This window comes from Bradyrhizobium sp. Tv2a-2, from assembly GCF_000472425.1.
Taxonomy (GTDB): Bacteria; Pseudomonadota; Alphaproteobacteria; order Rhizobiales; family Xanthobacteraceae; genus Bradyrhizobium.
Genome location: NZ_AXAI01000009.1, coordinates 1 through 56,536 on the forward strand (window position 1 = coordinate 1; position 56,536 = coordinate 56,536).

Below are 56,536 nucleotides of genomic sequence, written 5' to 3' on the forward strand. Positions count from 1 at the left end.
ATGAACCTGATCGTCAACGCCGTCGAAGCATTAAGCTCGGTCAGCGAGGGGGCGCGAGAGCTGGTGATCACCACCGGTAAGGGCGAGCCGGACGGCATGCTCGTCGCAGTGCTGGATTCGGGTCCAGGTCTGAGTTCATCGGATCTCGAGCGCATCTTTGAGGCCTTCTACACGACAAAGNCTGGCGGCTTGGGGATGGGTCTATCGATCTGCCGCTCCATCATTGAAGCGCATGGGGGGCGCCTATGGGCCACCGCCGCCCAACCTCGGGGCGCGACTTTTCAATTCACGCTGCCTACACAATCAAATCAGGCAGCGTGATTTGAACATTCTGCGGCGGGCCATGTGTCGCGGCCTCCCGCTGGCGGCGCTCTTCGGCCCGGGGATCGCGGCCTTCAGCTATCGAGTTGCGCCATTGGTAAGCCGTGACCCTTGCCCTCTTCAGGGAGTCGGCCGCTACTCCCTCGTCGTTCGGGTCGTAAACAAACGGCGCGATCGCAACCCGGGCCGAGCTTTTGAAGCCGGGAAACCTGCCTACGTACACAAAACTGCGCGAGGGTTCGTCGGCAGTGCCGAGCACGCGAACGCCGAGGTTGTCGGTGTGGTCATCCATGACCACGTCCCCATGGCGCACTCCATCTTTGCCCGGCTTGAGGGCTCTGATAGTTCTTGGAGAGAGCCGCTTGCGCATCAGGCGCCTCCTGCAACAGGTAAATTACAAAGGTCAGAAATCAGGACTTAAGCGGCAACGTCATGGCAACATTTTTCGCGAAATCATAAGAAATCCATGGTAACAGAAAGATACGCTTCGCAACGTGAAACGCAGGTAAATCAGGACGATGGTGCAATTGATTGCATCTGTTCTAAATCGAAGAAAACCGTTCTAGATCTGGAATAGAACAAGAGGACAGAAATGGTCAGCGCCTTCGTAGCCGGCAATTACCGGTTCATTCCTGCGGTGTTTCAATATTCGAGCGGTGCTGCCGCGGATCAGGGCTTTGAGATCGAGCGCGTGCGCTTCGATCGCCTCGTGCCGCTGGCTGAGGGCTTTGCGCAAATTGCAAACTATATCCGGGCCGCGGGCCGGCAGCTGACATCGTTCTGCGCCTGCGAGCTGCGCTCGCCGGCTGCCTTCACCGACGAGGGCTTCCGCGCCTTCAACCTGCATTATGTGAAGACGCTGGCCGAGTGGGGCATCTATGACGGCACCACCAATCCGGTTGCGCGCAGCAATGTCTGTCCGGAGATCGATCCACCGGCCGAGCCGTCGTTCTACGCGTTTTCCTTCACCCGGCCGAGCCAGACCCCGTCGCCGAGCTTCGTGATCGCCGGCAGCGCCGAGGCGCGCGAGGGCGCCGGTCCCTATGCGGAGCGCATCGTGCGCTACCGCGATCTTTCGCCCGACGGTGTGCGGGACAAGGTCCGGTTCACCACGGGTGCGATGGAGCAGCGTCTCGCTGCCTTCGGTTTCGGCTGGAAGGACACGACCGGTGTGCAGGCCTATTCCATCCGCGATTTCCATCCAGTGCTCGCCGACGAACTCGTCCGCCGTGGCGCGACGCGTTCGGGCCTGACCTGGCACTTCGCGCGTCCGCCGGTGATCGACCTCGAATACGAGATGGATTGCCGCCGCGTGTTGCGGGAGGTGGTGATTTGATTGCGCCTTGGCGGCTGGGAAACACCTCTCACCGGCGGGAGAGGTGTAATCCGCGGAGAGGCTTCGCTGCCTGAAGCTCACCGCTCCCTTGGATCAAGCGCGTCACGCAGGCCGTCGCCGACCAGGTTGAGCGACAGAACCACGAGGAAAATCGCAAGCCCCGGCCAGACCGCCATCCAGGGTGCGTTGGTGAGAAAGCGCTGTGCGGCATTGAGCATGCTCCCCCAGGACGGCGCAGGCGGCTGCTGGCCCAGCCCCAGGAACGACAGCGCGGCCTCGGCAATGATCGCGGCGGCAATCGACAGCGTGGCTTGCACGAGCAGCGCGGGAAGGATATTCGGCAGAATGTGCATCACGGCGATCCGCCACGGCGGATTGCCGATTGAGCGTGCGGCCTCGACATAGTCTTCGACCTTGACGCCCATCACCTGGGCGCGGGTCAGGCGAATGAAGACCGGCGTCGCGGAGACGCCGATCGCGATCATGGCATTGCCGAGGCTTGGCCCTAAGAACGCGGCAAGCGCGATTGCCAGGATCAGGAACGGACAGGCCAGCATGGCATCGGTGATGCGGCTGATCAGCGCATCGATAAACCCGCCGCGGTAGCCGGCGAGCAGGCCGAGTGGCACGCCGATCGACATCGCAATGGTCACCGAGATCAGGCCCGCGAGCAGCGAGGCGCGGGCGCCGTAGATGACGCGGGCCAGTATGTCGCGGCCGAGTTCGTCGGTGCCGAACCAGTGAGGCGGCGACGGCGGCTTGCGCACCAATGTCCAGCTGGTTGCCACCGGATCGTAGGGCGAGACCAGCGGCGCCAATAGCGCAAGCAGGATGAAGGCCGCGACCACGACGAGGCCTGCGACCGCTCCCTTGCGTTTGAGCAGCCGCCGCAGCGCGCGGCGCGCCGGGCTCTCCAGCGTCTCGTCGGCACCAGCCGCAATGGCGGGGAGGGCGGCGTCGCTCATCTGGCTAGCCCCTCAGTCGCGGGTTGACGAGGATATAGGCGATGTCGGCGACCAGGTTCAGCGTGATGTAGATGGTCGCCGTCACCAGCACCACGCCCTGCACCACGGCATAGTCGCGGTTGAAGACGGCGTCCACGATCAGCTTGCCGAAACCCGGGATTGTGAAGATCTGCTCGGTCAGCACCGCGCCTGACAACAGCGTGCCTAGTTCGAGCGCACCAAGCGTGATCACTGGCGTTAGCGCGTTGCGCATCGCGTGCTTGAGGATCACCGAGCGTTCGGACAGTCCCTTGGCGCGCGCCGTGCGCACATAGTCGCTTTCCAGCACCTGCAGCATGGCGCTGCGGGTGTGCCGCATCAGGATCGCCGCGATCGCATTGCCGAGCACGAAGGCCGGCATGATGGTAGAGGCGAGGCTCGCGCGCCAGTTCTCCGACAGCGGCACATAGCCGGAAGCCGGCAGCCAGCCGAGCTTGATGGAGAAGAAGAAGATCAGCAGGATGCCGAGCCAGAAGTTCGGGGTGGAAATGCCCCATAGCGCAAACAGGTTGGCGCCATAGTCCCAGGCGGTGCCTTTCCTCACCGCGGAGATGATTCCGGCGGGAATGCCGATCAGGAAGGCGATGACGATTGCCATCGCGGCGAGCTGCAGCGTGACCGGCAACTTTTGCGCGATCAATTCACGCACCGGGACCTTGATGCGCAGGGACTCGCCGAAGTCACCGGACAGCACGCCCTTGACCCAATAGACATATTGCACCGGGACCGGTTGATCGAGCCGGTAGGCCTTGCGGATCTGCGCGATCACGGCCGGGTCGTGCTCCTCGCCCGCCATCACCAGCGCGGGATCGCCGGGCAAGAGGTGCTGCAGCGAGAAGATCAGCAGCGACACAAAGAACAGCGTCGGGATCAGCTGTGCGATACGGCGGGCGAGAAAGTTCAGCATGGCGCGCGCTGGCCTCCATGCGGCGAGAGGGGAGCGCTCACTTCAGCTTCAGCCCGATCACACGGACCAGCCCGTCCGGCATCTGCTTGTAGCCTTCGAGCTTGGTCGTGTGCGCGATCAGGATCCCGCGATGATAAATATAGAGGATCGGTTCGTCCTCCAGCACGAGCTTGGTCAGCTTCTCATACAGCGCCTTGCGCTGCGCCATATCCGTGGTGAGCCGCGCATCGTCCAACGCCTTGTCGGCCTCGGCATTGCTCCAGACGCTGTAATTCTGCGGAGCGCTGGAGTGAAGGAAAATGTAGCTGTTGCCATCAGGGTCGATGCGTCCGCTCCAGTTGAGCAGATAGGCCTGGTATTCGCCGGCCTCTGCCTGTTTCAGCGAGGTCGCAAATTCCGTGACCCTGATCTTCATGTCGAACCCGGCTTCCGCTGCCATCGACTGGATCACCTGCGCAGCCGCTTCGGTCTCCGGCCCCTTCGGCACCATGAAATCGATGCTGACCGGCGGCGTGACGCCGGCCTCCTTCAGAAGCGTCTTGGCCTTCTCGACGTCGCGCGCGCGAATTGGAAAAGCCTTCTGGTAATAGGGATGATCGGGGCTGATCCATTGGTTGCCGGGCACGAACTCGCCGTTGAACACCACCTGGTTCAGCGCCTCGCGATCGATCGACAGATCCAGCGCCTGGCGCACCTTGGCCGACTGGCTGAGCGGGCCCTTGGCCTTGTCATGGCCGATATTCAGCGTGATGCCCTGGTAGCCGAGTTCATTCGCCTTTGACAGTTTCAGGTTGGGATCGGCGCGCACATCCTTGATGTCGGTGGCGAGCACGCGCTCGATCAGATCGAGCCCGCCGGATTTCAGGTTTGCCAGTCGCACCGTGGAATCGACGATGGGAAGATAGACGATGCGGTCGATGAAGACGTTGTCCTTGTTCCAGTAGTCCTTGAACTTCTCGAACACGATGCGATCCTGCTGCACGCGTTCGACGAATTTGTAGGGCCCGGCGCAGACCGGATGCAGGCCGAACTTGTCGCCCTCGGCTTTGGCGGCCTTTGGCGACACCATCATGCCGGCACGGTCGGTGAGCTGGGCGATCAGCGGCGAGAACGGCGCTTTCAGCACCAGCTTGACGGTGAGGGGATCGACGATATCGACATGGTCGAGCGAGGCAAGCTCGGGCTTGCGGAACGAGCCCTGCATCGTCAGATGCCGCTCCAGCGAGAATTTGGCGGCCTCTGCGTCGAACGGCTCGCCGTCCTGGAACTTGACGCCGGGCCGCAGCTTGATGGTGACCTCCTTGCCGTCGGCCGAGGTCTCCTGCGACAGTGCAAGCTGCGGCACGATGTTGAGCTTGTCGTCGATGTCGAACAGCTTGTCGCAGAAAGCGGCAAACACGATGCGGCCGACATAGGTGCGCGCCAGGGTCGGATCGAGGATGTCGGGATCCTCGGCAAGGCCGATGCGCAGCGTCGTCTCCGCTTGCGCGGATGCCGTGAATGATAATAACAGAACCGCCAGTGCCAGCACCATCCGCCACAACTTCATCGAACCGGTCCCTCTCTCAAGCGCCCGCCCGCGGGCTTGCACTGACTATATCAACCCCACCGCGCGCGGGTCCTTCCGTCGAAAGGCTGAAAGCCGCGACCAGTTTCTCCAGCGCCGGCGAGAAGCCGCCGTCGTGCGGCACGACCGCGTCGGCCGGCGGCAGTTCCGCAACGCGGTGGCACGCGGTCGCGTGTCCAGTGCTATCGGCGATCAATGCGGGGCCTTCAACGCGACAGCGCTCGACGACGTAGGCGCAACGGGAGTGAAAACGGCAGCCCGTTGGCGGATTGAGCGCGCTCGGCAGCTCGCCCTGCAGCACGATGCGGCTGCGCTTTGCCTGCGGCTTGGGTACGGGGATCGCCGACAGCAGCGCCCTTGTATAGGGATGGCGGGGTGCTGCGAACAACGCATCCGTCGCGGCCGTCTCGACGATCTGGCCGAGGTTCATAACCGCGACGCGGTCGGCGATGTGCTTGACCACGGCGAGGTCATGCGACACGAAAATATAGGCGAGCCCGAGCCGCTGCTGCAGATCACGAAGCAGGTTCAGGATCTGCGAGCGGATCGAGACGTCGAGCGCGGACACCGGCTCGTCGCAGATGATCAGCTTCGGCTCGACTGCAAGTGCTCGCGCAATGGCGATACGCTGGCGTTGGCCGCCGGAAAATTCGTGCGGATAGCGGCGCGCGACCCGCGGCTCGAGCCCGACCATGCGCAGGATCTGCTCGACGCGCTCGCGCCGCGCAGATGCAGGGACGAGATTGTGCAGTGCCAGCGGCTCGGCCAGGACCTGCCCGACCGTCATACGGGGATTGAGCGAGGCATAGGGGTCCTGGAAGATCAGCTGGGCCTTGCGACGGAAGGCGCGCAACTCGGTCGCGGTGAGCGCGAGCAGGTCGCGTCCCTCGAAGCGGATCGCGCCAGCGTCCGGCTCGATCAGGCGCAGCGCCAGCCGGCTCACGGTCGACTTGCCGCAACCGGATTCACCGACCAGTGCCAGCGTCTCGCCTGCCTTGACGGAAAAGCTCACGCTTTCCACTGCACGCACGAAAGCGGTCGGCCGGCCGAACAGCGAACGCGTGGCCGGAAAGCGTTTGACCAGGCCGTCGGCTTCGAGCAGCGCGGTCATGACACCAGCCTTTCCAGCGGTGCCTTGACGCAGCGCGAGTCGTGGCCAGGATTGACCTCGACCAGCGGCGGCGGCGCCTCGGTGCAGACGTCGCTGACGAACGGGCAGCGCGCCGCGAAGCGGCAGCCGGTCGGCGGCCTGGTCATGTTCGGCACCATACCCTCGATGGTGGCGAGATGATCGGTACGGCGGTCGAGCCGCGGGATCGAGCCGAGCAGGCCGACGGTGTAGGGATGCTGGGGCGCTGCGAACAGCTCATCGACGGAAGCGCGTTCGACGATCTCGCCGGCATACATCACAGCGACCTCGTCGCAGACTTCGGCGACGACACCGAGGTCGTGCGTGATCAGGATGATCGCAGCGCCGCTTGCCGCTTTCAACTCCCGCATCAGCTCAAGGATCTGAGCCTGCAAGGTGACGTCGAGCGCCGTCGTCGGCTCGTCCGCGATCAAGAGGCGTGGATCGCAGGCGAGCGCCATCGCGATCATCACGCGCTGGCGCATGCCGCCCGAGAGCCTGTGCGGATAGTCGTCGATGCGCTTCTCGGGCGAGGGGATATGCACGCGGCGGAGCAATGCGATGGCGCGCTCGCGCGCGGATGGGCGTGATCCGCCGCGGTGGCGCAGGATCGTCTCGATGATCTGGTCGCCGATAGTGAAGCTCGGGTTGAGCGAGGTCATCGGCTCCTGGAAGATCATGGCGAGCCGGTTTCCGCGCAGGTCGCGCAGCGTCGTGTCCGCTGTTTGCAGCAGATCGAAGCCGTCGAAGCGGATCGCGCCCGACACATTGGCGGAGCGCTTGGGCAACAGGCCCATGATGGCGAGCGAGGTGACGCTCTTGCCGCAGCCGGATTCGCCGACAAGGCCGAGCGTCGCGCCGGGAGCCAGCTTGAGGTCGAGCGCATCGACGGCATGGGTGACGCGGCCGTCGTCGCCATGGAACAGGACGCGCAGGCCCTCGATCTCGATCAGCGGGCTGGCCGTCATTGCTTGCTCGCTCGCGCTGCTTCGACACCGGCGTCTATGATGGCGCGATCGGTGATCCCGGCGGGATGGGCACGGGAGGGAAGGAACTGGCGGAAATGCGCCCAGCGCTCGCGGCTGACCTGCTCCAGCCGTTCGAGCTCGGCAAGCGGGTCGGGATGGTCGTCGACGCGCAGGTCGAGCGCCGGCCAGTCCTCGGTGTCATGGATCAGCAGCGCCGCCGATTGCTTGCCGCGCTGGTCGCCGCCGGCCGCTTCGCCCGCGTGCATCGCCGCGAGCAGCCGTCGCGCAAAGGGCAGATGCGCGTTGGCGACAAATGCCTTCGCCGTATCGTCCAGCACGCCACGGCCCGCGAGCATGTTGCCGGCAATCGAAAAGCCGTCGCCCCGGACGTGACCGCACCAGTCGATGCATTCGCGCCCTGTATGTGCGGCGATCCGCCCCGCCGTGTCCAGAATGTGGAGCTGCCGGGTCGCAGCGCCGCTGTCGGCAGCGATCAGGGAATCGAGGATATCCTGCGGGCTCTTGCCCTCGTGCAGCAGCTTCAGGCCATCGATGCCGTAATAGGGATTGACCAGCGCCTGGGTTGCGATGCCGCCGATGCCAGGTGCGATGTGCGGCACCAACGCACCGACCGCGAAGAATTTGGTGGCGACCGCGATGCCGATCTGGGCGGTGGCACTATCCTTGGCGATGATCGACCAGGTCATCTTGCGTGTCCATCAGGTGGTCTATCAGCGTCCTGCGGCATAGCCCTGCATGCCGCGCGGATTGGCGGCGGCGCGACGGCGGCGGCCGACGCGGGAGGCTGCGGTGAGGCGGCCTTCGGACCAGTCCGGGCCGATCTCGACAACGTGGCCGCGCCGCTTCAGTTCATCGACGGTTGCCTTCGGCACGCGGTTCTCCAGGACGAGCACGCCGGGGCGTGCGGTACGCGGCCAGAACGAGATCGGGAAATGCTCGGAGTGCCAGGCCGGCGCGTCGATCGCTTCCTGCAGGTTCATCTTCGCATGCACATGGCGCAGGAAGAATTGCGTGATCCACTGGTCCTGCTGGTCGCCGCCGGGCGAGCCCCAGGCGAGATAGGGTTCACCGTCGCGCAGCGCCATCGAGGGCGACAACGTGGTGCGCGGACGCTTGCCCGGCGCGAGCGCGGCGGGGTGGTTCTCCTCGAGCCAGAACATCTGCGCGCGGCTGCCAAGGCAGAAGCCGAGTTCGGGGATCACGGGTGAGGATTGCAGCCAGCCGCCGGAGGGCGTTGCCGAGATCATGTTGCCGGCTGTGTCGATGATGTCGAAATGCACGGTGTCGCCGCGTACCTCGCCGAAGCGTCCCACTGTAGGTTCGCCGGCGCCCATCGCGCCCACCGCCTCGCGATGTCCCTCGGCGGGGCGCAGCTTGACGACCGCGCCAAAGCCTTCGACCGCGCCCGGGATGAATTCGAGCGAGGCCTTGTCCGAAATCAGCTTGCGGCGTTCGTCATTATAGGCGTCCGACAAAAGCGTCGCGATCGGAATGTCCGTGAACTTGGGATCGCCATAGAAAGTCTCGCGGTCGGCATAAGCGAGCTTGGCGCATTCGATCTGGAGGTGGATGAAATCCGGACCTGTCGGATCGAGCCCGTCGAGCTGGAAACCCTTGAGCAGCGCGAGTTGCTGCAGCATCACCGGGCCCTGGCTCCAGACGCCGGCCTTGCAGACCGTGTAGCGGCCGTAGTCGTAGGTCAGCGGCGCCTCGATAGTCGGCTGCCAGCGCGCCATGTCGTCGGCCGAGAGCACACCTTTGTGCGGTGAGCCCGAGACGTCCATCACCTCTTGCGTCCGGCAGAATTTGTCGATCGCCTCCGCCACGAAGCCTTTGGACCACGTGGCGCGCGCCCGTTCGATCTGGGCGACACGGTCGCTGCCTGCGCTCTCCGCCTCGTTGAGGATGCGAGTGTAGGTCTCGGCGAGCTGCTTGTTGGTGAAGATGGCGCCGGGCGTCGGCACCTGGTTGTTGGGCAGATAGACCGCGGCCGAGGTCGGCCAGTGCTTGCGGAACAATTTCTCGACGGTCTGGATGGTGGCGCAGGCGCGCTCGACCAGCGGGTAGCCGTCGCGGGCATAGACGATCGCCGGCTCCAGCACATCGCGCAGCCGCAAGGTGCCATAGTCGCGTAGGAGCAGCATCCATGACTCGAAAGTGCCGGGCACGCAGGCAGCCAGCAGTCCGGTGCCGGGCACCATCTCCAGGCCCTCGCTCTTGTAATGGGCGATGGTGGCGCGCGCCGGTGCCGGACCCTGACCGCAGATCACCTCGGCACGGCCGCGTTTGACGTCGTGGACTATGATTGGCACGTCGCCGCCGGGACCGTTGAGATGCGGCTCGACCACCTGCAGTGTGAAGGCAGTGGCGACACCGGCGTCGAAGGCGTTGCCGCCCTTTTCCAGCGTCGCCATCCCGACCGCGGTTGCGATCCAGTGGGTCGAGGTCACGACCCCGAACGTGCCCTCGATTTCGGGCCGGGTCGTGAACGGATCGGGATTGATGTTACTGGCCATGACGTATCCATTATTTGGCATGCAACGTGAGCGAGCGCACTTGATCACAGCCGCGGCTGGCTGCCAACTGGCGCTGCCGCATGCCGCCCTCGCAACCACGTAATCATGCCGGGGCGGGCGCGGTGTGGACGGCGTGGCAGGCGACGCCGTCAATCAGCTCCGGCGCCTCCCTGCGGCAGAGATCGAAGGCCAGCGGGCAGCGCGGGTTGAAGGCGCAGCCGTTCGGCGGATCGATCGGATTGGGGATCTCGCCCTTGACCGGAATGCGCTGGCGGCCGGACATCGCGAGGTCCGGCACCGCGCCGAGCAGCATCTTGGTGTAGGGCATGCGCGGGCGGCTGAACAACTCGCGCCCATCCGCGATCTCGACAATGCGGCCGAGATACATCACGCCGATGCGGCTTGCCATGTGGCGGACCACCGCGAGGTTGTGGCTGATGAAGAGGTAGGTCAGGCCAAACTTGTCCTGCAGGTCGCGCATCAAATTGAGGATCTGCGCCTGCACGGAGACGTCGAGCGCCGAGGTCGGCTCGTCGCAGACGATGAACTCGGCCTCGGACGACAGCGCACGCGCGATCGCAATGCGCTGGCGCTGGCCGCCGGAAAATTCATGCGGGAATTTCAGGCCGTCATCGGGGTGCAGGCCTACCAGGCTCAACAGCTCGCCGACCCGCTCCCTGATCTGGCGCTCGCCCTGGATCAGGCCGAAGGCGCGGATCGGCTCGGCGATGATGGCATCGACCCGGAAGCGCGGATTGAGGCTCGCATAGGGGTCCTGGAACACCATCTGGATGCGGCGACGCAAGACTTTTCGCTTCTGAGCCTGCCGCGGGTCGGTCATCGATACGCCGTCGATGACGACATCGCCGGAGCTCGGCGGCAGGAGGCCGACGACCATGCGCGCGACCGTGGTCTTGCCCGAGCCGGATTCGCCGACCAGCGCGAAGGTCTCGCCCTTTTTGATGTCGAAGGAGACGCCATCGACGGCCTTGAGATATTCGAGATGGCCACCCTCGATCACGCGGTTCAGCCACGGCTTGGAGACGTCGAAGACGCGGCGCAGCTTCCTGATCTCGACAAAGCTCATGCTGCGTTGTCCGTGACCTTGATATCGTAGAGGTGGCAGGCGACGGCCTGCGCGCCACGTGCAAGCGGTTCCGGACGCTCGACGCGGCAGCGGTCGAAAGCGGCGTCACAGCGCGGATTGAAGGGACAGCCGGGAGGAATCGCGGACAGCCGGGGCATGGCGCCGGGAATTTGCACCAGCCGGTGGTCTTCGCCTGTCAATGTCGGGATCGCGCCCATCAGCCCCTTGGCGTAGGGATGCAGCGGACTCTTGATGACGTCCTGCACCGGACCGATCTCGGCGATCCGTCCCGAATACATCACTGCAACACGGTCGCAGGTCTCCGCAATGACGCCCATGTCGTGGGTCACCAGCATCACCGCCGTGCCGTGATCGCGGCCGAGCCGCCTGATCAGGGCGATGATCTGGGCCTGCACGGAGACGTCGAGCGCCGTGGTCGGCTCGTCGGCGATGATCAGTTCCGGCTCGGCGCAGATTGCGAGCGCAATGACGACGCGCTGGCGCATGCCACCGGAAAATTCGTGCGGATAGCCATCGATGCGCTTCTCCGGCGCGGGAATGCCGACCTCGGCCAGCAGGTCGATGGCGCGTTTGCGCGCGGCCTGCTCGGACAGCGACAGGTGGGTCCGGATCGTCTCCACGATCTGGTCGCCAATCCGGTATAGCGGATTGAGGCTGGTCAGCGGATCCTGGAAGATCATGCCGATCCGCTTGCCCCGGATCTTGCGCATCTCCTCAGGCGGCAGGTTGTCGATGCGCAGGCCCGACAGGCGGATCTCGCCGCCCGCGATGCGCCCGGGCGGATCGATCAGTCCGATCACGGCCGAACCCGTGACTGATTTGCCGGCGCCGGATTCCCCGACCACGCCTAGCACCTCGCCCTTGGTGATGTCGAAGGACACGCCATCGATGGCGCGCAGCGCATGGCGGCGGGTCTTGAACTCGACCTGAAGATTGCGCACTGAAAGCACGGGTTCGGTCATGTGGTTGGCGTCACCTGAGCTTCGGATTGAGCGCGTCGCGCAGCCAGTCGCCGAGCAGATTGATCGAGAGGATCAGAGCCGCCAGCGCAATGCCGGGGAAAGCGACGATCCACCATTCGCCGGCGAACAGATAGTTGTTGCCGATCCGGATCAGGGTGCCGAGCGAGGGCATGGTGTCGGGCATGCCGGAGCCGAGAAAGGACAACGTGGCCTCGGTGATGATGGCGAGCGCCAGGTTGATGGTGGCGATGACCATGATCGGGCCCATGGTGTTGGGCAGCACATGGCGCAACATGATCACCGGTGCCGGCAGCCCGATCAATTGGGCCGCCGCGACATAATCCTTGTTCTTCTCCACTAGCACCGAGCCGCGCACGGTGCGGGCATATTGCACCCAGAAGCTCAGGCCGATGGCGAGCACCAATACGCCAAGCATGCTCACGGCATCAAGCCGGTTGCTGAACACCGATTTGGCGATCCCATTGACGAGCAGCGCGATCAGGATGGCGGGGAAGGTGAGCTGCACGTCGGCAATGCGCATGATGAGGCTGTCGACCGCGCCGCCGACATAGCCGGCGACCAGCCCGAGCAGGATGCCGAGCGCGCCGGAAAAGGCGACGCCGAGGAGACCCACGATCAGCGAAATGCGCAAGCCGTAGAGGATTGCGGAGAGCATGTCGCGGCCCTGCTCGTCGGTGCCGAGCAGGAACGGGCTCTGGCCATCGGCGGTCCAGAGCGGAGCGATTCGCGAGTTCATCAGCTGCAGCTGCGCCGGATCGAACGGGTTCTGCACCGCGATCAATGGCGCGAAGATCGCGGCCAGGAAAAACAAAAGCGTCACGGCGGCCGCGAGCATCGTGAGCCTGGAGCGGCGGAAGGAATAGAGCAGGTCGCTCTGGAGCAGGCGCTCGAGCCAACCGACGGCGGAGGCTGCCGCGGGGGCGGCGCTTTCGGCTTTCTGTGGGACGACGGCATCGCTCATGCGTCAGGCCGGGCGGCTGATGGTCGCGCGCAGGCGCGGATCGACGATGGTGTAGAGGATATCAACCACCAGGTTGATCGTGACGAAGATCAGAGAGACCATCAGCAGATACGCGGCCATGATCGGGACGTCGACATTTTGCACGGCTTGCACGAATAGAAGGCCCATCCCTGGCCATTGGAACACGGTTTCGGTGATGATCGCAAATGCAATTACCGAGCCAAACTGCAGGCCGGTGACGGTGATGACGGGAACCAGCGTGTTCTTCAGCGCGTGACCGAAATGAATGGCGCGCGTGGTGAGCCCGCGGGCGCGGGCAAAGCGGATATAGTCGGTGCGCATCACCTCCAGCATCTCGGCGCGCACCAGCCGCATGATCAGCGTCATCTGGAACAGCCCCAGCGTGATCGAAGGCATGATCAGGGCCTTCAGGCCGGATATTGTGAGCAGGCCGGTGCTCCACCACCCGAACTTGACGACCTCGCCGCGGCCGAAGGAGGGCAGCCAGCCCAGCGTCACCGAGAACAGATAGATCAGGAGGATGCCGATCAGGAAGGTCGGCAGCGAGATGCCGATCAGCGAGATCGCCTGGAACGCCTTGGCCAGAAAGGAGTCGCGGCGCAGCGCCGAATAGACGCCCATCAGGATTCCAAACACCATAGCGAGGATGGTGGCGCAGGTGGCAAGCTCAAGTGTCGCCGGCATCCGCTCCTTCAACAGGTCGGCGACGGGCAGGCGGAACTGGTAGGAAATGCCGAATTTGAACTGCAGCGCATTGACGAAATAGCGCACGAACTGCACCAGCACCGGATCGTTGAGCCCGAGTGATTCCCGGATCGCGGCGCGTTGCGCGGCCGAGGTGTCGATCGAGACCATCTGGTTCACGGGATCGCCGGCGAAGCGGAACATCGAGAAAGCGATGATCCCGACCGCAATCATGACGGCGACGGCCTGGATGGCCCGGCGAAGAGTGAAAGCGAGCATCTTTTTTCTTTCACTTCCCTTCAAGGCAGGTCGCGATTGCCTGCCAGAAACGACAAGTCCCGGAAGCCTGCGCTTCCGGGACTTCCAACGACACGATCACTTACTCTTCCTGTTTGCTTGCCCAGTAGAGCAGAACCTGGTTGTCCGCGCGCTGGGTCAGTTTGACCTTCTTCGAGACGCCCCAGGACAGCGACTGCTGGTGTAGCGGGATGTAGGCCCAGTCCTTGAGCGAAATTTCGAAGGCCTGCTTGATCATCTGGTCGCGTTTGGCCGTATCGCTCTCGACCAGGATCTTGTCGGTCAGCGCATCCAGCTCCTTGTTGCAGTAGCCGCCGAGATTGGCCTCGCCGCGGGTGGGGTCCTTGGCATCGTCGCGGCAGCCCAGGATATCGTGCAGCACGTTGTGCGAGTCGCCGGTGGCCGGCGTCCAGCCCAGCAGGAAGAGCGAGGTCTTGTAGCCGCCGGGCTTCAGCACCTTGGCGAAATACTGCGCCTTCGGCTGCGCCAGCAGGTCAACCTTTATTCCGATCCGCGCGAGCATGCCGACCACGGCCTGGCAGATCGCGGCATCGTTGACATAGCGGTCGTTGGGGCAATCCATGGTGATTTCGAAGCCGTCCGCATAGCCCGCCTCGGCCAGGAGCTTCTTGGCCGCGTCGACATCGGTTTTTGGCCGCGTGAAGTCCTTGGACAAGGCGTAGAACTGCGGCGCGATCATCAACGCCGATGGCGTCGACAGGCCCCGCATCACGCGCGTCTTGATCAGGTCGACATCGATCGCCTTGTAAAAGGCCTCGCGGACGCGAACGTCCTTGAACGGGTTCTTGCCCTTGACGCTGGAATAAAGCAGCTCGTCGCGGGACTGGTCCATGCCGATGAAAATCGTGCGCAGCTCCGGCGCGTTCATCACGGTGGCAATGCCGCTGGAGTTCACGCGCTGGATGTCCTGGATTGGAACCGGTTCGACCACGTCAACTTCGCCGGACAGGAGTGCCGCGACGCGCGTTGCGTCCGAGGCGATCGGGGTGAAGACGATTTCTTTCAGATTGTGCTCGGGCTTGCCCCACCAGCCCGGAAAAGCCTTGAACACCGTCTTCACGCCGGGCTGGTGGCTCTCGATGGTGAAGGGGCCGGTGCCGTTCTCGTGCAGCGCGGCATAGCTCGGCGTGGTCGCGGAAGCCGGCGTCGGCGCGACGGCATCGTGCTCCTGGCACCATTTCTTGTCCATGATGTACCAGCTATCCCATTGCGAAGTCAGAATGGGGTTCGGCGAGGCGAGCATCACATCGACCGTATAGTCGTCGACCTTTACGAACTTGGCATCGGCGGGAACGTTGGACAGGAAGTTGGAGCCGTTGGCGCGGACGCGATCGGCCGAGAACAGCACGTCGTCGGCGGTAAAGGGATCGCCATTGTGGAACTTGACACCTTTGCGGAGGTGGAAGCGCCAATGGAGCGGATCCAGCGTCTCCCAGCTTTCCGCCAGTGCCGGGACGATCTTCAGATCCTTGTCGCGACCGACCAGGCCCTCATAGACATGGGCGTGGTGCGCGATGGTCGTGGTTTCCTTCAGCGTGTAGGGATCGAGCGATTTGAGCTCGCCCTGGTTGGCGTAGCGTAGCACCTGGCTCGACGCCGGCGAGACCGCAAAGGCAACCATCGCGGCGCAAGCCGCTGCAAGCAGGTTTTGGCGTACCGACATTTTGTTACCGTTCTCCGCGGATGGTGCTGGCTCGAGGCGCTGCTAGCCCAGCGGCAGCGACCTTGCAAGGATCAAGCCATGTTGGATCGAGTTTTGGTGTCAGGCAAGCGTGGATTTCCCCGGCCAACCAGCGGGTTGGAAGAACCGCCTCGCGGTGGGGTTGCAGCCTCGCGCAAGCCGCGTTACCGCGACATTCGACTTTCGGCGCGTCGCCCGGTGATGCAAGGAAAGAGGTGCGACGCAGCATGCCTCACCTTGCGTCGGGTGGGCTATCGCGGCGATACTGCCAAAGGCCATCACAGCGGGGTCAAGAGATGAAAGTTAATATCGAGATAGACTGCACGCCTCTGGAGGCCCGGCAATTCTTCGGACTTCCGGATCTCTCCCCGATGCAGACGGCGGTGATGGACAAGCTGCAGCAGCAGATGATGTCTAATATCGAGAAGATGGCGCCGGAAGCCTTGATGCAGAACTGGCTCAGTTTCGATCCCAGGCTGACCGAACGCTTCCAGGACATGTTCGTGGCCATGGCCGGCCTCGGCAGCTCCCGCACGAGCGACAAGAAGAAATAGCCTCTGGTGGGCGCCGCCCTGAGGTTCTGATTCCCGGAATACCACGTGTTTCCGCGAGACCCCGCCCTGCGGCTTTCCGCACGCGGGGCCGTGCCGATTTGCCATTGCCTAATCAGGGCCGGACCATGCACAATTGCCTCTCTCACGAAAAGCGCCGCAAGAGCGCCAGTGATATCGACGGGAGGAGCGCACTATGGGTGACGGCAAGAAACTGTCCTCGCTGGACGCGTCGTTTTTGTATCTGGAGACGCCGGAGATGCCGATGCACGTCGGCAGCATGGCGATCTTCCGGCTGCCCGACGGCTACAAGGGCGACTTCTTCGAAGAATTCAAGGCGATGATCGCTTCTCGCCTGCACATCGCGCCCATCCTGAAAGCGCGGCTGGAGAAGGCGCCGCTCGACATCGACCATCCCTCCTGGGTCGAGGACGATCAGTTCGACATCGACCGCCATATCTTCCGCGCGAGCCTGCCGGCGCCGCGCGACCGCGCCACGCTCGAGCGTATCGTCGGCTGGATGCATGCCAAGTTGCTCAACCGCGCCCGCCCGCTCTGGGAGTTCTATGTCTTCGAGGGCATGAAGGACAACGAGATCGGCCTTTATTCCAAGATGCATCATGCCTGCATCGACGGTGGTGCGGGGGCCGCGCTGACCAACATGATCTATGACGTATCGCCGATTCCGCGAGAGGTCGATCCGCCCACGGCGAAGGCCAAAGTCGGGCAGGAGCCGCGCGATATCGCGGCCAACCTGCTCGATTCCTACCAGCAGCTCTGGACTCAGCCGCTGGATGCGGCCGCCGCCAAGAGCCTGGAACTGCCGCGCTCGGGCAAGAGCGACCTCGGCTCGATCCTGTTCGACAATGCGATGTACCAGATCGAAAGCGCGGTGCGCTTCGCCGGCAGCCTGCCGGCCATGCTCAAGAGCGTGTCGGATATCGTGGGTAAGGTCTCCGACCCGAAGTCGCGGCAGAGCCTGTCCAGCATGATGTCGCCACCGACCATTCTGAACAAGACGATTTCATCGGAGCGCAGTTTTGCCGGCACCTCGATCTCACTGTCGCGGGCGAAGGCGCTCGCCAAGCAGGCCGGCGGCAAGCTGAACGACGTGGTGCTCGCGCTCGCCTCCGGCGTGGTGCGGCGCTATCTCGTGCAGCAGGGTGCGCTGCCGGCGAAATCGCTGACGGCGGCGGTGCCGATCTCGCTGCGCGAGGAGGGCAATGCCGACGCCAACAACCAAGTGTTCGGTATGATCTGCTCCATCGCCACCAATGTCGAGGATCCCAAGACGCGGTTGGAGACGATCATTGTCCAATCCAGCAAGGCCAAGGAGATGTCGCATCCGCTGCGCGCGGTGATGCCGCAGGTGTCGAACATCTCAATGCTGGGTACGCCGATCCTGGTGCAGATTCTGGCGCTGCTCTACAGCCGCTCCAACCTGCCGGACGTGCTACCGCCGTCGGCAAACATCACGGTGTCCAACGTGCCTGGGCCGCGGCAGACGCTCTACGCCGCAGGCGCCGAACTGTTGCATATCTTCCCGGTGTCGATCTCGACCCACGGGATCGCGCTCAACATCACCGTGCAGAGCTATCGCGACCAACTCGATTTCGGCTTCATCGCGGGCGCCAACATCATTCCACATGTACAGGAATTGTGCGACATGTTGCCGGACGAGTTTGCCGCGCTGGAGGCGGCTTTCGCGCCGCCGCCGGCCGATGTCAGGGGCGCGGCTGAGTAGCAGCTTGGGAGCAGGGATAAGCGTTGATGATAGAAATGCCACCACTTCAATTCGCCCAGACGAACGGGATTCGCATGGGCTTCTATGAAGCGGGCCCGAACACCGACAACCCGCCACTCGTGCTGTGCCATGGCTGGCCGGAGATTGCGTTTTCCTGGCGCCATCAGATCAAGGCGCTGAGCGAGGCGGGATTGCGTGTGATCGCCCCGGACCAGCGCGGCTATGGTGCGACCGACCGCCCGGAGGCAGTCGAGGCCTATGACCTCGAGCATCTGACCGACGATCTCGTCGGCCTGCTCGATCACCTGAAGATCGATAAGGCGATCTTCGTCGGTCACGACTGGGGCGGCTTTGTCGTCTGGCAGATGGCGCTGCGGCATCGGGATCGCGTGGCCGGGGTCGTCGGCGTCAACACTCCGCACACCAACCGGCTCTGGGCCGATCCGATCGAGTTGATGCGCCAGAGATTCGGCGACTCCATGTACATCGTCCAATTCCAGGACCCGGCACGGGAGCCGGACCGGATTTTCGGCAGCCGCGTGGAGCAGACGTTCGACTTCTTCATGCGCAAGCCGATGCCGCGCAACGATGCAGCGCCAGCCGAGCCGCCGGTCGGCGGCATTGGCGCCGCGCCGAATGCCAATCTGGCCTTTCCGCAGATGGTCGCGGGCTACGATCCGAGCAAGGATCCGCGCGAGCCGATTTTATCGGCGGAAGAGAAGAAGGTGTTTGTCGATACCTTCACCCGCACCGGCTTCACCGGCGGCATCAACTGGTATCGGAATTTTTCGCGCAACTGGCAGCGCTCGGCCGATCTCGATCACACCGTGCGCGTGCCATCGCTGATGATCATGGCCGAAAACGACCGCGTGCTGCCGCCGTCGGCCGCCGATGGTATGGTCGTGCCGGATCTGGAGAAATATCTGGTGCGAGACAGCGGCCACTGGACGCAACAGGAAAAGCCGGATGAAGTCAGCGCCAAGCTGATCGAATGGCGCAGAAGGCGGTTTGGGTAAATACGGACAGGCTCTGTCCACGTTATTGTGAGCGAAGCGAAGCAATCCAGACATCCCACCGAGCAGGCCGCTCTGGATTACTTCGTCGCTTCGTTTCTCGCAATCACGGCCGAGAGGCAATGGGAGACGACAGCTACAATGGCGCCGAAGAACAGGCTTGATCCTATACCGCAGCCGCCGCCCAAGCCGATGGTCGGCAACATGCTGTCGCTGGATTCCTCCGCGCCGATCCAGGACCTGACCCGGCTCGCCAAGGAGCTGGGGCCGATCTTCTGGCTCGATATGCGGAACTCGCCGATCGTGTTCGTCTCCAGCCACGAACTGGTTGACGAACTCAGCGACGAGAAGCGGTTCGGCAAGGTGGTGCGCGGTGCGCTCCGGCGGGTGCGCACGGTCGGCGGCGATGGCCTGTTCACCGCCGACACCCACGAGCCGAACTGGAGCAAGGCGCACAACATCCTGCTGCCACCGTTCGGCAACCGCGCCATGCAGTCCTACCACGCCAGCATGGTCGATATCGCCGATCAGCTGGTCAAGAAATGGGAGCGGCTCAACGCCGACGACGAGATCGACGTCGTGCACGACATGACTGCGCTGACGCTCGACACTATCGGGCTCTGCGGTTTCGACTACCGCTTCAATTCGTTCTACCGGCGCGACTACCATCCCTTCGTCGCCTCGCTGGTGCGCTCGCTCGAAACCATCATGATGACCCGCGGGCTGCCGTTCGAGAACATGTGGATGGCCAGGCGCAATCGCGATCTCACCGCCGACGTCGCCTTCATGAACAAGATGGTCGACGAGATCGTCGCCGAACGGCGCAACGCCGCCGAAGCCGCCGACGACAAGAAGGACATGCTGGCGGCGATGATGACGGGCGTCGACCGCACGACCGGCGAGCAGCTCGACGACGTCAACATCCGCTACCAGTTCAACACTTTTTTGATCGCCGGCCACGAGACTACGAGCGGTCTGTTATCCTACACGATCTACGCGCTCCTGAAGCATCCCGAGGTGCTGAAGAAGGCTTATGAGGAAGTCGATCGCATCCTCGGGCCCGACGCGAACGCAAAGCCGACCTATCAGCAGGTCACCCAGCTCACCTACGTCATGCAGATCCTGAAGGAGGCGCTCCGGCTGTGGCCGCCGGCGCCGGCCTTCGGGATCGCGCCGCTCAAGGACGAGACCATCGGCAGTGGGAAGTACAAGCTGAAGAAGGGCACCTTCATCTCCATCCTGGTGACCGCGCTGCATCGCGACCCCGCAGTCTGGGGACCCAATCCCGACGTCTTCAACCCCGAGAATTTCAGCCGCGAGGCGGAAGCCAAGCGCCCGATCAATGCCTGGAAGCCGTTCGGCAATGGCCAGCGCGCCTGCATCGGGCGCGGCTTCGCCATGCATGAGGCGGCACTCGCGCTGGGTATGATCCTGCAACGCTTCAAGCTGATCGACGCGCATCGCTACCAGCTTCACCTGAAGGAGACGCTGACCGTCAAGCCCGAAGGCTTCAAGATCAGGGTGCGCCTGCGCGGCGACAAAGATCGCGGCGCTTATGCAGGGCCGGCTCCCGTAGCGGTGTCCACCGCCGCGGCGGCGCCGCGCGCCCGCACGCGTCCGGGCCATAACACGCCGCTGCTCGTGCTTTACGGCTCCAACCTCGGTAGCGCCGAGGAACTGGCGACGCGGGTTGCCGATCTCGCCGAGGTCAATGGCTTTGCCACCCGGCTCGCGCCGCTCGATGAGGTCGTCGGCGATTTGCCGAAACAGGGCGGCGTTCTGATCTTCTGCGCCTCCTACAACGGTGCCCCGCCCGACAACGCCACGCAATTCGTCAAATGGCTGGGCTCCGATCTGCCGAAGGATGCCTGCGCGGGCGTCAATTACGCCGTGTTCGGCTGCGGCAACAGCGACTGGACTGCGACCTATCAATCGGTCCCGCGCCTAATCGATGAGGCGCTGGCCTCCCATGGCGCACGCGCCGTCTATGGTCGCGGCGAAGGGGATGCGAAGAGCGATCTCGACGGCCAGTTCGAGCGCTGGTTTGCGCAACTGGCGCCGGCAGCGGTGAAGGCCTTCGGCCTGGATGCCTCCTTCAGCCGGAGCGCCGACGACGAGCCCCTGTACAAGGTCGAGCCGGTGGCGCCGAGCGCGGTGAATGCTGTGACCGCGCTTGGCGGCACCGCGCCGATGAAGGTGCAGGTCAACCGCGAACTGTTGAACAAATCGGGCGCCAATGCCTCGGAACGTTCGACGCGACATATCGAGGTGGAGCTGCCCTCGGGCATGAATTATCGCGTCGGTGATCATCTCAGCGTGGTGCCGCGCAACGATCCCGCGCTGGTCGATGCCGTGGCGCGCCGCTTCGGCTTCCTGCCGGCCGATCAGGTCAGGCTGCAGGTCGCCGAGGGGCGTCGCGCGCAGCTACCGGTCGGGGACGCGGTCTCGGTCGGCCAATTGTTCTCTGATTTCGTTGAACTGCAGCAGGTCGCGACCCGCAAGCAGATCCAGATCATGTCCGAGCACACAAGCTGCCCGGTGACCAAGCCGAAGCTGTTAGCGTTCGTCGGCGAGGACGACGCCTCGTCGGAGCGCTATCGGAGCGAAATACTCGCGAAGCGCAAGTCGGTGTTTGACCTCTTGCAGGACTATCCCGCGTGCGAGCTGCCTTTCCACATCTACCTCGAAACGTTATCGCTGCTTGCGCCGCGTTATTATTCCATCTCGTCCGCGCCGTCGGCCGATTCCGCGCGTTGCAGCATCACGGTCGGGGTGGTCGAGGGGCCGGCGGCCTCGGGGCAGGGTGTCTTCAAGGGCGTCTGCTCGACCTATCTCGCCGGCCGGCGCGCAGGCGAGAGCGTCCATGCGGTGGTGCGCGAAACCAAGGCCGGCTTCCGCCTGCCGGAGGACAATTCGGTGCCGATCATCATGATCGGCCCTGGCACCGGGCTCGCGCCATTCCGCGGCTTTATGCAAGAGCGCGCGGCGCGCAAGGCGAACGGTGCCGCGCTGGGACCTGCCATGCTGTTCTTCGGCTGCCGGCACCCCGACCAGGATTTTCTCTATGCCGACGAATTGAAGGCGTTTGCAGCTGCCGGCATTGCCGAGTTGTATACGGCTTTTTCGCGTGCTGATGCGGAGAAGACGTATGTGCAGCATGTGATCGCCGCCGAGAAGGAAAAAGTCTGGCGCCTGCTCGAGCAGGGCGCGATCGTCTATGTGTGCGGCGACGGCAGCCGCATGGAGCCGGATGTGAAGGCGACTTTGGTTTCGATCTATCGCGAGCGCGCCGGTGGCGACCTTGCGGCGGGCCAGCGCTGGATCGAGGAGCTTGGCACGAAAAACCGCTATGTGCTGGATGTGTGGGCGGGGGGATAGTTGTCGTCCGGTCGCGCTTCGCTAGGTCGGGACGACGAACTATTGTTGGGCGAGCCTACCCCGCCTTCCCCGTAGCCTCCTTTGCATGCGCGCTGATGGCGCCGACGATTTCCGGCCACATCTCGACCGGCGTCGCATGGCCCATGCCCTCGACCATCATGAGCTTCGCGCCGGGGATTGAGGCTGCGGTATCCGTGCCTGCGAAAGGGTGGACCAGTGGATCGACGGTGCCGTGAATGACGAGTGTCGGCGCGGTCACCGCACGCAGGCGCTGTTTGCGGCTGCCGGAGGCGAGGATCGCGCGCAACTGCCGCGCCGACCCGTCATAGTGCAGGCCGCGCTCATATATTCGCTCGGCGCGGATGAGGTCGCGCGCCTCGTCCAGCGGGAATTGCCCGACCCGCAGCAGCTTCCAGGTTTGCACAAAGCGGGTGAAAAACTCCTCCTTGGTGCGGGGCGTCGGCCGCATCAGCAACATCGCGGCTTCGCGGGTCGGCGGCGGAACTTTCGGATTACCCGCCGTCGACATGATCGAAGTCAGCGAGCGCACGCGCTCTGGAAACGAAATCGCCACTTCCTGGGCGATCATGCCGCCCATCGAGGCGCCGACCAGATGCGCCGATGGAATCGACAGCGCATCCATCAGCGCGACGGTATCCTTGGCCATATCGAGCAGCCGGTAGGGCGCTTCCACCGGAATATTGAAAAGTCGGAGCTTGAGCAGCTCGAGCGGACTCACGCGCTTGCCGCCCGAAAACTTCGAGGATCGGCCGATGTCGCGGTTGTCGAAGCGGACCACGCGGAACCCGCGCGACGCGAGCTCGGCGCAAAAGAGATCGTCCCACAGCACCATCTGCGCGCCGAGTCCCATGATCAGGACCATCGGCTCGGCATCGTCGTCGCCGAAAATCTCGTAGCAGATGTCGATACCGTTGGCGCGGACGAACCGCTCGCCCTGAGAGATGGCTGAGCTCGCGTCTAGCCGCTGCGTTTGCTGGTCCATTGCATATTGCCTTGGCAGGTCACCGTTAGCGGTCTCTATGACATGCTTTCCCGCAGCGCAGAAGGCTTTCGAGCGTGCCCCGTGTCGTGCAAGCGGCGCGCGATGTTGACCGCGTCCTCGCAACGGTGTGGTATGACCGAAAAAGAAGGGCCGTGAAACCCCCGGGGAACACTGAGGAGGATGCATGTCCGACAAGATCACCGATCCTGTCGTGTTGTGGCAGAAGATGCTCGGCGAGATGGAGAAGGGATTTAACTCTCTCGCCAACCAGGCGTTGGCGTCGCCGCAATTCTCCAAGGCGATGAACCAGGCCGGTGGTGTCACGGCGGGCGCGCACAAGCAGCTCGGCGACATCATGGAGAAATACTTCATCAGCATGAACATGCCGAGCCGATCCCAGATGGTCGGCGTCGCAGAGCGTCTGCAAACGATCGAAGGCCAGCTCAACGACATCAAGCTGCTGTTGCAGGAGATGCAGAAGCAGACCGGTACAATGCGCCCGGCTTCGGCTCCTGCCAGGCCGCCGCGCACCCGCCAGCCGCCCGCCGCATCGTTGCCTTCGGGGGATAAGACATGAGCGCGGCGCCGACCCTCGATCTCGCCTCGATCCCTGATCGGATCCAGTCCGAGGTGCAGCGCGCGATTTTGCGCAGCGTCAAGGGCGTCGAATATTTTGCCTCATCCGGGCCTGCGCTTGGCTCCACGCCGAAGGATATTCTTTCGATCCGCGGCACGATGCGACTCTATCACTACCGGCCGCTTGCGGACGAAATCTACCGCGTGCCGATCCTGATCGTGATGGCGACCACCAACCGGGGCTACATCATGGACATGGTGCCCGGCCAGAGCTTCATCGAGTTCCTGCTCAAGCGCGGCTACGACGTTTACATGCTGGACTGGACTGCGCCCAAGCCGGAAGAACAGTCCTTGCGCATGGAGGACTACGTCCTCGATTTCATTCCGCATTGCCTGAGGCTCGTGCAGGAGGATTCCGGCGAACAAGACGTTAACGTGATCGGCTACTGCTTTGGCGGTGTGCTGTCGCTGCTCTACGCTTCGATCCACCCCGATGGGCCGGTGAGGAGCCTGATCTGCTTCACCACGCCGATCGACTTCCGCGAGATGACGCTGTTCCAGAATTTCTCCGACCGCCGCTATTTCGACGTCGACCGCCTGGTCGATGCGGTCGGCAACGTGCCGCCGGAAATGATCCTGTCGTCCTTCGAGATGCTGCGCCCGGCCTCGCGCGCGATCACCCAGATCCAGCTTTGGGACAACATCTGGAACGACGAATACGTCAAGTCTTACCGGATGTTCGACCGCTGGGCGACCGACACGCTGCCGCTGGCCGGCGAATATTTCCGCGGTATCACCAAGGACCTGATGTGGGACAACAAGCTCTTCAACGGCACCATGTCGGTCGGCGGTCGCGGTGCTGATCTGGCGAAGATCAAGGTGCCGCTCCTGCATGCGGTCGCCGAGCACGATCACATCGTGCCTTACGAGGCGGCGAGGCATCTGATCCCGATGGTCGGATCAAGCGACAAGGAGGAGGTGATCCTCAAAGGCGGTCACGTCAGCCTGGTCGCAGGCGCCAATGCGGTGAAGCGGCTGTGGCCGAAACTGGATAGCTGGCTTTGTGGGCGATCGACATGAACGAAACACGTGACTATCCGCGCATGGTGGAGACGGACGCCGGCGAGATCGAGCTCCGCTTGATGACGCGCGCCGATGAAGACGCGGTGCTCGCCTTTGCCCGCAAACTGCCGGCGCATGATCTGCTCTTCCTGCCGCGCAATATCAGCGAGCCGAAGGTGCTCTCGGCCTGGATCCACGAGATCGAGCGCGGTGAGATCACCAGCCTGCTCGCGATCTGGGGAGAAAGCGTGGTCGGCTGCGGCACCGTAGTGCACGATCCACATTCCTGGTCGCCCCATGTCGGCGAAATCCGGATGGTGGTCCTATCGGAGGTCCGCGGCACCGGCGTCGGTCGGGTGCTCTCGCAGGAGACCTTTGCGCTGGCACTGGGTGCGGGGCTCGAAAAGCTCACCGCGCAGATGACGGTCGACCAGAAGGCTGCGATTGCGCTGTTCGAAAGCCTGGGCTTCAAGGCCGAGGCGCTGCTCCGCGACCATGTTCGGGATGCCGCCGGCAAAAAGCACGATCTCGTCGTGCTTGGGCACAATGTCGCGCAGTTCCTGGCCCAGATGGAGGCCTATGGAGTGCCAGGGGCGGTGCGGTCCTGAATACCGCCTGCTGAGCCGGCAGATCGCCCAACATCAAGACGTATCACTATTTGGTGATGCTGCTATGCAACATTATTGTTGCGTCGCACCATTAACTATGGCATAAGGATCGTGCCCCGGGCCAATCCGGACGGGGTGAGCCCATAGCTCGACAAGTTTAGAGGATGGAGAGACCCCAATGACTACCGAAAGCAATTCCCTGTTCGACACCGTGAAAGGCGCGTTTGCGCCGGTGACCGAGGCGTTCAAGAACTTCCAGAACATGGAAGTGCCTGAGGCCGCCCGCGAGTTCGTCAAGCGCCAGGCCTCCACCGCCAAGGAAAAGGCCGCTGAAGCCTTTGCCGGCTCGGAGAAGGTGACCGCTGCGATCGAGACCGCTGCCGCCGATTCCGTCATCGAGGCCGCGAAGATCAGCCGCAACATTCAGCAGGCGATCTATCAGGACACCGAGGCGTTCTTCGCCGGCATCGACAAGCTGGCTTCCGCCAAGACGCTGAACGAAGCGGTGCAGATTCAGTCGGATCTGGCGCGTGCGCGCGGCGAGGTTTTCGTCTCGCGGGCGAAGTCGACGGCCGAGTATCTCGGCAAGCTCGTCGCGGACGGCGCGAAGAACGCGCAGGACAACTTCTCCAAGGTCTACAACAAGACCGCCTGATCGCCGTCCAACAAATCGGCGAATCAATCACAAGGCCCGCTTCGCGCGGGCCTTCTTTTTGGCTGCGCCGGTTCCGGGGCGATGCGAACCTCGAGATTCTCAGATGTGCACAGCACATCAGGGTTCGCGCCAGCGTGCGCCCAGGAATGACGGAAGACTGATATCCTCCGGTCGATGCGATAATTTGACCCCGTCATGGCCACAACGAGCGCCTACTCCTTCGACATCCCCGGCGACGCCGCGCGCGCGGCCGATCTCAGGCGCGTCAAGGCGCTCGCGACGCTGGTGCTGGCCGCGACGCTGGCGCTGTTCGTGGCTGCAAAGCTGCTGCTCAACGTGCATCCCGTCTTCGGCTTCATCGCAGCCTTCGCGGAGGCTGCGACCATCGGCGGGCTCGCCGACTGGTATGCGGTGGTGGCGCTGTTCAAGCGGCCGCTGGGGCTGCCGATCCCGCACACCGCGATTATCCAGAGCAATCAGGCGCGCATCGCCGACAAGCTCGGCGAGTTCATTGAGGTGCATTTCCTGGAGGCCGGCCCGGTCGAGGCCAAGCTGCGCGAGGTCGATTTCGGCTCCTTCATCGCCGACTGGCTGCGCGACCGCAAGAAGAGCGACGATCTCGTGCGGTTCGTCTTGCGGCTGCTGCCCGAGGCGTTTTCCGCAACAGAGGCTTCGGGCCTCATGACCTTCATCACCCGCCGCATGATGACGCAGCTGTCGTCCATCGATCTCGCGCCGCTTGCGGCGGGCACGCTGCGCGGCTTTGTCGAAGAGGGACGGCACCAGGCATTGTTCGACGACTTCCTGCGCATCGTCCACGACACCATGACGCAGGCCGACACCATGGCGATGATCCGCGAAAAGATCCGCGCGGAATTGCCGACGCTTTTACGACTCTATCGCGCCGACAAGTTCATCCTGACCAAGGTCGTTTCTTCCGCGACCTCGTTCCTGGAAGAAGTGCAGAACGATCCCAAGCATCCGTTCCGCGGCGAATTCGACCGCATGGTGCTGTCCTTTGTCGACCGGATCGGCACCGACAAGGCCTATGTCGACCGCATCGATGCCCTCAAGCGCGATCTTCTGGCGCGTCCCGAACTGAGTGAACTTGCGCGCACCATCTGGTCGAACTCGCGATCCTTCATCGAACGCAGCGCCAGCGGTGAATCACAGGTGCTGCAGCACCATCTCGGCCGGATGTGCGTCGCCGCGGGAGAGGCGCTCGCCGGCGATGCCGAGCTGCGCGGCGAAATCAACCAGGGCCTCGTCGTCGTGCTGCGCAGCTTCATTGCCGATCAGAAGAGTGGCGTGTCGACCTTCATCTCGGATCAGGTGAAAAGCTGGGACATGGCGCAGCTGATCTCGCTGATCGAGATCAATATCGGACGGGACCTGCAATACATCCGCTTCAATGGTTCGTTGATAGGCGGCCTCGCCGGGCTTACCCTGTACTCCGCAGAATTCCTGCTTCGGCTGTTGTGACTTTTGCAACACGGCGCCTGTTTTCCTCCGCCGAACCTATTGTCGCGGGGGCGGCGAGGCGCTTGAATGCCAAGAAAAGTCGCTTAGCTTGATTCCTGTTGTTGCGCTGCGGAACGATTTCGTGGCGACCGCGTCCTGAGTACTGGCCTGCCTGCGACGACCTCAGAGAGGAAACCGGGATGTCCGCCACCGCGCAAGCACTGCGTCCGCCGTCGAAGACCCTCATGTTTCTGGAGGGGCGGGCGATCCATGAGTTCGGCGCCTTCCTCGGCGCGCTGCCGCTTCTGAGCCTCGCGCCGCGCGGCGATGGCCATCCCGTGCTGGTGCTGCCCGGCCTTGTTGCGTCTGACATGTCGACCCGGCCATTGCGCGCCTTTCTGAACAACCGCGGCTATGCAGCACATGGCTGGCGGCAGGGCCGCAATTTCGGCCTGCGCGACGGTGTGCGCGAGGCCATGGTCGATCTGGTGCGGGAGCTCAACGACGCGCACGGACGCAAGGTCAGCCTGGTCGGCTGGAGCCTCGGCGGCCTCTATGCGCGGCAGCTCGCCAAGATGATGCCCGAGCGTGTGCGCAGCGTTATCACGCTCGGCAGCCCGTTCGCCAGCCCGCCGAAGGCGACCAACGCCTGGCGCGTCTACGAGTTCGCCAGCGGCCGCCGCGCCGACGACGTCGATCCGCAATTCGGAGGCTCGCTGGCCGATCCGCCGCCGGTGCCGACCACCGCGATCTTCAGCCGTACCGACGGTATCTGCGCCTGGCAGGGCTGCAAGGAGAAGGCCTCCGCTCAAAGCGAGAGCATCGAGGTCGAGAGCAGCCATTGCGGTATGGGCCATCATCCCGCGGTGGTCTACGCCGTCGCCGACCGGCTGGCGCAGCCGGATGGCGAGTGGGAGCCGTTCGACCGCAGCGGCTGGCGCGCGCTGGTCTATCCCGATCCCAACCGCTAGGGCGCGTCGCGCTACATTGTCGCAGAGCCGAAAATCGCGGTATGCGTGAGCGCATGCCGCAGCCCGCAGCGCTCAGTCGCATCATCAATCAGCTCAAGCGCGAGCCCTCGCGCACCGGCTCCATCGTCATCACCGTGTTTGGCGATGCCATCGTGCCGCGCGGCGGCTCGGTATGGCTCGGCACGCTGCTCGCGTTCTTCGAAGCCCTCGACATCGACAGTGGCGTTGTGCGCACCGCGATGTCGCGGCTCGCCGCCGACGGCTGGCTGACGCGCGAAAAAGTCGGTCGCAACAGCTTTTACCGGTTGGCAGAGAAGGGGCGCGAGACCTTCGAGGCGGCGACAAAGCACATCTACGATCCGCCGCCCTCGGACTGGAGCGGGCGGTTCGAGCTGCTTTTGATCGGTAATGGCGAAGACCGCGATGCGTCGCGCGAGGCGTTGAAGAACGCCGGCTTCGGCAGCCCACTGCCGGGCGTGTGGGTCGCGCCGTCAGGCGTGCCCATTCCGCAGGAAGCGTCGCGCGCGATCCGCCTTGAGGTCTCGGCCGAAGACGACAGCGGACGGCGGCTGTTGCGCGAGAGCTGGCCGCTCGATCGCACCGCGGACGCCTATCTGAAGTTCATGAAGATGTTTTCGCCCTTGCGCGACTGGATCGGGCGCCGCGAACAGCTGGCCGACATCGACGCCTTCATCGCGCGGATTCTCTTGATCCATTACTATCGCCGCGTGGTGCTGCGCGATCCGCTATTGCCGACGGAACTTCTGCCGCCGGACTGGCCCGGCCGGGCCGCGCGAGAGCTTTGCGGCGACATCTATCGGGCCCTGCTTTCTTCATCCGAACAATGGCTTGACCAATACGGAACGAACGAGGCGGGCGCTCTGCCGCAGGCCCGGGCGGTGCTAGCGCACCGGTTCGAAGACTGATGTTTTATGTTACAAAAATCTATTGCTTGTCTTAAATTATGATATATAATTCCTCTCAACAAATCAGGGAGGGCGGCCATGTACACCCAGGCGCTCAATACATCGGATACGGACGACCGCAGCCTCGAGGATGCCGCGCTGGCCGCAAGCTTCCAGGCGCGCATCGATGCCGAGGAGCGCATCGAGCCCAATGACTGGATGCCGGCCGCCTACCGCAAGACCCTGACGCGGCAGATATCCCAGCACGCGCATTCCGAGATCGTCGGCATGCTGCCCGAAGGCAATTGGATCACCCGCGCGCCGACGCTGCGCCGCAAGGCCGCGCTGCTTGCAAAGGTCCAGGACGAATGTGGCCACGGTCTCTACCTTTATGCGGCCGCCGAAACGCTCGGCTCCTCGCGCGAGGAACTGGTCGACGCGATGCTTGCCGGCAAAGCCAAATATTCCTCGATCTTCAACTATCCGACGCTGACCTGGGCGGATATCGGCACGATCGGCTGGCTGGTCGATGGTGCCGCCATCATGAACCAGATCCCGCTGTGCCGCTGCTCTTATGGCCCCTACGCGCGCGCGATGATCCGCGTCTGCAAGGAAGAGTCGTTCCACCAGCGCCAGGGCTACGAGATTATGCTGGTGCTATCGCGCGGCTCGGATGAGCAGAAGGCGATGGCGCAGGATGCGTTGAACCGGTGGTGGTGGCCGGTCCTGATGATGTTCGGCCCGCCCGACCAGGCGAGCCAGCACAGCGACACCTCCACCAAATGGAAGATCAAGCGCTTCTCCAATGACGAGCTGCGCCAGAAATTTATCGACGCCACCGTGCCGCAGGCGCAGTTCCTGGGGCTCACCATTCCCGATCCCGGCATGACCCAGGATGCGGAGGGACACTGGCGTTACAGCGAGATCGACTGGACCGAGTTCAAGCAGGTGCTGGCCGGCAACGGCCCCTGCAACCGCGACCGGGTTGCCGCGCGGCGCAGGGCGCATGATGAGGGCGCCTGGGTGCGCGAGGCGGCGGCAGTTCACGCTGAGAAGCGCAAATATCGCCACGCCGCACAGGCGGCGGAGTAGAGGAGATCATCATGGCCACGCCGAATACGCCGCTGTGGGAAGTCTTCATCAGGAGCCGTAACGGACTTGCCCACAAGCACGTCGGCTCGCTGCATGCGAACGACGCCACCATGGCATTGCAGGCTGCGCGCGACATCTACACCCGACGCGGCGAGGGCCTCTCGATCTGGGTGGTGCCGTCGAACGCCATCACCGCCTCGGATCCGACCGAGAAGGGCATGATGTTCGAGCCGGCCGAATCCAAGATCTACCGGCACCCGACCTTCTATGAGGTGCCTGAAGAAGTCGGGCATATGTAATGACCGTCTCCAACATCCAAGTCTCCGAAACGCCCCTCTTGCTCTACACGCTGCGCCGCGCCGATGATGCGCTGGTGCTGGGACATCGGCTGTCGGAATGGTGCGGGCACGGGCCGATGCTGGAAGAGGACATGGCGCTCGCCAATATGGGTCTTGATCTCCTCGGACAAGCCCGTGAGCTCTATTCGTACGCTGCCAAAGTCGAGGGCCGCGACAATGACGAAGACAAGTTCGCTTACCTCCGCGACGTCAGGCAATATCGCAATCTGCTGCTTCTGGAGCAGCCGAACGGCGATTTCGCCCGCACCATGGTGCGACAGTTCTTCTATTCCGCCTTTGCCGATCTCTATTGGCGGGCGATGACAAGATCGCGCGACGAGATACTGGCGGCGGTCGCGGCCAAATCCGAGAAGGAAAGCGCCTATCATCTGCGTCACTCATCGGAATGGATCATCCGCCTCGGCGACGGCACGGAAGAAAGCCATCAGCGGACCCAGGCCGCGATCGACCATCTCTGGGCTTTCACCGGCGAGATGTTCGCCGTCGACGAGGCCGAGCGCGGCCTGATCGACAAGGGCATCGCCATCGATACCGCAGCCTTGCGGCCGTTCTGGCTAAAGACGGTTTCGGGCGTCATTGCCGAGGCGACGCTGACTTTGCCTTCCAACGACTGGATGCAGCGGGGCGGCCGCTTCGGCCGGCACAGCGAGCATCTCGGCCATTTGCTCAGCGAGCTGCAATACATGCAGCGCACCTTCCCGGGGCTCACATGGTAGCGCTGCAGGACAAATCCGATTTGCGCCAGCGAGCCTGGAACGCCGCAGCAAGCGTCGTCGATCCGGAAATCCCGGTTCTCACCATCGCCGATCTCGGCGTGCTGCGTGAGGTCGCAGTCAATGACGGTCATGTCGAGGTCGCGATTACCCCGACCTATTCCGGCTGCCCCGCGATGAACATGATTGCGCTGGAGATCGAGCTTGCGCTCGAGCGCGAAGGCTTTCGCAAGCCGAAGGTCCGCACCGTGCTGTCGCCGGCCTGGACCACCGACTGGATGAGCGAGGAGGGCCGGCAGAAGCTCAAAGCCTACGGCGTCGCGCCGCCGGAGCCGGCAAGCTCGCGCCGCGCGTTGTTCGGCGTGCAGCAGATCAAGTGCCCGCAATGCGGTTCCGAGAACACCGAGCTGCTGTCCGAATTCGGCTCGACCTCCTGCAAGGCGCTCTGGCGTTGCAGGAGCTGCCGTGAACCCTTCGATTACTTCAAGTGTCATTGATCATGTCGGCCATCCATCCCCGTTTTCATCGCCTTGCCATCAACGATCTCCGCCGCGAGACGCCGGACGCGGTGTCGCTGACCTTCGCGATCCCGCAGGCACTCGCTAGCGATTACAGCTTCACGCCCGGCCAGTACCTGACGCTGCGCACCACCATGGACGGCGAGGAAGTCCGCCGGTCCTATTCCATCTGCTCCGGTCCCGATGACGGCGAGCTGCGCATCGCGGTGAAAAAGGTCGATGGCGGCTCGTTCTCGAGCTGGGCGACCGAGGAGCTAAAGAGCGGCGACGAGCTCGACGTGATGACGCCGACCGGCCGTTTCGGCGTGGTGCCGGCATCCGAGGACGCGCGCACCTATGTCGGTTTTGCCGCGGGCTCCGGCATCACCCCGATCCTCTCGATCATCAAGGGGGTGCTGGCGCGCGAGCCCAAGAGCCGCTTCTTTCTGTTCTACGGCAACCGCGTCACCTCGAGCATGCTGTTTCTCGAGAATTTGGAAGAGTTGAAGGATTGTTTCATCGACCGCTTCTCGGTGTTCCATGTCATCTCCGGCGAGGAGCAGGACATCCCGATCCTGCACGGCCGGCTCGACGGTGAGAAGGTGCGCGTGCTGCTGCGCGCGATGGTGCCGGCGGAAAGCATCGATCACGTCTTCGTCTGTGGCCCGGCCGGCATGAGCGAGGACATCGAGGCCACCTGTCGCGCCATCGGCATTGCGCCCGAACGCATCCACGTCGAACGCTTTGTCTCCGAGTTCGGCGGTAAGCCGCGGCCCAAGACGGTCATTCCGGCCTCGGCCCCGCCCAAGGCGTTCGCTTCTCTCATTATCGACGGCAAGCGTCGCGACGTGCCTGTCGCCGAGGGCGAGGCAATTCTCGATGCAGCCTTGCGCGCCGGTATCGATCTGCCCTTTGCCTGCAAGGGAGGCATGTGTTCGACATGCCGCGCCAAGCTGGTCGAGGGCAAGGCCGAGATGGAGCTCAACTATTCGCTGGAACCTTGGGAGCTCGAGGCCGGTTTCGTCCTGACCTGCCAGGCCAAGCCGGTTTCCGAACGCGTCGTGGTCGACTATGACCATGTCTGAAATCCCAGGGCCGCGTTGACACGCCTGTCACGCCACCGCAGCATGCCATCGAGGCTTGGTCAACAAGCCCGTCATCCCAGGAGTTTCGCGTAGTGAACGTCAAGGCCACGCTTTCACCCGACGATCTCGCGCGTGCATGCGCGGATGCGATGTGGAAGGACGACGATGCGAGCTCCGGGCTCGGCATGGAGATCCTCAACGTCAAGGCCGGCGAAGCGACGCTCGCCATGACCATCCAGCCGCATATGGTGAACGGGCAGCGCATCGCCCATGGCGGCTTCATCTTCACGCTGGCCGATTCCGCTTTCGCGTTTGCCTGCAACACCCACAACCAGCGCGCGGTTGCCGCGCATTGCCAGATCAGCTTCATCCGCCCGGGCAAGCTCGGCGACCGCCTGGTGGCGGTCGCGCGTGAGACCTCGCGCAGCGGGCGCTCCGGAATTTACGACGTCCGCGTCAGCGCCGATGATCAGGTTATCGCCGAGTTTCGCGGTCACTCCCGCACCATCGCCGGCACCTGGCTGCCGGAACACAACGCAAAACAAAAATGAACATTCCGGGGAAACGCCATGGCTTCGACAGGCCTGAAAACAAAAGCACGGGATTATAGTCCGGAGCTGGACGAAGCCGAACGCGCCTCGCGCGATGAGGTCATGGCGCTGCAGACCAAGCGCCTGAAATGGTCGCTGGCGCACGCCTATGACAACGTCGTGCATTACAGGAAGGCCTTCGACAAGGCCGGCGTGCATCCGTCGGATTTCACCGGGCTCGCCGACCTCGCGAAATTCCCGTTCACGGTGAAGACGGACTTGCGCGACAATTATCCCTTCAACATGTTCGCAGTGCCGCGCGAAAAGCTGGTGCGCGTGCATGCTTCCTCGGGCACGACGGGCAAGCCGATCGTGGTCGGCTATACCAAGGCCGACATCGCGACATGGTCAGGTGTAATGGCGCGCTCGATCCGCGCCGCCGGCGGCCGCACCGGCATGATCATCCATAATTCTTATGGCTACGGTCTGTTCACCGGCGGGCTCGGCGTACACTATGGCGCCGAAGAGCTCGGCTGCACCGTGGTGCCGATCTCCGGCGGCATGACCGAGCGGCAAGTGCAGCTGATCAACGATTTCCGTCCCGAGATCATCACGGTGACACCGAGCTATATGCTCGCGATCCTCGACGAGTTCAAACGCCAGGGCCTCGACCCGCGCAAGTCGTCGCTGAAAATAGGCATCTTTGGCGCGGAGCCCTGGACCAATGCGATGCGTGCCGAGATCGAGGATGCCTTCGACATGGACGCCACCGACATCTACGGCCTGTCGGAGGTGATCGGTCCGGGTGTCGCGCAGGAATGCATCGAGACCAAGGATGGCCTGCACATCTGGGAGGATCATTTCTATCCCGAGGTGATCGACCCCGAGACTGGCAAGGTTCTGCCCGACGGCGAGAAGGGCGAGTTGGTCTTCACTTCGCTGACAAAAGAGGCGTTCCCGGTGATCCGCTATCGCACCCGCGACCTGACGCGGCTATTGCCCGGCACGGCGCGACCGGGCATGCGGCGGATGGAGAAGGTGACCGGCCGTTCCGACGACATGATCATCCTGCGCGGGGTCAACCTGTTCCCGACCCAGATCGAGGAGGTGCTGCTCGCCACCGACTGGTGCGGCGGTCATTTTGTCATGGAGCTGACCCGTGACGGCCGCATGGACGAGTTGACCATCATCGCCGAGGCACGCCCCGAGAGCTGGGACAGCCGTGGCCTCGTCGACCACGCCGAGCGGATCAGCGTCCATATCAAGAACACCATCGGCGTCACCGCAAAGGTGAAGGCGGTGGCGCCCGATACGCTGGAACGCTCGCTGGGCAAGGCCAAGCGGGTTTACGACAAGCGGCCGAAGGGGTAACAGCAGCCGGAGTGAAATCCGGAACAGACTGATGCCTGTTACCCCCCCGTCCGAAACCGTAGAGGCCCGCTGCGTGCGGCTAACCGCGAAGGCGCCCGACGCCGCTTCGCTCGCGCCCGCGATCGAGCGGCATGCGCTTTCCCGCCGCGACAATGACGTGCTGATCGAAATCAGGGCCGCGGCGGTGAACCCCTCCGATGTGAAAGCAGCGACCGGGCTGATGGCCTATGCCGTTTTCCCGCGCACGCCGGGGCGCGATTATGCCGGCGTCGTGATCGGCGGCCCGGCTGGCACCGTGGGGCGCGAGGTGTTCGGCTCCTCCGGCGATCTTGGCATCCGGCGCGACGGCACGCATGCGAGCCATGTTGTGGTCGAGCGCGAGGCCGTCGTGGAGAAGCCGAACAGCGTGTCGTGGGAGGAGGCCGCAGGCATCGGCGTTCCCTTCGTGACCGCCATGGAAGGCTTTCGCCGGGCGGGCCTGCCCAAGGCCGACGAGACCGTGGTCATCATGGGCGTCAATGGCAAGGTAGGGCAGGCGGCAACGCAGATCGCGACCTGGCATGGCGCGCGCGTCATCGGCGTGGTGCGGAAGCATGAGCCCTATGAGGGGCACGCCAACGGGACGATCGAGGTCATCGATGCGTCTGTCACCGACGTCGCGGTGCGCGTGCGCGAGCTGACCGATGGCAAGGGCGCCAACATTGTATTCAACACAGTCGGCGATCCCTATTTCCAGGCGGCGCACAAGTCGCTATCGCTGCGCGGGCGGCAGATCCTGATCGCGGCGATCAATCCGCTGGTGCAGTTCAACATCCTGGAGTTCTATCGCGGCCAGCATGCCTATTTCGGCATCGATACGCTGGGGCTGTCGTCGATTGCGACAGGCGATGTGCTGCGCGAGCTTGCGCCAGGCTTTACCAGCGGGCACCTGAAGCCGTTCCGGATCAATCCGGCCACGATTTTCCCGCTGGAGGATGCCAAGAGCGCTTACAGCGCCGTCGCCGGCTCCTCGCGCGACCGCGTGATCTTGCGGCCATGACCGACAGAGCCAGCATCGTCGTCCTCGCCGGTCTCGCCATCGGCCTCGTCTATGGGGCGGTCGCGCTGGCCAGCGGCTTTTGCCTGATGAGCGGCCTGCGCGGCTGGTGGGCCAAGGGCGATAGCCGGTTGATGCGCACCTTTGCGCTGGCGATGGGCACGGGCGTCCTCGCCACGCAACTTCTTGCGGCCTACGGCTTCATCGATCTCGGCAAGTCGATCTATCTGCAGCCGACATTTTCCGTGCCGCTGATGTTCTTCGGCGGCCTGCTGTTCGGTTACGGCATGGTGATGGCGAATGGCTGTGGCTCGCGGGCACTGGTGCTGCTCGGCAAGGGCAATCTGCGCGCATTCGTAGTCGTGATCGTGCTCGGCATTGTCGCAGAGATGACGCTGAAGGGGCTGATTGCGCCGGCGCGGATGGTGCTGCTGCAAGCCTCGCGGACGAGTGCGACCGTTACCTCGCTGCCGGCCTGGCTGTCGAGCATCGGCCTGCATGGCGCGGCCGGGCGGCTGGTCGCGGCGCTCGCGGTCGGTGCCGTACTTGTCGTCTTCGCCTTCGCGCATCAACCGTTCCGCCGCGCGCCAGGGCAGATCGCAGCCGGTCTCGTGATCGGCCTGCTGGTTGCTTCCGGCTGGTTTGCGACCGGCTATCTCGGCGCTGACGAGTTCAACCCGGTGCCGGTGACGTCGCTGACCTTCATCGCGCCGATCGCCGATAGCCTGCAGTATGCGATGCTCTCGACCGGGCTTTCGCTCAATTTCGGCGTCGCCACCGTCGCCGGCGTGTTCGCCGGCAGCCTCATCACGGCGTTGCTCACCGGCCGCTTCGAGCTCGAAGGTTTCTCCTCGCCTGGGCACCTGCTGCGCTCGGCCGGTGGCGGAGCGCTGATGGGAGCGGGAGGAGCGATGGCGCTTGGGTGCTCGATCGGGCAGGGCCTGACGGGCCTGTCGACGCTGGCGCTGACGTCTTTCGTTGCGATCGCTGGAATCTTCGCTGGCACTGGCGCCGGCCTGCGCGGTGCGTTGCGCGTGCGCCCGCTGGCGCAAGTGGAGGCGGGCGCGGCGAAGCCGGCTTAATCAGCCGGCTTGGTCAAAATGCGAACTTCCGACGTCAGCGTGCGATGCACCGGGCACTTGTCCGCAATCTCCAGCAGCCGCTTGCGCTGATCGGCATCGAGCGCGCCCTCCATGCCAATGACCCGGTCGATCTGGTCGAGCATGCCTTCGCGGGTTTCGCATTCTTCGCAGTCTTCTGCGTGGATCTTGCTGTGCTTCAGCGTGACGGTGACGCGGTCGAGCGGCAGTGCCTTGCGCTCCGCATAGAGCCGCATCGTCATTGAGGTGCAGGCGCCGAGCGCGGTGAGCAGGAAGTCGTACGGCCCGGGACCGCTGTCGCCGCCGCCCGCGGCGACCGGCTCGTCAGCAGTGAGCCGGTGCGGGCCGACCGTTACAGTCTGCTGGAATTTGCCGTTGCGCGTCTCCCGCACCACCACCTGCCGCGGCGCTTCGCCTGATACGGCCGCCTGCGCCGGCGTACCCGATCCGATATAGCGGCTGGCCCAGCTCGCGATCACTTCGGCAGCATAGGTGGTGTCGCGCTTGTTGCTCAGGAGATGGTCGGCGTCAGCGAGCGACACAAAGCTCTTGGGGTGCTTGGCTGCGACAAAGATGCGCGTCGCATTGTCGATGCCGACGGTGTCGTCGGCCGGCGCGTGCATGACCAGCAGCGCCTTGTGCAGCTGCGTCACATGCCGCACCAGCTCGTGCTCCGCAATGTCGTCGAGAAATTGGCGCGTGATCGGGAAAGGCCGGCCCGCGAGCGAGACATCGGCACGGCCGTTCTGCCTGATCTCCGCGATGCGATCCTCGAACAGACCGGTGACGTGGTTCGGATCGGAGGGGGCGGCGATGGTCACGACGGCCGCAGCTTCCGGAATTTTTTCGGCCGCGGCGAGAATCGCGGCACCCCCAAGGCTGTGGCCTATCAGGAGCGCGGGGGCCTTCTGTGTCGCACGCAAGTGGTCAGCGGCGCGGACGAGATCGGCGACGTTGGAGGTGAAGGTCGCGTTGGCGAAGTCACCCTCGCTGGAGCCGAGCCCGGTGAAGTCGAAGCGCAGCACCGCGATGCCCTTGTCGGCGAGCGCAACCGCAATGCGCCGTGCGGCGAGCACGTCCTTGCCGCAGGTGAAGCAATGCGCGAACAGCGCATACGCGATCGGTTCGCGATCGGGCAGGTCGAGCGCGGCCGCAAGCAAATGGCCGCCTTCACCTTTGAATTGGAAGCGTTCGGTCGGCATTGGATATCTCCCCTAGCTGCTTTCTTCTGAAACCTCTCCCGATGGAAGAGGTGAAGTCAGCGTCAATCCTCGGAATAGCGCTGCTCGGCCCAGGGGTCGCCGCGGTTGTGATAGCCGCGAACTTCCCAATAACCCGGCGCATCATGGGTGAGAAACTCGATCGCCTGCAGCCATTTCGCGCTCTTCCAGAAATAGAGATGCGGAACCACGAGCCGCACCGGGCCGCCATGCTCGACGTCGAGCGGCTTTCCCGACCAGCTATGGGCAAGGAGGGCGTCTTCGGCGGCGAAATCTTCCAGCGCGAGATTGGTGGTGTAGCCGTCATAGGAATGTAGCACCACGAAGCCGGTGTCGTCGTGTGGCTGGCAGGCTGCAAGCAGGTCGCGGGTGGATACGCCGTCCCATTGATTGTCATAGCGCGACCAGGTGGTGACGCAGTGAATGTCCGAGACGAATTGCGTCTGCCTCTGCGCCAGGAACTGCGTATAATCCCAGAACACCGGCTGCTCGACCGCGCCATAGACATCGAGCCGCCAGCGCTCGCGCGGGATTTCCGGCTCGAGCCCGAGATCGAGCACCGGCCAGTCCTTTGTCAGGTGCTGGCCCGGCGGCAGCCGCGCCTCTTCCGGACGTGAAATCTTGCCGGTGAGGAAGCGGCCTTCCTGCGCCCAGCGCTGCTTGGTGCGAGTCAGCTTGCTCTCGGGCGGCTCGCGGTCTTCGGCCATTTTGCGACCCTTGTTGTTCGTCGTGTCGGCCTACTGGTGCCGATGCATCGCCGATTCATGCTTGGTGTCGCGCATGGTCGAGTAGATCAGGAGCGACAGGAAGATCATCCCGCTCAGATAGTAATAAAACCAGGTCTCATGCCCCATGCTCTTGAAATAGAGTGCGATCGCCGGCGCGGTGCCGCCGAACAGCGATACGGTGATGGCATAGGGTAGCCCAACCCCAAGCGCGCGGACATTGGTCGGAAACAATTCCGCCTTCACGATCGCGTTGATCGAGGTGTAGCCCGCAACGAAGATCCAGGCCGCGCAGATCAGGAGGAAGGCGATGAACGGCGACTTGGCTTCCTTCAGCGTCATCAGGATCGGCACGGTGGCGAGCGTGCCGACAACACCGAAGAAGATCAGCAGAGGCTTGCGTCCGATCCTGTCGGAGATGGCGCCGTAGGTCGGCTGCAGGATCGTTGCAAACAGCAGCGAGCCGAAGATCACGAGCGTGGTCTGATCCTCGGTCAGGCCCACCGACAGCTTGACGAAGGTCTGCATATAGGTGGTGAAAGTGTAGAACGCCGCGGTGCCGCCGGCGGTGAGGCCGACGACCAGGAGCAACTCGCGCGGATAGCGGAAGAGCTCGCGGATCGAGCCGGTCGGGTTGACCGACTTCTTGGCTTCGACGAAGGCCTCGGTCTCCTGCAGGCTGCGCCGCATCACCGCAGCGAAGATCGCAAGGCCGGCGCCGATCACGAAGGGGATGCGCCAGCCCCAGGCTTTCAGCTCGTCCGGCGTCAGGAACACCTTCTGCAACAACAGCAGCACGATGATGGCAGCGAGCTGGCCGCCGATCAGCGTCACATACTGAAAGCTTGAATAGAAGCCGCGGTTGTTGGCGTCGGCGACCTCGCTGAGATAGGTAGCGCTGGCGCCATATTCACCGCCAAGGCTCAGGCCCTCGATGACTCGGGCGAGCGCCAGAATCGCCGGTGCGGCAAAGCCGATCGAGGCATAGGTCGGCGTCACCGCGATCATGAGCGAGCCGAAGCACATGCAGACGACCGACAATGTCAGCGACAGCCGCCGACCGAAATGGTCGGCGAGATAGCCGAACAGCCAGCCGCCGAGCGGCCGCATCAGGAAGGTCGCGGCAAACAGCACGGCGGCGTTGAGCTGCTGCACCACGGGATCGCTGGTCGGAAAGAAGGCGGGCGCAAAATAGAGCGCGAAGGCCGTGTAGGCGTAGAAGTCGTACCACTCGACGAGATTGCCCATCGAGCCGATGAAGATCGCCTTCACCCGCCGCTCGACGTCGGCGACATCAAACCCCTCCGGAGCCCGCTGAAGTACCTGATCTGTCATCTGCGGGCCTCCGGTCGTCACGTTTTGGTGTATATCTACCCTCAGGTACCCGTTCCGAACAGGATGGGCAAGTCGGCCTAAATCAAGGGCTTGGTCTGGCTCATCTACGTAACGGTGGTGATTGGCAGGACCCGCGCATTCGCGCACGCGGTCTGGTCGGCGGGCCACCTCAATCACAGCGATGGCAAGGCGGCCGCCGAGACCGACTATTCGGGCATGCACATTTCGATGTGCTCTACGCCGAGGAGGGCATCCGGCCTGAAGGCGATAGCTACGACATCGACGGATACGACCCCGGCGGCGCTTGCGGCAAACAAGAAGCTCAGGGAACTCGGCTTCGATCAGGCCAAAGCCTCCAACCTGCTCGAGGCGGTAAAACACAAGCACAAGCCGATCGCACATCATTTCGGGAGCGACGATGGTGTCCGGCTGATGCGCAACCGCGGCAATTTAAAGTCGTCGGCTCATGCTGGCCAGCAGTCTGGAGATGACGCGTTTGAGCCCGAACCAATTGCGGATGACGTGCCGGGCATACATCAATTGAAGGTAACTTATGCGGTTCAGGTTTCGATTGATAAGCCAAGTATCCTGATGTCCAACAAGTGACATTCGAACATGGCAAAATCCAAGCCGCTCCAATCTCTTGATAGTCTTCGCCACCGTGTCCGCCGGCGTGATGCCGCAAAAGTCGTGAAATTCGATACTGATTTGACCGATGCTTGAACGGAGAAAATCATCGCTGTAACTCTCAAGCATGTCGATTTCCGCGCCTTCTATATCTACTTTAAGTAGATTAACGGTGCGCCAGTTCAGGTCTTCCATAATTTGAGGAAGCGTTTTGACATCGACCAAAACGTCCCCGTCTCCATCAGTCAAAGAACTGGCGAGGCCGTTTTCGTTGTCAATCCGAAAACCCATTTTGCCGGGAGCGGAACCTACCGCTGCATTAATTTTCCTAATATTGGCATCTTCCCTGATCCCGGCGAATGGTATCGGCGAGGGTTCTACCGCGACGCAAAAACACCCAAGTTCCTTGGTGATCTTTGATGCGAATAGCCCGTAGTTTGCGCCTAGATCGAGAACCAGAGCAGATTTTCCGAGATAATCTGGAGAGAGTGTATGCCAATGGATCGTTTTAATATCGATCATTTAAATGTCCTGAATGGGACACTCACCCTACCTCCCGCCACCATCCCCGCCAAGGGCGGTGACGCGGCTAATAGTTGGCCCTCATCGCCGCGACCTTGTGCGGATGGGAAGGCAGCGTATCCGTAACGGAGTGCTGAGCATGAGAAGGCAAAGACGGGCGTCGAGTTCAGCGTCACGGTACTGCCACGCCTGCGAGCGGCTATCGATGCAATGCCCGCGAGCAATCACCTGACGTCCCTGTGACGCACGATGGAAGGCCGTTCAGCGCCAGGAGCTTTGGGATCTGGTTCAAGAAGGTATGCCGTCCGCGCCAAGCTAACCGAGCGCTGCCCGAGCCACGGTCAACGCAAAGCCGCTGTAACCTATCTCGCTGAGCTGGGCGCGACCGACCACCACCTTACGTCTTGGTTTGGCTGGACATCAATTTCGCAGGCGCAGGTCTATACGAAAGCCGCGAACCGGAAGCGCATGGCGCAGCCAATGCCGGCAAGCTCATAACCGGAACAGGAATTGGCTCACCGATCAATCCGGTGAGCCAGAATGACGAACAACCCGTTGAAAACACGAACGGTTGAGTATTGTCCTGCCTATCCGAACAGGATGGGCAGCTGCCTCGGTCCGCGAACGGTCCCCTCCGACCATGCGACGCGGCCTGCCGGGTCGAGGCGGAAGTCCGGTATCCGCTTCAGCCATTCCTCGAGCGCCACCGTCATCTCCATCCGCGCCAGGTTGGAGCCGACGCAGCGATGGATGCCGAGCCCGAACGCGGCGTGAGGATTGTTCTGGCGGTCGATCATCACCTTGTCGGCGTCGGGGAATACGGCGGGATCGCGGTTGGCAGCCGGAAACGACAACAGCACCATGTTGCCCGGCTTCATCGGGCAGCCGGCAATCGTGGTCTCCTTCATCACCTCGCGTGCCATGGTGACAGGCGAATAGGCGCGCAGGAGCTCCTCGACCGCTGCGGGCATCAGCCGAGGCTCCTTCACCAGTCGCTCGCGGTCGGCGGGCGTTTTCGCGAGGTGCCAGAGCGAGGCGCCGATCGCGCTCCAGGTGGTGTCGATGCCGGCGATCAGGAGCAGCCGCAGCGAACCCAGGACATGGCTGTCCTCGAGCGGCTGGCCGCTTTTGTCCTTCGCATTCATGAGCGTCGAAATCAGGTCGTCTGTCGGACGTTGCTTGCGCGCCTCGATATGGCCGGCGAAATACTCCGTCATCTCGCCCACCGCCTGCTTCAGCATCACCTCGTTCTTGATGCCGAGCTCGAGGATCATGTGGATCCATCTGACGAAGAGATCGCCGTCCTTCTCGGGGATGCCGAGCATGTGGCAGATGGCGCGGACCGGAATGTGCTTGGTATAGCGTGCCGCCGCGTCGCATCCGCCGTCGGCGATGAACTCGTCGATCAGCTCGTTGCAGATCGCACGTACCCGCGGCTCCAGCCTCTTCATCGCATCCGGCGTGAAGGGCGGCAGCAAGAGCTGCTTGGCGGGCTTGTGCTCCGGCGGATCGGAGGTGATAGGCGGCGCTGCGTTCCTCTGCACCTCCGGGCGCTCGTCGCGGACGACGACGCGGCGCGAGGAGAAATGCTCGGTATCGTGCGCGATCTGCTTGACTGCCTCATAGCTCGTCGGAAGGTAGCAGCCCTGAAAGCGCTTGGTATGCACCACGGGGCTCGCGCTGCGGATATCGTCCCAGATCGGAAACGGATTGTCAGTCCAGCGCGGGTCGGTGTGGTCGAAATCGTGCAGCCAGTCCGTCACGGGCGGGTGCTCGGGCAGGACGCGCTCGTCTTGCGTTGTGGGGGCGGAGTCGGACATCGGGGCAATCCTCTTGCTTACGTTGGCTCAGGCCAGGGGACAAATGTCGAGGGATTAACGACTCACTCTTCGATGACTTCGATCGCAATTTCCGGGCAGTTGGATTTGGCGAGCCAGGCCTTGTCTTCGAGACCTGCCGGCACAGTGCCGTCGCCGTGCTCGTGGGCGTTGCCATATTCGTCGAGGTCGAACAGCTCGGGCGCCAGCTGCTTGCAGCGGGCATGCCCCTGGCATTTGTCCTGGTCGACGCGGACTCTCAGCTTTCCGGACATGGTGGCGTTTCCTTTGGGTGCAGCAACGCACTTCGTGCAATTGCGCTTTTGTATTGGCGCAGTGTCGCGGGCAGTCCCGCTTGGTTGCGCGGCCAAGTTATAGTATATTACATTCGCGCTACCCTTGCCCTGTCAAGGGAAAAATTGGAGATTGCACCGCAATGCCGCAGCCGCTCGCCCGGAAACCCCTCAATGCCTACCATCACGGCGACCTCCGCGAGGCGCTGATCACGGCGGCGTTGCAGGAAGCGGAGCAGGGTGGAGCTGAGGCGATCAGCATCAAGGCGCTAGCGAAGAAGCTCGGCGTCTCGCAGCCCGCGCCTTACCGCCATTTCGCCGACCGCGAAGCGCTGCTCGCAGCCGTGGCAGCGGAAGCGTTCCGACAGTTCAGCGCGAAATTGCGCGAGGCGACCGACAGGCCGTCGAAGCGCTCGAAGCTGTCGCGCTTTGCGCAAGCGATGCTTGATTTCGGCCTGCGCCGCAACGGCATCTTCCGGCTGATGTTCGCCTCGCGTGTGATTGCCTCCGCCTCCGGCGATAGCGAACTGCACGCCGTCACACGCGAAACTTTTGTCTTGCTTGTAGATGCGCTGGAAGCGCCGGCTGTCGGCCTGCTGCGCGAGCAGGCCGCGCTGAAAATCTGGGCCTCGCTCCACGGGGTCGTGATGCTTGCCGAGCAGGGGCTGTTCACCGGCCAAATGGCCGGCACCACACGCGAGAACCTGGTCGAGGATATTGTGGCCGAAGCCAAGCTCGCGCTCTCAGCCGCAATCGATGCGGCGCGGCGCGCGGGAGCGACGAAGGGGTAGCTTACCGCCTGTTCTGATCCATCATCGTTAGCATGGGGAGGCCGCGAGCCCCGTCCTTCGAGGCTCGCTTCGTGGGCGCCTCCGGCGACAAACGGCAAAGCCGTCTGCGCTGGGATGACGGAGTGAGAGTGCGAGCCTCATCAATGGCTTTACTTTGCCGCCTTTGGATCGATCGGGGTCGTGCCGCGCAGCCCCAAAATGTCCTCCAGCACCTTGGCGCCGGCGAGCAGCCTGGCCTCGCCGCGCGCCCGTCCCACCATCTGCAGGCCGACTGGCAGGCCTGAGGCCGTGAAGCCGCAGGGCAGCGACAGCGCGGGGCAGCAGGCCAGCGTGATCGCATAGACAATACCGAGCCATTGGACGTAATTGTCGAACTTTTTGCCGGCACACTCGGCGACATAGCGGTTCTCGACCGGGAAGGGCGGGACAATGGTCGCAGGTGCGAGCAGGAGGTCGTAGGTCTTGAAAAATTCATCCGCGCGAGCGGCCATGGCGACACGCTGCGCTTGGGCGCGCGCAATCTGCTCGACGGTGAGCTTCAGGCCTTCTTCGATATTCCAGATCACCTCGGGCTTGAGCTGGTCGCGCCTGGTGCGCAGCAGCTCTTCCTTGGTGACGGCAAAGAAAAAGGCGCGTAGCACGTGGAAGCATTCATGGGCCTCGCTGAGATCGGGATGTGCTTCCTCGACAATGGCGCCGGCTTCGGCAAAACGTGCCGCGGCCTTGCGGGTGATGGCGGCGACCTCGGGATCGACCGGCGTGATGCCGAGATCCGGTGAATAGGCGATGCGCTTCGGCTTGCCGCCAGACCGCGCGGCCGACAGGAAGCTTGTCGGAAGGGCGGGCAGCGAGAGCGGATCGGCGGGATGCTCGCCACTCATGGCATCGAGCAGCAGTGCCAGGTCCTCCACATTGCGGGCCATCGGGCCCTGCACGCCGATGGTGTTGTCCATCACGAATTTCGCGGTATGCGCAACGCGGCCGATGCTTGGACGCAAGCCAACCACGCCGCAAAAGCTTGCGGGGTTGCGCAAGGAGCCGCCCATGTCGGAGCCGTGCGCGAGCCAGGCCGTGCCGGTGGCAAGTGCGGCTGCCGCGCCGCCGGACGAGCCGGCCGCCGAGCGCGACGTGTCCCAGGGATTGCGCGTGGCGCCGAACACTTCGTTGAAGGTGTTGGCACCGGCGCCGAACTCCGGCGTGTTCGACCGGGCGTAGACCACCGCGCCATTCTCCTCGAGGCGCTCGACCATGATGTCCGAGCGCGCCGGGATGTTGTCCTTGAAGATCGGCGAGCCCTGGGTGTTGCGCACACCCGACACATCGATGAGATCCTTGATCGGCACCGGAAGGCCGGCGAGCAGGCCGCGCTCGGACGCCGGCTTCTTCATGAGCGCCTTGGCGCGGTCGCGGGCGCGGTCAAAGCAGAGGATCGGCAGCGCATTGACCTTGCTGTCGACCTCGGCGATCCGCTTCTCCAGCACATCAAGCAGGTCGAGCGGCGTGACCTCGCCGTCTCTCAGCTTGCCGACGACATCACATGCGGGGTCCCGGATCAGGTCCTGATGGCTCACTTGAACTCTCCCTCTTCTTAGAGCTGGGCTCGCACTCTAGCCCTGTAGACCATTTTCCGGCACAGTGGCAGCGCACGAAAGAAAAGGAGACTTGCGGAAATGGCGATGCCACCGGATGCGCCGGATTGGCGCGAGATGAGCCGCGAGGAGCTCGACCGCGGGCTGAACAACAGCCTTGCGGTCGCCAACAGCGGCGACATCGTCGCGGGCTGGGAGCAGCGATCTCTGGGCTTGCGTAAGCGGTATCCGGCGCATCTCGACCTGCGCTATGGCCCGCGCGAGCGCAACCGGATCGATTTCCTCAAGATCGCAGACCGCGCGCCGACGCTGCTGTTCATCCATGGCGGGTACTGGCAGACGCGGGCGAAAGAGTTCTTCACCTTGGTGGCCGAAGGGCCGATGGCGCATGGCATCAATGTCGCGCTCACCGGCTATACGCTCGCCCCTGACGCGACGCTGGATGAAATCGTCGCCGAAGTACATGCCGCAATCGATTATCTCACCCGCGAGCTGCCGGCGCTCGGCGGCGACGGCAAGGGCATTGTCGTCACGGGCTGGTCGGCCGGCGGCCATCTCACGGCGGTCGCGCTGTCGCATCCCTCTGTCAGGGCGGGGCTCGGTATCAGCGGCATCTACGAGCTTGAGCCGATCCGCCACTCCTATCTCAACGAAAAGCTCGGACTCGATGAGGCCGCCTCGCGCCGTAATTCGCCGGTCCGGCAGCCGACCGGGCCGCTGAAGCCGCTGTCGCTCGTGGTCGGATCAGCCGAGCTGCCGCTGTTGCGTGCGCAGACCGCGGACTTTGCCTGCTATCGCGCGAGCCACGGCCTGCCCGTGACCTATGAGGAAATCCCCGGCGCCGATCACTTCACGGTCGTGGACGAGATGATCGCGCCGCAGGGGCGGGTCACGGCGATCATTCGGGAGTTGTTTGCGCGGACCAAATAGTCTCTGTCATTCCGGGGCGATGCGAAGCATCGAACTTTGATGTGCTGTTGCACACCTGAGAATCTCGAGGTTCCGGGTTCGCCTCGTCGAGGCGCCCCGGAACGACGGAGCAAATCAACTACCAACCCGCGCTGATCCCGCCGTCCACCGTGAAAATCACCCCCGACGTATACCCCGAACGATCCGAGGCGAGGTAGGCCATGAGGTCGCCGATTTCGCGCGCATGCGCGGGGCGGCCGAGCGGCAGGCCCTTCTGGAATTCCTTGTAGCGGCTCTCGTCACCGAACTGGTGCTTGGCGCGGGTCTTCAGCAGCGTGACGTGGCGGTCGGTGCCGACAGGGCCCGGATTGATGCCGACCACGCGGATGTTGTCGGCGAGGCTCTTGCCGCCCAGCGCCCGGGTGAAGGCCATCAGCGCGGCATTGCCGGCGCTGCCGCAGATATAATTGGCGTCGAATTTTTCTCCAGCCGCGCCAATGTCGTTGACGATGACGCCGCCGCCGCGCGTCTTCATCTGCGCATAGATCTGGCGGGTGAGGTTGATATAGCCGAACACCTTCAATTCCCAGGCGTGACGCCAGGTCGCTTCGTCGATCTTGTCGATCGAGCCACCGGGAATGTCGCCGGCATTGTTGACGAGGATGTCGATGTCGGCGGCCTCTTTCGCAAGCCGCGCCACGTCCTCGCTCTTGCGCAGATCGACGACATGGACGCTCGCATCGATCTGGTGCGCGGAGCGCAGCCGCTCGGCCAGTGCCTTGAGCTGGTCGCCGCTGCGCGCGGCGAGCCGCAAATGACAGCCTTCCTCGGCAAAGGCTTCGGCGGCGGCCGCGCCAATGCCCTTCGAGGCACCGGTGATCAGGACGCGTTTGCCGGACAGATGCAGGTCCATGGGAATTGCTCGCTGGGTAAGAGGGGATGACCGGTAAAACTGTTAGGCGAGGGGACCGAAAGCGGTCAACATTGCACTGCAGCGTTGCATGCGAAGCGAGTTTGGTCCATTGCAATGCCGGTCAAAGGGACGGCATCCCCGGCCAGCTTCACGCCTAAGGATTTTCTTGATGAGCAACGGAAAAAAACAATACCGGATCGCGGTCATCCCCGGTGACGGCATCGGCAAGGAGGTGATGCCGGAGGGTCTGCGCGTGCTGGAGGCGGCGGCGAAGAAGCATGGCGTTGCCGTGCAGTTCGATCATTTTGATTTCGCCTCCTACGACTATTACGAAAAGCACGGCCAGATGATGCCGGACGACTGGAAGGACAAGATCGGCAAGCACGACGCGATCTATTTCGGCGCGGTGGGCTGGCCTGCAAAAATTCCCGATCACGTTTCCTTGTGGGGCTCGCTGATCAAGTTCCGGCGCGAGTTTGACCAGTATGTCAATCTACGCCCGGTGCGGCTGATGCCCGGCGTGCCGTCGCCGCTGGCGAACCGCAAGCCCGGCGATATCGATTTCTGGGTGGTCCGCGAGAACACCGAGGGCGAATATTCGTCTGTCGGCGGCCGCATGTTCCCGGACACCGCGCGCGAGTTCGTGACCCAGCAGACCGTCATGACGCGGGTCGGTGTCGATCGCATCCTGAAATTCGCCTTCGATCTCGCGCAGTCGCGGCCGAAGAAGCACCTGACCTCGGCGACCAAGTCCAACGGCATCTCCATCACCATGCCCTATTGGGACGAGCGGGTGGAGGCGATGGCGAAGAAGTACCCTGGCGTGAAGTGGGACAAGTACCACATCGACATTCTCACAGCGAATTTCGTCCTGCATCCGGACTGGTTCGACGTCGTGGTCGGCTCCAACCTGTTCGGGGATATTCTCTCCGACCTGGGCCCGGCCTGCACCGGCACTATCGGCATTGCGCCCTCGGGCAACATCAATCCGGAAGGCGACTTCCCGTCGGTGTTCGAGCCGGTGCACGGCTCGGCGCCCGACATTGCGGGGCAGGGCATTGCGAACCCGATCGGCATGATCTGGTCGGGCGCGATGATGCTCGAGCATCTCGGCGAGAAGCAGGCCGGCGAGGCCATCGTCACCGCCATCGAGCGGACGCTGGGCGAACGCACGCTCCGTACCCGCGACCTCGGCGGCAACGCGGACACGACGGCTTGCGGCAAGGCGGTCGCGGAAATGGTGGAGTAGGGCTACGCCCTCTCCACTGCCGGGACTCACACCCTCCACTGCCGGGACTCACACCGCGGAATCTATCCGCGGAGTTAGGTGGCAGTCGACCTTCACAACAACGAAGGCCTGTGGTTATCGCCCCCGGCCTTCGCCGGGGCGACGGCCACACCTAAAGCGCGATGAGATTTGGTTGAATCGTCATCGCGCTTTAGGTCCTTGATTGAGCATGATCTTTTCGCAAAACCGCTACGCACTTTTCCGGATCATGCTTTAGCTTTTCGCGACCCTGCGGCAATGCTCCCACGCAGCCGCAAGCAAATTCTCGCTCGCTTCGGGTGTACGGAAGGCGGAATGCGCCGACAGCGTGACGTTCGGCAATTTTGTCAGCGGATGATCCTTCGGCAGCGGCTCGATGTCGAAGACATCGAGCCCGGCATGGCGGATGTGGCCTGACTTCAAGGCATCGATCATCGCGGCCTCCTCGACCAGCGCGCCGCGCGCTGTGTTGACGAGGATCACGCCCGGCCGCATCGCGGCGATCCGCTCGCGCGACAGGAAACCGCGGGTGTCATCGTTGAGCAAGAGGTGCAGCGAGACCACGTGGCTCTCGGCGAGCAGTTTTTCCAGCGGCACGAACGTGACACCGGGCGCACTCTTCGGCGTGCGATTCCAGGCGATGACGCGCATGCCGGAGCCGGACGCGATCCGGGCGACCTCGGCGGCAATGCCGCCAAAGCCGATCAGGCCGAGCGTCTTGCCGGTGAGCTGCATGCCGTCCTCGCGCAGCCAGTTGCCGGCGCGCATCTCGCGGTCCATCAGTGGGATCACGCGCGCCGACGCCCACATCAGCGCGATGGCGCATTCGGCAACCGCGGTGTCGCCATAGCCCTTGATCAGATGGACGGTGATGCCGAGCTCGGCGAGTTCCTCCGGGTTCATGTAGCTGCGTGCGCCGGTCCCCAAGAACACGACATGCTTCAGCCCGGCGCATTGCTTCGCGACCTCGGTCGGCAGCGCCGTGTGATCGACAATGCCGATTTCGGCGCCGCCGAGCACGGCCGGCCATTCCTCCGGCTTCAAATCCGGATTGACGTTGATCCCGACCTCTGGATCGCCTGACTTGCCGAGCTGCTTGAACAGATCGGCCATCGATTCACTGGCGTCGACAAAAACTCCGCGCACGGCATTGCTCCCTTGACTGCGATCAGGACGCGACGCCGGTCAGCGCCAGCACGGTGTGCAATAGCACGTTGGCGCCGGCGGCGCAGTCAGACTGTGTGGCGTCTTCCAGCTCGTTGTGGCTGACGCCGTCCTTGCAGGGCACGAACACCATAGCGGTCGGAATCCTGGTGTTGAGGTTGCAGGCGTCGTGGCCGGCGCCCGAGGTGATGCGACGATGCGAATAGCCGAGCATCTCTGCTGCGTTCTGCACGGCATCGACCAGCTTGGGATCGAAATGGGTCGGCGGCTTGCGCCAGATCAGCTCCAGCGTCACCTCGACCTTGCGCTTCCCAGCGATCTCCGCGACCGCTGCGCGAAGATCGCGGTCGAGCGCGTTCATGATCGCATCGTCTGCCGAGCGCAGATCGGCGGTGAACGCGATCTCGCCGGGAATGACGTTGCGCGAGGGGTTGGCGATCACGGCCTCACCCATGGTGCCGACCGCCTTGGGCCCGTGCTTTTTTGCGATTGTCTCTACGGCCAGCACGATCTCCGCCAGCGTCGCCAGCGCATCACGCCGCAGCGGCATCGGCGTCGAGCCGGCATGGCTCTCGAAGCCGGTGATCTTGCCGTCATACCAGAGCACGCCCTGGCCGGAATCGACCACGCCGATGGTCTTGTGTTCGGCTTCCAGGATCGGGCCCTGCTCGATATGCAACTCCACGAACGAGCCGAGCTTTTGCGCGCCGACCGGTGTCGTGCCACGATAGCCGATGCCATCGAGCGCCTGGCCGACGGTGACGCCCTCGGCGTCCTTGCGCGACAGGATGTCGTCGGTCGTGAAGTCGCCGACGTAAGCCGCGGATGCCATCATTGCCGGCGCAAAGCGCGAGCCTTCCTCATTGGTCCAGTTGACGATGCAGAGCGGCGCCTCCGTCTCGATCCCGGCATCGTTGAGCGTGCGCACCACTTCGAGCGCGGCGAGGGTGCCGAGGATGCCGTCGTATTTGCCGCCGGTCGGCTGGGTGTCGAGATGCGAACCGAGCCCGACGGGTGGCTTGCTCATGTCACGGCCCTTGCGCAGCGCGAACATCGAGCCGAGCGCATCGACCTTCACCTCGAGGCCCGCGCCCTCGCAAGCCTTGCGGAACCAGTCGCGCACCTGCTTGTCCTCGGCCGACAGCGTCAGGCGCCGGACGCCGCCCTTCGGCGTGCGGCCGAACTTCGCGGTTTCATGGATCGTATCCCACAGACGGGCGGAATCGATTTGCAGGTTGCTCGCTGCTCGGCTCATGCTGCTCTTCCTCTGAACGCCATTGTTCTGGAGCAGGATCCGCGCATCGCGTCTCAGGCTCCCTGAAGCATGGCTGTTCCATGGCCCGCGCTGGCAACCCCGTCAACCGACATGCTCGTATACGCGATCTGCCCGGCAAGATTGGCGACGCGCTCGACCGCGATCTCCTCCGGCGAGGTCAGCCAGGCCGCACAGAACGTCAGTGGCTGGATACTGAAGTCGGTCTTGAGCTCCTGTAGCCGGCCGTCGGCGAGTTCGTTCTCCACGATCGCAGCGGGAATGACGGCGATTCCCAAGCCTTCGATTGCCATATGGATGACAGTCGCGAGCGAGGCGCTGGCATGCAGCCGGATCGGCGGCAGATCAGGCCGGTTGAATAGCGAGCGCACCGTCTCGTAGGGCTGAGTCTTGCGCGCAAAGGTGATGATCGGGAATTTCGCCAGCTCATGCAGCGAGAACGGGCCGTTGCCGAGCCCGAGCGAAGGGCTGGTCACGAAGCTTACGGGATAATCGCACAGCACGCGGTTGCGCACGCTCGGGCCGGACAGCGGGCCGAGCACGAAGGCAAGCTCGATCTCCTGCGCGAGCAGGCGCGCGTTGAGATTCGGCGTGATGTCGACCTCGATCTCCAGCGACAGGTTCGGATAGGTGCTGTTCACGCTCTTGATCAGGCGCGGCAGCCAGGTGTGCACGATCGTTTCGGCGACGCCTAACCGCAGCGCGCCGCGCATCGCGGTGCGCTCGCCGACCTGAGCCATCATTTCCGAGCGCAGGCCGATCAGCTTTTCGGCGTAGACCATCATCTGCCGGCCGCTGGGGGTCGGCGAGGCCATCCGGTGGTCCCGGTTCAGCAGCTTGACCCCCATCTCGCGCTCGAGTTGGGCGATGCGCTGGGAAATGGCCGGTTGGGTGGTGTTAAGCCGTCGAGCCGCCCCGCGAAAACTCCCAAGCTTCACCACCCAGAGAAACGTCTCGATCGACCTGAAATCCAGCATCGGGGCCCTGTCTGAAAAGCGCTTGTCATGACCGATAAATCAGGGTTATCGATCTTGATCAAAAACAACGATTAGACTTTATAACACGATTGGGTTTGAGTGTTCATGTCGAGATATTAGGCAGGTGACTCTCGTGACTGTTTTTGCAGCACAGCAAGGTGAGGAGAATATGCTCCCGAGCCTCGAGGCCCGTCTGGCCTGCCGGAATGGCATGGCCTCCACGACGGCCGGCGTTGCCAACGGCTTTGTCCAGGGCAATCTCGCGATCCTCCCCGAGAAGCTCGCGGCCGCCTTCCATCGCTTCTGCCAGCTCAATCCGAAGCCGTGCCCGATCATCGGCATGTCCGATGTCGGCGATCCGCGCATCCCGACGCTCGGTGAAGACCTCGACATTCGTACCGACCTGCCGCGCTATCGCATCTGGCGCGACGGCGAGGTGATCGACGAGCCGACCGACATCAAGAAATACTGGCGCGACGATCTCGTCGCCTTCGTGCTCGGCTGCTCCTTCTCGTTTGAGGAGGCGCTGCTCGCCGAAGGCCTGCCGATCAAACACATCCAGCGCCAGGTGCGAGTGCCGATGTACCGCACCAATATCGCCTGCGGCTCCGCCGGTCCCTTCGCCGGGCCCATGGTGGTGTCGATGCGGCCTTTCAAGCCGGCGGATGCGATCCGCGCGGTGCAGATCACGACGCGTTTTCCCGCCGTGCATGGCGCGCCGGTCCATCTCGGCCATCCGCATCTGATCGGCATCAAGGACATTGCGAAGCCGGACTACGGCGATCCGGTGCCGGTCGAGGATGACGAAATTCCCGTGTTCTGGGCGTGTGGCGTCACGCCGCAAGCCGTCATTGCTGCTGCCAAGCTGCCCTTCGCCATGACGCATGCGCCGGGCCTGATGTTGGTAACTGATTTGCAGAACAAACAACTGGCTGTGCTGTAACGCTGATCCGAAAACTAAAGTGCAATGACGTTTCAACCAGAATGTCATCGCGCGCTAAGAGGCGATGCCCTAAAGGGCAGCAGCCGCCGTTTCTTGAGGCTTTACCGCGAGCGCTAGCCATTCTAGCTCGCGTCAAACAGGGGACTTGAGTAATGAAGATCAGCCGACGCAATGTTTTGCTTGGAGCCACCGCTGCCGCTGCGCTAGGCCCGATTGCGAGCCGCGCGGACACGCCGGAAGTGGCGATCGGCGTGATCTATCCGCTCTCAGGCTCCAGCGCGCAGATCGGTGTCGATGCGCAGAAGGCGTTCGAGACCGCGGCCGAGATCATCAACAAGGACTATGATTTCAAATTGCCGCTCGCCAAGGGCGAAGGCCTGCCGGGGCTCGGCGGCGCCAAGATCAAGCTGGTGTTCGCCGATCACCAGGCCGATCCGCAGAAGGGGCGCGCCGAGACCGAGCGCCTGATCACCCAGGAGAAGGTCTGTGCCGTGGTCGGCACCTATCAGAGCGCGGTGGCGGTGACGGTGAGCCAGACCTGCGAGCGCTATCAGATCCCGTTCCTGTCCGCCGACAACTCCTCGCCGAGCCTGCACCGCCGCGGCCTGAAATACTATTTCCGCGCCTCGCCCCATGACGAGATGTTTTCCAAGGCAATGTTCGATTTCTTCGATGCGCTGCGCAAGAAGGGCCAGAAGATCGAGACGCTGTCGCTGTTCCACGAGGACACGATCTTCGGCACCGATTCGGCCAACGCGCAGTCGAAGCTCGCGACTGAGCGCGGCTACAAGATCGTCTCCGACATCAAGTATCGCGCCAACTCGCCTTCGCTGACGGCCGAGGTGCAGCAACTCAAGGCGGCCGACGCCGACGTGCTGATGCCCTCGAGCTACACCACCGACGCGATCCTCCTCGTCAAGACCATGGCTGAGCTCGGCTACAGGCCGAAGAACATCATGGCGCAGGATGCGGGCTTCTCCGAAAAGGCGCTGTACGATGCGGTCGGCGACAAGCTCGAAGGCGTGATCTCGCGCGGCAGCTTCTCGCTCGATCTCGCCGAAAAGCGCCCGATGGTCGGTATGATCAACGAGATGTACAAGGCAAAGTCCGGCAAGGACTTCAACGACTACACCTCGCGGCAGTTCATGGGCCTGATCCTGATGGCGGAAGCCATCAACCGCGCCAAGTCCACCGACGGCGACAAGATCCGCGAGGCACTGGCCGCGACCGACATACCGGGCGACGTCACCATCATGCCGTGGATGCGGGTGAAGTACGACGAGATGGGCCAGAACAACGATGCCGATCCGGTGCTGCTGCAGTATCTCGGCGGCAAGTTCGTGACGATCGCGCCGCAGCGGGTCGCCGTCTCCGAGGCGGTCTGGCCGATGCCTTCGAAATAAGCGCGCGGCGGGGCAGGGGGACGTGACAGCCGAAACCATTATCCAGAGCCTCGCCAGCGGGCTTCTGATGGGCTTGCTTTACGGCCTGATCGCCGTGGGGCTCGCGCTCATCTTCGGCCTGATGGACGTGGTGAATTTCGCCCATGGCGAATTCCTCATGATTGCGATGTACGCGACCTTCTTCCTGTTCGCGTACGTCTCGATCGACCCCCTGTTGGCGGCGCCGCTGGTCGCCGCCGGCCTCTTCGTATTCGGCGCGCTGGTCTATCTCTTCGTCGTGCGCTTTGCGGTCCGCGCCAAGGCCAATGCCGGCATGGTGCAGATCTTCTCCACCTTCGGCCTTGCGATCGTGATGCGGGGGCTTGCGCAGTTCTTCTTCACGCCCGACTACCGCAGCATCGCCCATTCCTGGCTCGGCGGCAAAACGATTTCGGTCGCCGGCATCTTCCTGCCCGAGCCGCAGCTGGTCGGCGCGCTGGTGGCGATCGCGGCGTTCATCGGCCTCTACTTCTTCATTCATCGCACCGATTTCGGCCGCGCGCTGGAGGCGACCCGTGAGGATGCCGGCGCGGTCGCGCTCGTCGGCATCGACAAGAACCGCGTCTTTGCGCTCGGCTGGGGCCTCGGCGCAGGACTGGTGGGACTGGCCGGCGCCATCATGGCGGTGTTCTTCTATATCTATCCCGATGTCGGGGCGTCCTTTGCGCTGATCGCCTATGTGACGGTTGCCCTCGGCGGCTTCGGAAGCGTGTTCGGCGCCTTTGCCGGCGGCATCATCGTCGGCCTCGTCGAGGCGACGACCGCAATGATCCTGCCGCCGTCGTTGAAATCGGTCGGTGTCTACGCGGTGTATCTGCTCGTCGTCTTCATCCGGCCGCGCGGCCTGTTCGGGTCGATGTGATGGACAAGGATTTTACCAGCCGTCGCCGCCGCGAACTGATCATCGCCGCTTTCTTTGCGGCGCTCGCCGCCACGGTCCCGCTGTTTGTGAAAGACGTCTACATCCAGAACATCATGGTGCTGACCCTGATGTATGCGGCGCTGTCGCAGGCCTGGAACATCCTGTCCGGCTATTGCGGGCAGATTTCGCTCGGGCACGCGCTCTATTTCGGGCTCGGCGCCTACACCACGGCGCTTCTGTTCACGAAGTTCGGGGTGCTGCCGTGGTTCGGCATGCTCGCGGGCGGCGTGATCTCGGCTGTCATCGCCATGGCGCTCGGCTATCCCTGCTTCCGCCTCGGCGGCCACTATTTCTCGATCGCCACCATCGTCATTGCCGAGATCGCGCTGGTGTTGTTCCAGAACTGGGATTGGGCGGGGGCGGCGCTCGGCATCGACATCCCGATCCACCGCGATAGCTGGCTGACCTTCCAGTTCACACGCTCCAAGCTGCCTTACTTCTACTTTGCCCTCGTGCTCGCCTGCATCGCCTGGCTCGTGACCTGGTGGCTGGAGGATTCCAAATGGGGCTATTGGTGGCGCGCGGTGAAGGACAATCCGTCCGCCGCCGAGAGCCTGGGCGTCGATGTCTTC

54 protein-coding genes (1 of these 54 cut by a window edge) are annotated in these 56,536 nt (G+C 63.5%); 29 read left to right on the top strand and 25 right to left on the bottom strand.

The window, feature by feature from the left end:
* Complete coding sequence (locus tag A3AI_RS43180; protein WP_024520042.1) at window positions 1-321, top strand: ATP-binding protein; 321 nt, start codon at window positions 1-3, stop codon at window positions 319-321.
* On the opposite strand, the gene A3AI_RS0119810 is transcribed toward A3AI_RS43180, so the two are convergent.
* Window positions 296-691, bottom strand: a complete 396-nt coding sequence (locus tag A3AI_RS0119810) for an integrase arm-type DNA-binding domain-containing protein (RefSeq protein ID WP_024517234.1) — start codon at window positions 689-691, stop codon at window positions 296-298. The genes A3AI_RS43180 and A3AI_RS0119810 overlap by 26 nt on opposite strands.
* 222 nt (window positions 692-913) lie before the next feature.
* On the opposite strand from A3AI_RS0119810, the gene cnbZ reads away from it, so the two are divergent.
* Complete coding sequence (cnbZ, locus tag A3AI_RS0119815; RefSeq protein ID WP_024517235.1) at window positions 914-1,657, top strand: 2-amino-5-chloromuconate deaminase CnbZ; 744 nt, start codon at window positions 914-916, stop codon at window positions 1,655-1,657.
* Between the two features lie 77 nt (window positions 1,658-1,734).
* Here cnbZ and A3AI_RS0119820 read toward each other — a convergent pair whose 3' ends face one another.
* From A3AI_RS0119820 to A3AI_RS0119880, 12 genes are all read right to left on the bottom strand, one after another.
* Entirely contained in the window at window positions 1,735-2,622 is an 888-nt protein-coding gene (locus tag A3AI_RS0119820; RefSeq protein ID WP_024517236.1) for an ABC transporter permease, read from the bottom strand.
* Window positions 2,623-2,626: 4 nt separating this feature from the next.
* Window positions 2,627-3,568, bottom strand: coding sequence for an ABC transporter permease (locus A3AI_RS0119825; RefSeq protein WP_024517237.1), 942 nt, complete (start codon window positions 3,566-3,568; stop codon window positions 2,627-2,629).
* 37 nt (window positions 3,569-3,605) lie between these two features.
* The gene (locus A3AI_RS0119830; RefSeq protein ID WP_024517238.1) at window positions 3,606-5,117 is read right to left on the bottom strand and encodes an ABC transporter substrate-binding protein; all 1,512 of its coding nucleotides are present in this window, start codon (window positions 5,115-5,117) and stop codon (window positions 3,606-3,608) included.
* A gap of 16 nt (window positions 5,118-5,133) precedes the next feature.
* Window positions 5,134-6,246: an ABC transporter ATP-binding protein gene (locus A3AI_RS0119835; protein ID WP_024517239.1), complete on the bottom strand. Its 1,113-nt coding sequence runs from the start codon at window positions 6,244-6,246 to the stop codon at window positions 5,134-5,136.
* Complete coding sequence (locus A3AI_RS0119840; protein ID WP_024517240.1) at window positions 6,243-7,232, bottom strand: ABC transporter ATP-binding protein; 990 nt, start codon at window positions 7,230-7,232, stop codon at window positions 6,243-6,245. Before A3AI_RS0119840 ends, A3AI_RS0119835 begins: the two co-directional genes overlap by 4 nt.
* Window positions 7,229-7,939 (bottom strand): DUF1028 domain-containing protein, encoded by a 711-nt coding sequence (locus tag A3AI_RS0119845; protein ID WP_024517241.1) that lies wholly within the window; start codon window positions 7,937-7,939, stop codon window positions 7,229-7,231. The genes A3AI_RS0119840 and A3AI_RS0119845 overlap by 4 nt, the downstream gene beginning before the upstream one ends.
* 24 nt (window positions 7,940-7,963) lie before the next feature.
* Window positions 7,964-9,769: a gamma-glutamyltransferase family protein gene (locus A3AI_RS0119850; protein ID WP_024517242.1), complete on the bottom strand. Its 1,806-nt coding sequence runs from the start codon at window positions 9,767-9,769 to the stop codon at window positions 7,964-7,966.
* A 103-nt stretch (window positions 9,770-9,872) separates the two neighbouring features.
* On the bottom strand, window positions 9,873-10,856 hold the full coding sequence (locus A3AI_RS0119860) for an ABC transporter ATP-binding protein (RefSeq protein ID WP_024517243.1): 984 nt from the start codon (window positions 10,854-10,856) through the stop codon (window positions 9,873-9,875).
* On the bottom strand, window positions 10,853-11,839 hold the full coding sequence (locus A3AI_RS0119865) for an ABC transporter ATP-binding protein (RefSeq protein WP_024517244.1): 987 nt from the start codon (window positions 11,837-11,839) through the stop codon (window positions 10,853-10,855). Before A3AI_RS0119865 ends, A3AI_RS0119860 begins: the two co-directional genes overlap by 4 nt.
* Before the next feature lie 10 nt (window positions 11,840-11,849).
* Window positions 11,850-12,821 (bottom strand): ABC transporter permease, encoded by a 972-nt coding sequence (locus A3AI_RS0119870; RefSeq protein ID WP_024517245.1) that lies wholly within the window; start codon window positions 12,819-12,821, stop codon window positions 11,850-11,852.
* Window positions 12,822-12,824: 3 nt separating this feature from the next.
* The gene (locus A3AI_RS0119875; RefSeq protein WP_024517246.1) at window positions 12,825-13,805 is read right to left on the bottom strand and encodes an ABC transporter permease; all 981 of its coding nucleotides are present in this window, start codon (window positions 13,803-13,805) and stop codon (window positions 12,825-12,827) included.
* A gap of 100 nt (window positions 13,806-13,905) precedes the next feature.
* The gene (locus A3AI_RS0119880; protein WP_024517247.1) at window positions 13,906-15,507 is read right to left on the bottom strand and encodes an ABC transporter substrate-binding protein; all 1,602 of its coding nucleotides are present in this window, start codon (window positions 15,505-15,507) and stop codon (window positions 13,906-13,908) included.
* 314 nt (window positions 15,508-15,821) lie between these two features.
* Between A3AI_RS0119880 and A3AI_RS0119885 the strand changes: the two genes are divergently transcribed.
* From A3AI_RS0119885 to A3AI_RS0119900, 4 genes are all read left to right on the top strand, one after another.
* The gene (locus tag A3AI_RS0119885; RefSeq protein ID WP_024517248.1) at window positions 15,822-16,079 is read left to right on the top strand and encodes a DUF6489 family protein; all 258 of its coding nucleotides are present in this window, start codon (window positions 15,822-15,824) and stop codon (window positions 16,077-16,079) included.
* 193 nt (window positions 16,080-16,272) lie between these two features.
* Window positions 16,273-17,820 carry a wax ester/triacylglycerol synthase family O-acyltransferase gene (locus A3AI_RS0119890; RefSeq protein ID WP_024517249.1) on the top strand — a complete coding sequence of 516 codons (1,548 nt, stop codon included), beginning with the start codon at window positions 16,273-16,275 and terminating at the stop codon, window positions 17,818-17,820.
* 26 nt (window positions 17,821-17,846) lie between these two features.
* Window positions 17,847-18,836: an alpha/beta fold hydrolase gene (locus A3AI_RS0119895; protein ID WP_024517250.1), complete on the top strand. Its 990-nt coding sequence runs from the start codon at window positions 17,847-17,849 to the stop codon at window positions 18,834-18,836.
* 138 nt (window positions 18,837-18,974) lie between these two features.
* On the top strand, window positions 18,975-22,211 hold the full coding sequence (locus tag A3AI_RS0119900) for a bifunctional cytochrome P450/NADPH--P450 reductase (RefSeq protein ID WP_024517251.1): 3,237 nt from the start codon (window positions 18,975-18,977) through the stop codon (window positions 22,209-22,211).
* Between the two features lie 55 nt (window positions 22,212-22,266).
* Here the strand turns inward: A3AI_RS0119900 and A3AI_RS0119905 are convergent, their stop codons facing one another.
* A complete protein-coding gene (locus A3AI_RS0119905) occupies window positions 22,267-23,214 on the bottom strand; it encodes an alpha/beta fold hydrolase (protein WP_024517252.1) in 948 nt (315 codons plus the stop codon).
* Window positions 23,215-23,398: 184 nt separating this feature from the next.
* Here A3AI_RS0119905 and A3AI_RS0119910 point away from each other — a divergent pair, with 184 nt between their 5' ends.
* The 16 genes from A3AI_RS0119910 (at window position 23,399) to A3AI_RS0119985 (ending at window position 37,217) form a co-directional block, all read left to right on the top strand.
* The gene (locus A3AI_RS0119910) at window positions 23,399-23,791 is read left to right on the top strand and encodes a hypothetical protein (RefSeq protein WP_024517253.1); all 393 of its coding nucleotides are present in this window, start codon (window positions 23,399-23,401) and stop codon (window positions 23,789-23,791) included.
* Window positions 23,788-24,870: a PHA/PHB synthase family protein gene (locus A3AI_RS0119915; protein WP_024517254.1), complete on the top strand. Its 1,083-nt coding sequence runs from the start codon at window positions 23,788-23,790 to the stop codon at window positions 24,868-24,870. The genes A3AI_RS0119910 and A3AI_RS0119915 overlap by 4 nt, the downstream gene beginning before the upstream one ends.
* Window positions 24,867-25,460, top strand: coding sequence for a GNAT family N-acetyltransferase (locus A3AI_RS0119920; RefSeq protein WP_024517255.1), 594 nt, complete (start codon window positions 24,867-24,869; stop codon window positions 25,458-25,460). The genes A3AI_RS0119915 and A3AI_RS0119920 overlap by 4 nt, the downstream gene beginning before the upstream one ends.
* 178 nt (window positions 25,461-25,638) lie before the next feature.
* Entirely contained in the window at window positions 25,639-26,115 is a 477-nt protein-coding gene (locus A3AI_RS0119925; RefSeq protein ID WP_024517256.1) for a phasin family protein, read from the top strand.
* Window positions 26,116-26,310: 195 nt separating this feature from the next.
* Window positions 26,311-27,597: a DUF445 domain-containing protein gene (locus A3AI_RS0119930; RefSeq protein WP_024517257.1), complete on the top strand. Its 1,287-nt coding sequence runs from the start codon at window positions 26,311-26,313 to the stop codon at window positions 27,595-27,597.
* Between the two features lie 179 nt (window positions 27,598-27,776).
* Window positions 27,777-28,547: an esterase/lipase family protein gene (locus tag A3AI_RS0119935; RefSeq protein WP_024517258.1), complete on the top strand. Its 771-nt coding sequence runs from the start codon at window positions 27,777-27,779 to the stop codon at window positions 28,545-28,547.
* A 53-nt stretch (window positions 28,548-28,600) separates the two neighbouring features.
* The gene (gene paaX, locus A3AI_RS0119940) at window positions 28,601-29,473 is read left to right on the top strand and encodes a phenylacetic acid degradation operon negative regulatory protein PaaX (RefSeq protein WP_024517259.1); all 873 of its coding nucleotides are present in this window, start codon (window positions 28,601-28,603) and stop codon (window positions 29,471-29,473) included.
* A gap of 78 nt (window positions 29,474-29,551) precedes the next feature.
* Window positions 29,552-30,544 carry a 1,2-phenylacetyl-CoA epoxidase subunit PaaA gene (paaA, locus tag A3AI_RS0119945; protein ID WP_024517260.1) on the top strand — a complete coding sequence of 331 codons (993 nt, stop codon included), beginning with the start codon at window positions 29,552-29,554 and terminating at the stop codon, window positions 30,542-30,544.
* A gap of 11 nt (window positions 30,545-30,555) precedes the next feature.
* Entirely contained in the window at window positions 30,556-30,843 is a 288-nt protein-coding gene (gene paaB, locus A3AI_RS0119950) for a 1,2-phenylacetyl-CoA epoxidase subunit PaaB (protein WP_024517261.1), read from the top strand.
* Window positions 30,843-31,619, top strand: coding sequence for a 1,2-phenylacetyl-CoA epoxidase subunit PaaC (paaC, locus tag A3AI_RS0119955; protein WP_024517262.1), 777 nt, complete (start codon window positions 30,843-30,845; stop codon window positions 31,617-31,619). The genes paaB and paaC overlap by 1 nt, the downstream gene beginning before the upstream one ends.
* Window positions 31,613-32,113: a 1,2-phenylacetyl-CoA epoxidase subunit PaaD gene (gene paaD, locus A3AI_RS0119960; protein ID WP_024517263.1), complete on the top strand. Its 501-nt coding sequence runs from the start codon at window positions 31,613-31,615 to the stop codon at window positions 32,111-32,113. Before paaC ends, paaD begins: the two co-directional genes overlap by 7 nt.
* A 2-nt stretch (window positions 32,114-32,115) precedes the next feature.
* Window positions 32,116-33,198 (top strand): 1,2-phenylacetyl-CoA epoxidase subunit PaaE, encoded by a 1,083-nt coding sequence (paaE, locus tag A3AI_RS0119965; RefSeq protein ID WP_024517264.1) that lies wholly within the window; start codon window positions 32,116-32,118, stop codon window positions 33,196-33,198.
* A gap of 92 nt (window positions 33,199-33,290) precedes the next feature.
* Window positions 33,291-33,749 carry a hydroxyphenylacetyl-CoA thioesterase PaaI gene (gene paaI, locus A3AI_RS0119970; RefSeq protein WP_024517265.1) on the top strand — a complete coding sequence of 153 codons (459 nt, stop codon included), beginning with the start codon at window positions 33,291-33,293 and terminating at the stop codon, window positions 33,747-33,749.
* A gap of 18 nt (window positions 33,750-33,767) precedes the next feature.
* On the top strand, window positions 33,768-35,099 hold the full coding sequence (gene paaK / locus A3AI_RS0119975) for a phenylacetate--CoA ligase PaaK (protein WP_024517266.1): 1,332 nt from the start codon (window positions 33,768-33,770) through the stop codon (window positions 35,097-35,099).
* A gap of 31 nt (window positions 35,100-35,130) precedes the next feature.
* Window positions 35,131-36,138: a quinone oxidoreductase family protein gene (locus A3AI_RS0119980; RefSeq protein WP_024517267.1), complete on the top strand. Its 1,008-nt coding sequence runs from the start codon at window positions 35,131-35,133 to the stop codon at window positions 36,136-36,138.
* On the top strand, window positions 36,135-37,217 hold the full coding sequence (locus tag A3AI_RS0119985; RefSeq protein ID WP_024517268.1) for a YeeE/YedE family protein: 1,083 nt from the start codon (window positions 36,135-36,137) through the stop codon (window positions 37,215-37,217). Before A3AI_RS0119980 ends, A3AI_RS0119985 begins: the two co-directional genes overlap by 4 nt.
* Here the strand turns inward: A3AI_RS0119985 and A3AI_RS0119990 are convergent.
* The 6 genes from A3AI_RS0119990 to A3AI_RS0120015 form a co-directional block, all read right to left on the bottom strand.
* Window positions 37,214-38,437 (bottom strand): bifunctional alpha/beta hydrolase/OsmC family protein, encoded by a 1,224-nt coding sequence (locus tag A3AI_RS0119990; RefSeq protein WP_024517269.1) that lies wholly within the window; start codon window positions 38,435-38,437, stop codon window positions 37,214-37,216. The two genes, A3AI_RS0119985 and A3AI_RS0119990, sit on opposite strands and share 4 nt — an antisense overlap.
* A gap of 62 nt (window positions 38,438-38,499) precedes the next feature.
* Complete coding sequence (locus tag A3AI_RS0119995) at window positions 38,500-39,162, bottom strand: sulfite oxidase-like oxidoreductase (RefSeq protein ID WP_024517270.1); 663 nt, start codon at window positions 39,160-39,162, stop codon at window positions 38,500-38,502.
* A gap of 30 nt (window positions 39,163-39,192) precedes the next feature.
* Window positions 39,193-40,515 (bottom strand): MFS transporter, encoded by a 1,323-nt coding sequence (locus A3AI_RS0120000; RefSeq protein WP_024517271.1) that lies wholly within the window; start codon window positions 40,513-40,515, stop codon window positions 39,193-39,195.
* A gap of 450 nt (window positions 40,516-40,965) precedes the next feature.
* Entirely contained in the window at window positions 40,966-41,664 is a 699-nt protein-coding gene (locus A3AI_RS46335; protein WP_084800981.1) for an FkbM family methyltransferase, read from the bottom strand.
* Window positions 41,665-42,251: 587 nt separating this feature from the next.
* Window positions 42,252-43,484, bottom strand: coding sequence for a cytochrome P450 (locus A3AI_RS43185; RefSeq protein ID WP_036048960.1), 1,233 nt, complete (start codon window positions 43,482-43,484; stop codon window positions 42,252-42,254).
* Between the two features lie 62 nt (window positions 43,485-43,546).
* The gene (locus A3AI_RS0120015; protein WP_024517273.1) at window positions 43,547-43,756 is read right to left on the bottom strand and encodes a ferredoxin; all 210 of its coding nucleotides are present in this window, start codon (window positions 43,754-43,756) and stop codon (window positions 43,547-43,549) included.
* A 161-nt stretch (window positions 43,757-43,917) separates the two neighbouring features.
* Here A3AI_RS0120015 and A3AI_RS0120020 point away from each other — a divergent pair, with 161 nt between their 5' ends.
* On the top strand, window positions 43,918-44,565 hold the full coding sequence (locus tag A3AI_RS0120020; protein WP_024517274.1) for a TetR/AcrR family transcriptional regulator: 648 nt from the start codon (window positions 43,918-43,920) through the stop codon (window positions 44,563-44,565).
* 149 nt (window positions 44,566-44,714) lie between these two features.
* Here A3AI_RS0120020 and A3AI_RS0120025 read toward each other — a convergent pair whose 3' ends face one another.
* Window positions 44,715-46,136 carry an amidase gene (locus A3AI_RS0120025; protein ID WP_024517275.1) on the bottom strand — a complete coding sequence of 474 codons (1,422 nt, stop codon included), beginning with the start codon at window positions 46,134-46,136 and terminating at the stop codon, window positions 44,715-44,717.
* A gap of 99 nt (window positions 46,137-46,235) precedes the next feature.
* Between A3AI_RS0120025 and A3AI_RS0120030 the strand changes: the two genes are divergently transcribed.
* Window positions 46,236-47,084 carry an alpha/beta hydrolase gene (locus tag A3AI_RS0120030; protein WP_024517276.1) on the top strand — a complete coding sequence of 283 codons (849 nt, stop codon included), beginning with the start codon at window positions 46,236-46,238 and terminating at the stop codon, window positions 47,082-47,084.
* A 118-nt stretch (window positions 47,085-47,202) separates the two neighbouring features.
* Here the strand turns inward: A3AI_RS0120030 and A3AI_RS0120035 are convergent, their stop codons facing one another.
* Window positions 47,203-47,976 carry an SDR family oxidoreductase gene (locus tag A3AI_RS0120035; protein ID WP_024517277.1) on the bottom strand — a complete coding sequence of 258 codons (774 nt, stop codon included), beginning with the start codon at window positions 47,974-47,976 and terminating at the stop codon, window positions 47,203-47,205.
* A 169-nt stretch (window positions 47,977-48,145) separates the two neighbouring features.
* Here A3AI_RS0120035 and A3AI_RS0120040 point away from each other — a divergent pair, with 169 nt between their 5' ends.
* Window positions 48,146-49,225, top strand: a complete 1,080-nt coding sequence (locus tag A3AI_RS0120040) for a tartrate dehydrogenase (protein WP_024517278.1) — start codon at window positions 48,146-48,148, stop codon at window positions 49,223-49,225.
* 252 nt (window positions 49,226-49,477) lie between these two features.
* Here the strand turns inward: A3AI_RS0120040 and A3AI_RS0120045 are convergent, their stop codons facing one another.
* From A3AI_RS0120045 to A3AI_RS0120055, 3 genes are read right to left on the bottom strand one after another with little or no spacing between them, the layout of a single operon-like run.
* Window positions 49,478-50,389, bottom strand: coding sequence for an NAD(P)-dependent oxidoreductase (locus A3AI_RS0120045; protein WP_024517279.1), 912 nt, complete (start codon window positions 50,387-50,389; stop codon window positions 49,478-49,480).
* Window positions 50,390-50,411: 22 nt separating this feature from the next.
* Window positions 50,412-51,662, bottom strand: coding sequence for a Zn-dependent hydrolase (locus A3AI_RS0120050; RefSeq protein ID WP_024517280.1), 1,251 nt, complete (start codon window positions 51,660-51,662; stop codon window positions 50,412-50,414).
* Between the two features lie 53 nt (window positions 51,663-51,715).
* Window positions 51,716-52,657 carry a LysR family transcriptional regulator gene (locus tag A3AI_RS0120055; protein WP_024517281.1) on the bottom strand — a complete coding sequence of 314 codons (942 nt, stop codon included), beginning with the start codon at window positions 52,655-52,657 and terminating at the stop codon, window positions 51,716-51,718.
* A 169-nt stretch (window positions 52,658-52,826) separates the two neighbouring features.
* Here A3AI_RS0120055 and A3AI_RS0120060 point away from each other — a divergent pair, with 169 nt between their 5' ends.
* From A3AI_RS0120060 to A3AI_RS0120075, 4 genes are all read left to right on the top strand, one after another.
* Entirely contained in the window at window positions 52,827-53,600 is a 774-nt protein-coding gene (locus tag A3AI_RS0120060; RefSeq protein ID WP_051382459.1) for a putative hydro-lyase, read from the top strand.
* Between the two features lie 152 nt (window positions 53,601-53,752).
* Window positions 53,753-55,003 (top strand): ABC transporter substrate-binding protein, encoded by a 1,251-nt coding sequence (locus A3AI_RS0120065; protein WP_024517283.1) that lies wholly within the window; start codon window positions 53,753-53,755, stop codon window positions 55,001-55,003.
* Window positions 55,004-55,025: 22 nt separating this feature from the next.
* Window positions 55,026-55,904 (top strand): branched-chain amino acid ABC transporter permease, encoded by an 879-nt coding sequence (locus tag A3AI_RS0120070; RefSeq protein ID WP_024517284.1) that lies wholly within the window; start codon window positions 55,026-55,028, stop codon window positions 55,902-55,904.
* On the top strand, window positions 55,904-56,536 hold the 5' portion of the coding sequence (locus tag A3AI_RS0120075; protein WP_024517285.1) for a branched-chain amino acid ABC transporter permease. The gene runs 348 nt beyond the window's last position; the window shows 633 of its 981 coding nt (coding positions 1-633); the start codon lies at window positions 55,904-55,906; its stop codon lies beyond the right edge, outside the window. The genes A3AI_RS0120070 and A3AI_RS0120075 overlap by 1 nt, the downstream gene beginning before the upstream one ends.

Coding starts and splice junctions, on each gene's coding strand:
- A3AI_RS0119980 (WP_024517267.1), top strand. CDS start 35,131: ATGCCTGTTACCCCCCCGTCCGAAACCGTAGAGGCCCGCTGCGTGCGG.
- A3AI_RS0119930 (WP_024517257.1), top strand. CDS start 26,311: ATGGCCACAACGAGCGCCTACTCCTTCGACATCCCCGGCGACGCCGCG.
- A3AI_RS0119875 (WP_024517246.1), bottom strand. CDS start 13,805: ATGCTCGCTTTCACTCTTCGCCGGGCCATCCAGGCCGTCGCCGTCATG.
- A3AI_RS0120030 (WP_024517276.1), top strand. CDS start 46,236: ATGGCGATGCCACCGGATGCGCCGGATTGGCGCGAGATGAGCCGCGAG.
- paaA (WP_024517260.1), top strand. CDS start 29,552: ATGTACACCCAGGCGCTCAATACATCGGATACGGACGACCGCAGCCTC.
- A3AI_RS0120000 (WP_024517271.1), bottom strand. CDS start 40,515: ATGACAGATCAGGTACTTCAGCGGGCTCCGGAGGGGTTTGATGTCGCC.
- A3AI_RS0119850 (WP_024517242.1), bottom strand. CDS start 9,769: ATGGCCAGTAACATCAATCCCGATCCGTTCACGACCCGGCCCGAAATC.
- A3AI_RS0119825 (WP_024517237.1), bottom strand. CDS start 3,568: ATGCTGAACTTTCTCGCCCGCCGTATCGCACAGCTGATCCCGACGCTG.
- A3AI_RS0120020 (WP_024517274.1), top strand. CDS start 43,918: ATGCCGCAGCCGCTCGCCCGGAAACCCCTCAATGCCTACCATCACGGC.
- A3AI_RS0119845 (WP_024517241.1), bottom strand. CDS start 7,939: ATGACCTGGTCGATCATCGCCAAGGATAGTGCCACCGCCCAGATCGGC.
- A3AI_RS0120060 (WP_051382459.1), top strand. CDS start 52,827: ATGCTCCCGAGCCTCGAGGCCCGTCTGGCCTGCCGGAATGGCATGGCC.
- A3AI_RS0119840 (WP_024517240.1), bottom strand. CDS start 7,232: ATGACGGCCAGCCCGCTGATCGAGATCGAGGGCCTGCGCGTCCTGTTC.
- A3AI_RS0120040 (WP_024517278.1), top strand. CDS start 48,146: ATGAGCAACGGAAAAAAACAATACCGGATCGCGGTCATCCCCGGTGAC.
- cnbZ (WP_024517235.1), top strand. CDS start 914: ATGGTCAGCGCCTTCGTAGCCGGCAATTACCGGTTCATTCCTGCGGTG.
- A3AI_RS0119900 (WP_024517251.1), top strand. CDS start 18,975: ATGGCGCCGAAGAACAGGCTTGATCCTATACCGCAGCCGCCGCCCAAG.
- A3AI_RS46335 (WP_084800981.1), bottom strand. CDS start 41,664: ATGATCGATATTAAAACGATCCATTGGCATACACTCTCTCCAGATTAT.
- A3AI_RS0120050 (WP_024517280.1), bottom strand. CDS start 51,662: ATGAGCCGAGCAGCGAGCAACCTGCAAATCGATTCCGCCCGTCTGTGG.
- A3AI_RS0119880 (WP_024517247.1), bottom strand. CDS start 15,507: ATGTCGGTACGCCAAAACCTGCTTGCAGCGGCTTGCGCCGCGATGGTT.
- A3AI_RS0119870 (WP_024517245.1), bottom strand. CDS start 12,821: ATGAGCGATGCCGTCGTCCCACAGAAAGCCGAAAGCGCCGCCCCCGCG.
- A3AI_RS0119865 (WP_024517244.1), bottom strand. CDS start 11,839: ATGACCGAACCCGTGCTTTCAGTGCGCAATCTTCAGGTCGAGTTCAAG.
- A3AI_RS0119915 (WP_024517254.1), top strand. CDS start 23,788: ATGAGCGCGGCGCCGACCCTCGATCTCGCCTCGATCCCTGATCGGATC.
- A3AI_RS0119935 (WP_024517258.1), top strand. CDS start 27,777: ATGTCCGCCACCGCGCAAGCACTGCGTCCGCCGTCGAAGACCCTCATG.
- A3AI_RS0119985 (WP_024517268.1), top strand. CDS start 36,135: ATGACCGACAGAGCCAGCATCGTCGTCCTCGCCGGTCTCGCCATCGGC.
- paaK (WP_024517266.1), top strand. CDS start 33,768: ATGGCTTCGACAGGCCTGAAAACAAAAGCACGGGATTATAGTCCGGAG.
- A3AI_RS0119835 (WP_024517239.1), bottom strand. CDS start 6,246: ATGACCGCGCTGCTCGAAGCCGACGGCCTGGTCAAACGCTTTCCGGCC.
- A3AI_RS0119830 (WP_024517238.1), bottom strand. CDS start 5,117: ATGAAGTTGTGGCGGATGGTGCTGGCACTGGCGGTTCTGTTATTATCA.
- A3AI_RS0119820 (WP_024517236.1), bottom strand. CDS start 2,622: ATGAGCGACGCCGCCCTCCCCGCCATTGCGGCTGGTGCCGACGAGACG.
- A3AI_RS0120015 (WP_024517273.1), bottom strand. CDS start 43,756: ATGTCCGGAAAGCTGAGAGTCCGCGTCGACCAGGACAAATGCCAGGGG.
- A3AI_RS43185 (WP_036048960.1), bottom strand. CDS start 43,484: ATGTCCGACTCCGCCCCCACAACGCAAGACGAGCGCGTCCTGCCCGAG.
- A3AI_RS0119910 (WP_024517253.1), top strand. CDS start 23,399: ATGTCCGACAAGATCACCGATCCTGTCGTGTTGTGGCAGAAGATGCTC.
- A3AI_RS0120035 (WP_024517277.1), bottom strand. CDS start 47,976: ATGGACCTGCATCTGTCCGGCAAACGCGTCCTGATCACCGGTGCCTCG.
- A3AI_RS0119905 (WP_024517252.1), bottom strand. CDS start 23,214: ATGGACCAGCAAACGCAGCGGCTAGACGCGAGCTCAGCCATCTCTCAG.
- A3AI_RS0119885 (WP_024517248.1), top strand. CDS start 15,822: ATGAAAGTTAATATCGAGATAGACTGCACGCCTCTGGAGGCCCGGCAA.
- A3AI_RS0119810 (WP_024517234.1), bottom strand. CDS start 691: ATGCGCAAGCGGCTCTCTCCAAGAACTATCAGAGCCCTCAAGCCGGGC.
- A3AI_RS0119860 (WP_024517243.1), bottom strand. CDS start 10,856: ATGAGCTTTGTCGAGATCAGGAAGCTGCGCCGCGTCTTCGACGTCTCC.
- paaD (WP_024517263.1), top strand. CDS start 31,613: ATGGTAGCGCTGCAGGACAAATCCGATTTGCGCCAGCGAGCCTGGAAC.
- paaC (WP_024517262.1), top strand. CDS start 30,843: ATGACCGTCTCCAACATCCAAGTCTCCGAAACGCCCCTCTTGCTCTAC.
- A3AI_RS0120055 (WP_024517281.1), bottom strand. CDS start 52,657: ATGCTGGATTTCAGGTCGATCGAGACGTTTCTCTGGGTGGTGAAGCTT.
- paaE (WP_024517264.1), top strand. CDS start 32,116: ATGTCGGCCATCCATCCCCGTTTTCATCGCCTTGCCATCAACGATCTC.
- A3AI_RS0119890 (WP_024517249.1), top strand. CDS start 16,273: ATGGGTGACGGCAAGAAACTGTCCTCGCTGGACGCGTCGTTTTTGTAT.
- A3AI_RS0119920 (WP_024517255.1), top strand. CDS start 24,867: ATGAACGAAACACGTGACTATCCGCGCATGGTGGAGACGGACGCCGGC.
- A3AI_RS0120065 (WP_024517283.1), top strand. CDS start 53,753: ATGAAGATCAGCCGACGCAATGTTTTGCTTGGAGCCACCGCTGCCGCT.
- A3AI_RS0119925 (WP_024517256.1), top strand. CDS start 25,639: ATGACTACCGAAAGCAATTCCCTGTTCGACACCGTGAAAGGCGCGTTT.
- paaB (WP_024517261.1), top strand. CDS start 30,556: ATGGCCACGCCGAATACGCCGCTGTGGGAAGTCTTCATCAGGAGCCGT.
- A3AI_RS0119990 (WP_024517269.1), bottom strand. CDS start 38,437: ATGCCGACCGAACGCTTCCAATTCAAAGGTGAAGGCGGCCATTTGCTT.
- A3AI_RS0119995 (WP_024517270.1), bottom strand. CDS start 39,162: ATGGCCGAAGACCGCGAGCCGCCCGAGAGCAAGCTGACTCGCACCAAG.
- A3AI_RS0119895 (WP_024517250.1), top strand. CDS start 17,847: ATGATAGAAATGCCACCACTTCAATTCGCCCAGACGAACGGGATTCGC.
- paaX (WP_024517259.1), top strand. CDS start 28,601: ATGCCGCAGCCCGCAGCGCTCAGTCGCATCATCAATCAGCTCAAGCGC.